At 70.9% G+C, this 55,949-nt stretch carries 50 protein-coding genes, 7 tRNA genes and 2 pseudogenes (2 of these 59 running past the window's edge); 19 read left to right on the top strand and 40 right to left on the bottom strand.

The window, feature by feature from the left end; all coding sequences use genetic code 11:
* On the top strand, nt 1–929 hold the 3' portion of the coding sequence (locus tag AC067M_RS14465; RefSeq protein WP_478697323.1) for a DUF349 domain-containing protein. It extends 301 nt beyond the left edge of the window; 929 of the gene's 1,230 nt are visible here — the last part of the coding sequence; its start codon lies off the left edge, out of view; its stop codon occupies nt 927–929.
* A gap of 82 nt (nt 930–1,011) precedes the next feature.
* Here AC067M_RS14465 and relA read toward each other — a convergent pair whose 3' ends face one another.
* From relA to pgsA, 15 genes are all read right to left on the bottom strand, one after another.
* Nucleotides 1,012–3,555, bottom strand: coding sequence for a GTP pyrophosphokinase (relA, locus tag AC067M_RS14460; protein ID WP_478697322.1), 2,544 nt, complete (start codon nt 3,553–3,555; stop codon nt 1,012–1,014).
* A 194-nt stretch (nt 3,556–3,749) separates the two neighbouring features.
* Nucleotides 3,750–4,289, bottom strand: coding sequence for an adenine phosphoribosyltransferase (locus AC067M_RS14455; RefSeq protein WP_478697321.1), 540 nt, complete (start codon nt 4,287–4,289; stop codon nt 3,750–3,752).
* Nucleotides 4,286–5,389 carry a protein translocase subunit SecF gene (secF, locus tag AC067M_RS14450; RefSeq protein WP_478697345.1) on the bottom strand — a complete coding sequence of 368 codons (1,104 nt, stop codon included), beginning with the start codon at nt 5,387–5,389 and terminating at the stop codon, nt 4,286–4,288. Before secF ends, AC067M_RS14455 begins: the two co-directional genes overlap by 4 nt.
* 2 nt (nt 5,390–5,391) lie before the next feature.
* Nucleotides 5,392–7,176 carry a protein translocase subunit SecD gene (gene secD, locus AC067M_RS14445; protein WP_478697320.1) on the bottom strand — a complete coding sequence of 595 codons (1,785 nt, stop codon included), beginning with the start codon at nt 7,174–7,176 and terminating at the stop codon, nt 5,392–5,394.
* A gap of 130 nt (nt 7,177–7,306) precedes the next feature.
* Complete coding sequence (yajC, locus tag AC067M_RS14440; protein ID WP_478697319.1) at nt 7,307–7,795, bottom strand: preprotein translocase subunit YajC; 489 nt, start codon at nt 7,793–7,795, stop codon at nt 7,307–7,309.
* Between the two features lie 266 nt (nt 7,796–8,061).
* Nucleotides 8,062–9,132: a Holliday junction branch migration DNA helicase RuvB gene (ruvB, locus tag AC067M_RS14435; RefSeq protein ID WP_478697318.1), complete on the bottom strand. Its 1,071-nt coding sequence runs from the start codon at nt 9,130–9,132 to the stop codon at nt 8,062–8,064.
* A gap of 25 nt (nt 9,133–9,157) precedes the next feature.
* Nucleotides 9,158–9,763: a Holliday junction branch migration protein RuvA gene (gene ruvA, locus AC067M_RS14430; RefSeq protein ID WP_478697317.1), complete on the bottom strand. Its 606-nt coding sequence runs from the start codon at nt 9,761–9,763 to the stop codon at nt 9,158–9,160.
* Nucleotides 9,760–10,308: a crossover junction endodeoxyribonuclease RuvC gene (gene ruvC, locus AC067M_RS14425; RefSeq protein ID WP_478697316.1), complete on the bottom strand. Its 549-nt coding sequence runs from the start codon at nt 10,306–10,308 to the stop codon at nt 9,760–9,762. The genes ruvA and ruvC overlap by 4 nt, the downstream gene beginning before the upstream one ends.
* A gap of 112 nt (nt 10,309–10,420) precedes the next feature.
* Nucleotides 10,421–11,173 carry a YebC/PmpR family DNA-binding transcriptional regulator gene (locus AC067M_RS14420; RefSeq protein ID WP_133929482.1) on the bottom strand — a complete coding sequence of 251 codons (753 nt, stop codon included), beginning with the start codon at nt 11,171–11,173 and terminating at the stop codon, nt 10,421–10,423.
* A gap of 49 nt (nt 11,174–11,222) precedes the next feature.
* Nucleotides 11,223–11,831, bottom strand: a complete 609-nt coding sequence (pdxT, locus tag AC067M_RS14415; protein ID WP_478697315.1) for a pyridoxal 5'-phosphate synthase glutaminase subunit PdxT — start codon at nt 11,829–11,831, stop codon at nt 11,223–11,225.
* A gap of 6 nt (nt 11,832–11,837) precedes the next feature.
* The gene (gene pdxS, locus AC067M_RS14410) at nt 11,838–12,686 is read right to left on the bottom strand and encodes a pyridoxal 5'-phosphate synthase lyase subunit PdxS (RefSeq protein ID WP_234311763.1); all 849 of its coding nucleotides are present in this window, start codon (nt 12,684–12,686) and stop codon (nt 11,838–11,840) included.
* A 212-nt stretch (nt 12,687–12,898) separates the two neighbouring features.
* Nucleotides 12,899–13,441 (bottom strand): LemA family protein, encoded by a 543-nt coding sequence (locus AC067M_RS14405; protein WP_478697314.1) that lies wholly within the window; start codon nt 13,439–13,441, stop codon nt 12,899–12,901.
* Nucleotides 13,442–13,767: 326 nt separating this feature from the next.
* Nucleotides 13,768–14,937, bottom strand: coding sequence for a glycosyltransferase family 4 protein (locus AC067M_RS14400; RefSeq protein WP_478697313.1), 1,170 nt, complete (start codon nt 14,935–14,937; stop codon nt 13,768–13,770).
* Nucleotides 14,934–15,851: a phosphatidylinositol mannoside acyltransferase gene (locus AC067M_RS14395; protein ID WP_478697312.1), complete on the bottom strand. Its 918-nt coding sequence runs from the start codon at nt 15,849–15,851 to the stop codon at nt 14,934–14,936. The genes AC067M_RS14400 and AC067M_RS14395 overlap by 4 nt, the downstream gene beginning before the upstream one ends.
* Nucleotides 15,848–16,600 (bottom strand): phosphatidylinositol phosphate synthase, encoded by a 753-nt coding sequence (pgsA, locus tag AC067M_RS14390; RefSeq protein ID WP_478697344.1) that lies wholly within the window; start codon nt 16,598–16,600, stop codon nt 15,848–15,850. The genes AC067M_RS14395 and pgsA overlap by 4 nt, the downstream gene beginning before the upstream one ends.
* A 257-nt stretch (nt 16,601–16,857) precedes the next feature.
* Here pgsA and AC067M_RS14385 point away from each other — a divergent pair, with 257 nt between their 5' ends.
* Together AC067M_RS14385 and AC067M_RS14380 are read left to right on the top strand one after the other, a co-directional pair.
* Nucleotides 16,858–19,056: an elongation factor G-like protein EF-G2 gene (locus AC067M_RS14385; protein ID WP_478697311.1), complete on the top strand. Its 2,199-nt coding sequence runs from the start codon at nt 16,858–16,860 to the stop codon at nt 19,054–19,056.
* Between the two features lie 251 nt (nt 19,057–19,307).
* On the top strand, nt 19,308–20,969 hold the full coding sequence (locus AC067M_RS14380; RefSeq protein ID WP_478697310.1) for a hypothetical protein: 1,662 nt from the start codon (nt 19,308–19,310) through the stop codon (nt 20,967–20,969).
* Nucleotides 20,970–20,988: 19 nt separating this feature from the next.
* On the opposite strand, the gene AC067M_RS14375 is transcribed toward AC067M_RS14380, so the two are convergent.
* Entirely contained in the window at nt 20,989–21,534 is a 546-nt protein-coding gene (locus tag AC067M_RS14375) for an HIT family protein (protein WP_478697309.1), read from the bottom strand.
* Nucleotides 21,535–21,612: 78 nt separating this feature from the next.
* Here AC067M_RS14375 and AC067M_RS14370 point away from each other — a divergent pair.
* A pseudogene (locus AC067M_RS14370) lies at nt 21,613–22,106 on the top strand (potassium channel family protein).
* 30 nt (nt 22,107–22,136) lie between these two features.
* Here the strand turns inward: AC067M_RS14370 and thrS are convergent.
* From thrS to AC067M_RS14355, 3 genes are all read right to left on the bottom strand, one after another.
* Entirely contained in the window at nt 22,137–24,113 is a 1,977-nt protein-coding gene (thrS, locus tag AC067M_RS14365) for a threonine--tRNA ligase (RefSeq protein WP_478697308.1), read from the bottom strand.
* Between the two features lie 91 nt (nt 24,114–24,204).
* Nucleotides 24,205–25,431 carry a serine/threonine-protein kinase gene (locus AC067M_RS14360; protein ID WP_478697307.1) on the bottom strand — a complete coding sequence of 409 codons (1,227 nt, stop codon included), beginning with the start codon at nt 25,429–25,431 and terminating at the stop codon, nt 24,205–24,207.
* The gene (locus AC067M_RS14355; RefSeq protein WP_478697306.1) at nt 25,428–26,051 is read right to left on the bottom strand and encodes a DUF4365 domain-containing protein; all 624 of its coding nucleotides are present in this window, start codon (nt 26,049–26,051) and stop codon (nt 25,428–25,430) included. The genes AC067M_RS14360 and AC067M_RS14355 overlap by 4 nt, the downstream gene beginning before the upstream one ends.
* Before the next feature lie 169 nt (nt 26,052–26,220).
* Here AC067M_RS14355 and AC067M_RS14350 point away from each other — a divergent pair, with 169 nt between their 5' ends.
* Entirely contained in the window at nt 26,221–26,946 is a 726-nt protein-coding gene (locus tag AC067M_RS14350) for an exonuclease domain-containing protein (protein WP_478697305.1), read from the top strand.
* Between the two features lie 75 nt (nt 26,947–27,021).
* On the opposite strand, the gene AC067M_RS14345 is transcribed toward AC067M_RS14350, so the two are convergent.
* The 3 genes from AC067M_RS14345 to AC067M_RS14335 all read right to left on the bottom strand — a co-directional run bounded on the left by AC067M_RS14345 (nt 27,022) and on the right by AC067M_RS14335 (nt 29,541).
* A complete protein-coding gene (locus AC067M_RS14345; RefSeq protein ID WP_478697304.1) occupies nt 27,022–28,860 on the bottom strand; it encodes a DUF2207 domain-containing protein in 1,839 nt (612 codons plus the stop codon).
* Nucleotides 28,861–28,983: 123 nt separating this feature from the next.
* Nucleotides 28,984–29,055, bottom strand: a tRNA-Val gene (locus AC067M_RS14340).
* 39 nt (nt 29,056–29,094) lie between these two features.
* Nucleotides 29,095–29,541, bottom strand: coding sequence for an SRPBCC family protein (locus AC067M_RS14335; protein WP_478697303.1), 447 nt, complete (start codon nt 29,539–29,541; stop codon nt 29,095–29,097).
* 94 nt (nt 29,542–29,635) lie between these two features.
* Here AC067M_RS14335 and AC067M_RS14330 point away from each other — a divergent pair, with 94 nt between their 5' ends.
* The 4 genes from AC067M_RS14330 to AC067M_RS14315 all read left to right on the top strand — a co-directional run bounded on the left by AC067M_RS14330 (nt 29,636) and on the right by AC067M_RS14315 (nt 35,632).
* On the top strand, nt 29,636–32,038 hold the full coding sequence (locus AC067M_RS14330) for an SCO7613 C-terminal domain-containing membrane protein (RefSeq protein WP_478697302.1): 2,403 nt from the start codon (nt 29,636–29,638) through the stop codon (nt 32,036–32,038).
* An 89-nt stretch (nt 32,039–32,127) separates the two neighbouring features.
* A complete protein-coding gene (locus tag AC067M_RS14325) occupies nt 32,128–33,846 on the top strand; it encodes a helix-turn-helix domain-containing protein (protein WP_478697301.1) in 1,719 nt (572 codons plus the stop codon).
* Between the two features lie 224 nt (nt 33,847–34,070).
* Entirely contained in the window at nt 34,071–35,414 is a 1,344-nt protein-coding gene (locus tag AC067M_RS14320) for a type III PLP-dependent enzyme domain-containing protein (protein WP_478697300.1), read from the top strand.
* 11 nt (nt 35,415–35,425) lie between these two features.
* Complete coding sequence (locus AC067M_RS14315) at nt 35,426–35,632, top strand: hypothetical protein (RefSeq protein WP_478697299.1); 207 nt, start codon at nt 35,426–35,428, stop codon at nt 35,630–35,632.
* Between the two features lie 118 nt (nt 35,633–35,750).
* On the opposite strand, the gene AC067M_RS14310 is transcribed toward AC067M_RS14315, so the two are convergent.
* The 7 genes from AC067M_RS14310 to AC067M_RS14280 form a co-directional block, all read right to left on the bottom strand.
* A complete protein-coding gene (locus tag AC067M_RS14310; protein ID WP_478697298.1) occupies nt 35,751–38,486 on the bottom strand; it encodes an exo-rhamnogalacturonan lyase family protein in 2,736 nt (911 codons plus the stop codon).
* 113 nt (nt 38,487–38,599) lie between these two features.
* Nucleotides 38,600–39,190 carry a hypothetical protein gene (locus AC067M_RS14305; protein WP_478697297.1) on the bottom strand — a complete coding sequence of 197 codons (591 nt, stop codon included), beginning with the start codon at nt 39,188–39,190 and terminating at the stop codon, nt 38,600–38,602.
* A gap of 10 nt (nt 39,191–39,200) precedes the next feature.
* Complete coding sequence (locus tag AC067M_RS14300; protein ID WP_478697296.1) at nt 39,201–40,094, bottom strand: carbohydrate ABC transporter permease; 894 nt, start codon at nt 40,092–40,094, stop codon at nt 39,201–39,203.
* Nucleotides 40,094–41,092: a carbohydrate ABC transporter permease gene (locus AC067M_RS14295; protein WP_478697295.1), complete on the bottom strand. Its 999-nt coding sequence runs from the start codon at nt 41,090–41,092 to the stop codon at nt 40,094–40,096. Before AC067M_RS14295 ends, AC067M_RS14300 begins: the two co-directional genes overlap by 1 nt.
* The gene (locus AC067M_RS14290) at nt 41,092–42,381 is read right to left on the bottom strand and encodes an ABC transporter substrate-binding protein (protein ID WP_478697294.1); all 1,290 of its coding nucleotides are present in this window, start codon (nt 42,379–42,381) and stop codon (nt 41,092–41,094) included. The genes AC067M_RS14295 and AC067M_RS14290 overlap by 1 nt, the downstream gene beginning before the upstream one ends.
* Nucleotides 42,382–42,909: 528 nt before the next feature.
* Nucleotides 42,910–42,981, bottom strand: a tRNA-Val gene (locus tag AC067M_RS14285).
* An 88-nt stretch (nt 42,982–43,069) separates the two neighbouring features.
* Nucleotides 43,070–43,528, bottom strand: coding sequence for a TIGR02611 family protein (locus AC067M_RS14280; protein WP_478697293.1), 459 nt, complete (start codon nt 43,526–43,528; stop codon nt 43,070–43,072).
* Between the two features lie 191 nt (nt 43,529–43,719).
* Here AC067M_RS14280 and AC067M_RS14275 point away from each other — a divergent pair, with 191 nt between their 5' ends.
* Together AC067M_RS14275 and AC067M_RS14270 are read left to right on the top strand one after the other, a co-directional pair.
* The gene (locus AC067M_RS14275) at nt 43,720–44,133 is read left to right on the top strand and encodes an SsgA family sporulation/cell division regulator (protein WP_004002642.1); all 414 of its coding nucleotides are present in this window, start codon (nt 43,720–43,722) and stop codon (nt 44,131–44,133) included.
* Between the two features lie 251 nt (nt 44,134–44,384).
* Entirely contained in the window at nt 44,385–44,945 is a 561-nt protein-coding gene (locus tag AC067M_RS14270; RefSeq protein ID WP_478697292.1) for a CGNR zinc finger domain-containing protein, read from the top strand.
* A 72-nt stretch (nt 44,946–45,017) separates the two neighbouring features.
* Here the strand turns inward: AC067M_RS14270 and AC067M_RS14265 are convergent, their stop codons facing one another.
* Nucleotides 45,018–45,170 carry a hypothetical protein gene (locus tag AC067M_RS14265; protein ID WP_166662397.1) on the bottom strand — a complete coding sequence of 51 codons (153 nt, stop codon included), beginning with the start codon at nt 45,168–45,170 and terminating at the stop codon, nt 45,018–45,020.
* 152 nt (nt 45,171–45,322) lie between these two features.
* Nucleotides 45,323–45,769: a hypothetical protein gene (locus AC067M_RS14260; protein WP_478697291.1), complete on the bottom strand. Its 447-nt coding sequence runs from the start codon at nt 45,767–45,769 to the stop codon at nt 45,323–45,325.
* Between the two features lie 240 nt (nt 45,770–46,009).
* On the opposite strand from AC067M_RS14260, the gene AC067M_RS14255 reads away from it, so the two are divergent.
* Nucleotides 46,010–46,537: a DsbA family protein gene (locus AC067M_RS14255; protein ID WP_478697290.1), complete on the top strand. Its 528-nt coding sequence runs from the start codon at nt 46,010–46,012 to the stop codon at nt 46,535–46,537.
* Nucleotides 46,538–46,556: 19 nt separating this feature from the next.
* Nucleotides 46,557–46,664, top strand: a pseudogene (locus tag AC067M_RS14250) (winged helix-turn-helix transcriptional regulator); the annotation flags it as partial.
* A 32-nt stretch (nt 46,665–46,696) separates the two neighbouring features.
* Here the strand turns inward: AC067M_RS14250 and AC067M_RS14245 are convergent.
* The 3 genes from AC067M_RS14245 to AC067M_RS14235 all read right to left on the bottom strand — a co-directional run bounded on the left by AC067M_RS14245 (nt 46,697) and on the right by AC067M_RS14235 (nt 49,572).
* Nucleotides 46,697–47,521, bottom strand: a complete 825-nt coding sequence (locus AC067M_RS14245; RefSeq protein ID WP_478697289.1) for a GNAT family N-acetyltransferase — start codon at nt 47,519–47,521, stop codon at nt 46,697–46,699.
* 99 nt (nt 47,522–47,620) lie between these two features.
* The gene (locus AC067M_RS14240; protein WP_478697288.1) at nt 47,621–48,442 is read right to left on the bottom strand and encodes an aminotransferase class IV; all 822 of its coding nucleotides are present in this window, start codon (nt 48,440–48,442) and stop codon (nt 47,621–47,623) included.
* The gene (locus AC067M_RS14235; protein WP_478697287.1) at nt 48,439–49,572 is read right to left on the bottom strand and encodes a chorismate-binding protein; all 1,134 of its coding nucleotides are present in this window, start codon (nt 49,570–49,572) and stop codon (nt 48,439–48,441) included. Before AC067M_RS14235 ends, AC067M_RS14240 begins: the two co-directional genes overlap by 4 nt.
* A gap of 288 nt (nt 49,573–49,860) precedes the next feature.
* Here AC067M_RS14235 and AC067M_RS14230 point away from each other — a divergent pair.
* The 5 genes from AC067M_RS14230 to AC067M_RS14210 all read left to right on the top strand — a co-directional run bounded on the left by AC067M_RS14230 (nt 49,861) and on the right by AC067M_RS14210 (nt 50,298).
* Nucleotides 49,861–49,933, top strand: a tRNA-Gly gene (locus AC067M_RS14230).
* A gap of 40 nt (nt 49,934–49,973) precedes the next feature.
* Nucleotides 49,974–50,047: transfer RNA gene (locus AC067M_RS14225), tRNA-Cys, on the top strand.
* A gap of 1 nt (nt 50,048) precedes the next feature.
* Nucleotides 50,049–50,120: transfer RNA gene (locus tag AC067M_RS14220), tRNA-Val, on the top strand.
* A 23-nt stretch (nt 50,121–50,143) separates the two neighbouring features.
* Nucleotides 50,144–50,215: transfer RNA gene (locus AC067M_RS14215), tRNA-Val, on the top strand.
* Nucleotides 50,216–50,226: 11 nt separating this feature from the next.
* A tRNA-Val gene (locus tag AC067M_RS14210) sits at nt 50,227–50,298 on the top strand.
* A 48-nt stretch (nt 50,299–50,346) separates the two neighbouring features.
* On the opposite strand, the gene AC067M_RS14205 is transcribed toward AC067M_RS14210, so the two are convergent.
* The 4 genes from AC067M_RS14205 to AC067M_RS14190 form a co-directional block, all read right to left on the bottom strand.
* On the bottom strand, nt 50,347–50,643 hold the full coding sequence (locus AC067M_RS14205; protein ID WP_478697286.1) for a TFIIB-type zinc ribbon-containing protein: 297 nt from the start codon (nt 50,641–50,643) through the stop codon (nt 50,347–50,349).
* Between the two features lie 80 nt (nt 50,644–50,723).
* The gene (locus tag AC067M_RS14200; protein ID WP_478697285.1) at nt 50,724–51,830 is read right to left on the bottom strand and encodes a phosphotransferase family protein; all 1,107 of its coding nucleotides are present in this window, start codon (nt 51,828–51,830) and stop codon (nt 50,724–50,726) included.
* Between the two features lie 515 nt (nt 51,831–52,345).
* The gene (locus AC067M_RS14195; RefSeq protein WP_393625457.1) at nt 52,346–52,540 is read right to left on the bottom strand and encodes a hypothetical protein; all 195 of its coding nucleotides are present in this window, start codon (nt 52,538–52,540) and stop codon (nt 52,346–52,348) included.
* A 199-nt stretch (nt 52,541–52,739) separates the two neighbouring features.
* On the bottom strand, nt 52,740–53,015 hold the full coding sequence (locus tag AC067M_RS14190) for a hypothetical protein (protein WP_478697284.1): 276 nt from the start codon (nt 53,013–53,015) through the stop codon (nt 52,740–52,742).
* 196 nt (nt 53,016–53,211) lie between these two features.
* Between AC067M_RS14190 and AC067M_RS14185 the strand changes: the two genes are divergently transcribed.
* Nucleotides 53,212–54,678, top strand: a complete 1,467-nt coding sequence (locus AC067M_RS14185) for a serine/threonine-protein kinase (protein ID WP_478697343.1) — start codon at nt 53,212–53,214, stop codon at nt 54,676–54,678.
* A 180-nt stretch (nt 54,679–54,858) separates the two neighbouring features.
* Here AC067M_RS14185 and AC067M_RS14180 read toward each other — a convergent pair whose 3' ends face one another.
* Nucleotides 54,859–55,677 (bottom strand): TrmH family RNA methyltransferase, encoded by an 819-nt coding sequence (locus AC067M_RS14180; protein ID WP_478697283.1) that lies wholly within the window; start codon nt 55,675–55,677, stop codon nt 54,859–54,861.
* Nucleotides 55,678–55,741: 64 nt separating this feature from the next.
* Nucleotides 55,742–55,949: the 3' end of a uroporphyrinogen-III C-methyltransferase gene (gene cobA, locus AC067M_RS14175; protein WP_478697282.1), read on the bottom strand. 1,025 nt of this gene lie beyond the right edge of the window; only the last 208 of its 1,233 coding nucleotides appear in the window; its start codon lies beyond the right edge, outside the window — the gene reads right to left on this strand; its stop codon occupies nt 55,742–55,744.

Raw genomic sequence — 55,949 nt, 5'->3', positions numbered from 1 at the left:
AGACCGTCGAGGCGCGCCGTGAGGAGCGCAAGGCGCAGCGGGCGAAGCAGTCCGACGAGGCCCGGCAGGCCAAGGAGGACCTGGTCGCCGAGGCGGAGCAGCTGGCCCAGTCCGACCAGTGGCGGGCGGCCGGTGAGCGGCTGCGTTCGCTGGTGGACACGTGGAAGGGGCTGCCGCGGCTCGACCGCAAGTCGGACGACGACCTGTGGCACCGCTTCTCGCACGCGCGGTCGGCGTTCTCCAAGCGTCGCAAGGCGCACTTCGCGCAGCTGGACGCGCAGCGCGAGGAGGCCCGCAAGACCAAGGAGCGGCTGGTCTCCGAGGCCGAGTCGCTGTCGAACTCGACGGACTGGGGCCCCACGGCCGCCCGGTACCGCGAGCTCATGGCGGAGTGGAAGGCGGCGGGCCGCGCCCAGCGCGAGCACGAGGACGACTTGTGGAACCGCTTCCGCGGCGCCCAGGACGTCTTCTTCGCGGCCCGCAGCTCGGTCTTCGCCGAGCGGGACGCCGAGCAGTCCGAGAACCTGAAGCTCAAGGAGGAACTGGCCGAGGAGGCCGAGAAGATCCTCCCGGTCACGGATCTCAAGGCCGCCCGTGCCGCCTTCCGTTCGATCAACGAGCGCTGGGAGGCCATCGGCCATGTCCCGCGGGACGCCCGCCCCAAGGTCGAGGGCCGGATGCACTCCGTCGAGCGAGCCATCCAGGAGGCCGAGGAGACCGAGTGGCGCCGGACGAACCCTGAGGCACGCGCGCGTGCCGAGGGTCTGACCGGTCAGCTCCAGGCCGCCGTGGACAAGCTGAAGGGCCAGATCGAGACCGCTCGGGCGCAGGGCAACACCGCGCGCGCCGACAAGCTGGAGCGCGAGCTCGAGGGCCGTCAGGCGCTGCTCGACCAGGCGCTGAAGGGCCTGCAGGAGTTCGGCGGCTGAATGCGCGGCTGAATTCCCGCCATCGCTGACGAAGAGGCCCCCGTACGTCGTGTACGGGGGCCTCTTCGTGGCGCCGGGACGGTTACGAGGGCCTGCGTGCCGACGTCACGCGGTACACGTCGTAGACGCCCTCCACGCCCCGTACGGCCTTCAGCACATGGCCGAGGTGCTTCGGGTCGCCCATCTCGAAGGTGAAGCGGGAGGTGGCGACGCGGTCGCGGGAGGTCTGGACGGCCGCGGAGAGGATGTTGACGTGCTGGTCGGACAGGACGCGGGTGACGTCCGAGAGGAGCCGGGACCGGTCCAGGGCCTCGACCTGGATGGCGACCAGGAAGACCGAGGACTGGGTGGGTGCCCATTCGACGTCGAGGATGCGCTCGGGCTCGCGGGACAGTGACTCGACGTTGACGCAGTCGCTGCGGTGAACCGATACTCCGCTACCGCGCGTGACGAATCCGATGATCGGGTCGCCGGGCACGGGCGTACAACAGCGGGCCAGCTTGACCCACACGTCGTCGACGCCCTTGACCACGACACCGGGGTCGTTGTTGCTGCGCCGCTTGCGGCCGCGGGTGCGGGACGGCGGGACCGACTCGTCGATCTCCTCGGTGGCCGCCTCCTCGCCGCCGAGGGCCTGCACCAGCTTCTGCACGACGTTCTGCGCGGCCACATGGCCCTCGCCGATCGCCGCGTACAGGGAGGAGATGTCCGGGTAGCGCATCTCGTGCGCGAGCGTGACCAGCGAGTCGCCCGTGAGGATGCGCTGGATCGGCAGGTTCTGCTTGCGCATGGCCCGCGCGATGGCGTCCTTGCCCTGCTCGATCGCCTCGTCGCGGCGCTCCTTGGAGAACCACGCGCGGATCTTGTTGCGGGCGCGCGGCGACTTGACGAAGCCCAGCCAGTCCCGGGAGGGGCCGGCCCCGGGCGCCTTGGAGGTGAAGACCTCCACCAGGTCGCCGTTGTCGAGGGTGGACTCGAGCGGGACGAGCCGGCCGTTGACCCGTGCCCCTATGGTCCGGTGGCCGACCTCCGTGTGGACCGCGTACGCGAAGTCCACCGGTGTGGCCCCGGCCGGGAGCGCTATGACGTCGCCCTTCGGCGTGAAGACGAAGACCTCGTTGCGGGACAGGTCGAAGCGCAGGGACTCCAGGAACTCGCCCGGGTCCTCGGTCTCCTTCTGCCAGTCGAGCAGCTGGCGCAGCCACGCCATGTCGTTGAGGTGGTCGTCCTTGCCCTTGCCGGACGTCTTCGGCGCGTCGGTACGGATCTTGGAGGCGCCGGCGACGGCCTCCTGCTTGTACTTCCAGTGCGCGGCGATGCCGTACTCGGCGCGGCGGTGCATGTCGAACGTACGGATCTGGAGTTCGACAGGCTTGCCGTTGGGGCCGATGACCGTGGTGTGCAGCGACTGGTACATGTTGAACTTGGGCATCGCGATGTAGTCCTTGAACCGGCCGGGGACCGGGTTCCATCGCGCGTGCACCGTGCCGAGGGCCGCGTAGCAGTCGCGGACGGTGTCCACGAGAACGCGTATGCCCACCAGGTCGTAGATCTCCGCGAAGTCACGGCCGCGGACGATCATCTTCTGGTAGACGCTGTAGTAGTGCTTGGGGCGGCCGGTGACGGTCGCCTTGATGCGGGCGGCCCGCAGGTCGGCCTGGACCTCGTCGGTCACTATGGCCAGGTACTCGTCACGCTTCGGTGCCCTTTCGGCCACCAGCCGGACGATCTCGTCGTACATCTTGGGGTAGAGGATCGCGAAGGCGAGGTCCTCCAGTTCCCACTTGATGGTGTTCATGCCCAGGCGGTGGGCGAGCGGCGCGTAGATCTCGAGGGTCTCGCGCGCCTTCTTCTCCTGCTTCTCACGCTTGAGGTAGCGCATGGTGCGCATGTTGTGCAGGCGGTCGGCGAGCTTGATGACCAGGACGCGCGGGTCCTTGGCCATCGCCACGACCATCTTGCGGACCGTCTCGGCCTGCGCGGCCTCGCCGAACTTGACCTTGTCGAGCTTGGTGACGCCGTCGACGAGGAGTGCGACCTGGTCGCCGAAGTCGCGGCGCAGGTCCTCCAGGCCGTACTCGGTGTCCTCGACCGTGTCGTGGAGCAGGCCCGCCATGAGGGTGGCAGGATCCATGCCCAGTTCGGACAGAATCGTGGTCACCGCGAGGGGGTGGGTGATGTATGGATCGCCGCTCTTGCGCTTCTGGCCACGGTGCCAGCGTTCGGCGACCTGGTAGGCGCGCTCGATCTGGCGCAGCGTGGCCGTCTCGATCTTGGGGTCGTTGCTGCGCACTATCCGCAGCAACGGTTCCAGGACCGGGTTGTAGGGGTTCGCGCGCTGGACGCCGAGCCGGGCCAGACGGGCGCGGACGCGGTTGGAGGAGCCGGAGCGGGCCGGCTGGCCGGTGTTCGGACGCGCGGCGGACGGCGCGGGCGTGGAGCGCTCGGACGGGGCCGGCTTGGGACGCGTCTGCTCGGCCGGCTTGTCGACGGGCGCCGACTGGGCGTGCTCGACCGGCCCGCGGCTGTCGTTCTTCGCGTGGGGCGCGTTCGGCGCGGGCTTGGCCGCGGGTCCCGGGGCGGGCTCGGGCTTGGCGGCGGTCAGGTGTTGGGCCTCGTCTGGCAAGAGGACTCCTCGTGCGCGATCCGGGTCCCCCGGTCAGGCTCCGGAGAACCCATCGTAGCGATCCTGGGCTCCAGGATCGCCTTCAGGCCGATGTGAGGGCCGTCTACTCGAGAAACACAGGAGGCGGACGCCGGATTTCTCCGGGTCCGCCTCCACGGTGTACGCCGCCCTGCGCGGGGATTTCGTACCGGTGGTCAGATCGTGAGCAGCGACTCCAGCGGCGCCCCGTCGAGGGCCGCCTCCAGACGGGCGCGGCCGTCGAGGAAGCTGAGCTCCATCAGGACGGCGACACCCGCGACCTGGGCACCCGCGCGGTGGATGAGCTGGATCGAGGCCTCGGCGGTACCGCCGGTGGCCAGCACGTCGTCGACCACCAGCACACGGTCGTCCCCACAGAGGTCCTCCGCGTGGACCTCGATCTCGGCGGAGCCGTACTCCAGGTCGTACGCCTGGCCGAGGGTGGCTCCGGGGAGCTTGCCCGCCTTGCGCACGGGGATGAAGCCGAGGCCCGCGCGGACGGCGACCGGGGCTCCGAGGATGAAGCCCCGGGCCTCCAGGCCGACGACCTTGGTGGCGCCGGTGCGCTCGGCGATCTCCGCGAACGCGTCGGTGAGCGCGGTGAACGCCCCCGGGTCCGCCAGGAGCGGGGTGATGTCCTTGAACATCACGCCCGGCTCCGGGTAGTCCGCGACGTCACGGATGCGGCTGAGCAGCAGTTCCTTGATGTCGGTCATCGGCGCTTCCCGGAGGGTCGGCCGCGGCCGCGGTTGCGGGCGGCGGGCTGGTTACGGGGCCCGACGACCGCGGGAGTGGTGTCCTCGGCGTCGTCGGCGTACGAGCGGGACTCCGCGATCTCCTCGTCGGCGACGGCCTGGGCACGCTTGGCCAGGACGCGCTTCCTGAGGGCCTTCATCTGCGGCTCGCGCTCCTTGAGGTCGGCGACGAGCGGCGTGGCGATGAAGATCGAGGAGTAGGCACCGGCCGCGAGGCCGACGAACAGCGACAGCGAGATGTCGTTGAGCGTGCCCGCGCCGAGGACACCGCCACCGATGAACAGCAGGCCCGCCACCGGCAGCAGCGCGACCACCGTGGTGTTGACGGAGCGGACCAGGGTGCTGTTGATCGAGCGGTTGGCGACCTCGCTGTAGGTCCAGCGGGTCTGCTTGGTGAGGTCCTTCGCCTGCTCCTTGAGGCTGTCGAAGACGACGACCGTGTCGTAGAGCGAGTAACCGAGGATCGTCAGCAGACCGATGACCGTGCCGGGCGTGACCTCGAAGCCGACGAGGGCGTAGATGCCGACGGTGATGGTGATGTCGTGGATCAGGGCGACGAGCGCGGCGATGGCCATGCGCCACTCGAACGCGATCGCCAGGTAGATCACGACGAGGACCATGAAGATCGCCAGGCCCTGCCATGCCTTGTTGGCGATCTGGTCGCCCCAGCTGGGACCGACGAGGTCGGCGGCGATCTTCTCGGAGTCGACCTTGAAGTCCTTGGCGAGCTTGTTCTTGATCTCGTCGGACTGCTGGGTGTCCATGCCGGCGATCTGGATGCGCAGCGTGTCGTTGCCGAGCTTCTGCACGACGGCGTCATGGCCGGACGCTTCCCGCGCGTAGTCCTCCGCCTGGGAGACGGAGACGCTGGTCTTCGGGGTGGTGAAGACGGCGCCGCCCTGGAAGTCGATGCCCATGTTCAAGCCGCGCACCGTCAGGCCGAGGATGGCCGTGATGGTGATCAGGATCGAGATGCCGTACCAGAGCTTGCGGTGGCCGATGAAGTCGTAGCTGACCTCGCCACGGTGCAGTCGGGCGCCGAGGTTGCCGAGTTTCGACACGCTCACGCCTCCTTCGTCTCGACGGGGCCGGCGGCAGGACCGGCGGGACGGCGGGTGCGGCGCAGCGGCGGCTTGGCACCCAGGCTCTTCGGGTCGAGGCCGGACCACTTGTGGCCGTCCGCGAAGAACTTGCGGCGGGCGAGGAGCGTCATCAGCGGCTTGGTGAAGAAGAAGACCACGACGACGTCGAGGACGGTGGTCAGACCCAGCGTGAACGCGAAGCCCTGGACCTTGCCGACGGTGACGATGAACAGCACCGCGGCGGCGAGGAACGACACGAAGTCGGAGACCAGGATGGTGCGCCGGGCGCGCGGCCACGCACGCTCGACGGCGGGACGCAGCGTGCGGCCTTCCCGGATCTCGTCCCGGATGCGTTCGAAGTACACGATGAACGAGTCCGCGGTGATACCGATGGCGACGATCGCACCGCACACCGCCGGCAGGTTCAGCGCGAAGTTGATGGCCGGGCCGAGCAGCGACATGATCACGTAGGTGAGGGCCGCGGAGACCAGCAGCGAGGCGATCGCGATGAGCGACAGGCCGCGGTAGTAGGCCACCAGGTAGATGACGACCAGGGCGAGGCCGATCGCGCCGGCGAGGAGACCGGCGTGCAGCTGCTCACCGCCGAGGGCGGCGGTCACGGTGGTCACGCTCTGCTCCTTGAAGGAGAGCGGGAGCGCGCCGTACGACAGCATGTTGGCGAGGTTCTGGGCCTCCTCCTGCGTGAAGCTGCCGGAGATCTGGGCCTGGCCGCCGGTGATGGCCGACCTGACGGTCGGGCTGGAGACGACCTCGCCGTCGAGGACGATGCCGAACTCGTTCTGCGGCGGGCTCGGGTTCTTCGCGAGCTCGCCGGTGACGTCGCCGAACTTCTTCGCACCCTTGCCGGTGAAGGTCATGTTGACCTGCCAGCCGGCGGCGGTCTGGGTGTCGTAGACCGCCGCGGCCTTCTTGACCTCGGTGCCGTCGACGGCGGCCGGGCCGAGCACGTACTTGTACCAGACCTTGTCGATCTCACCGCAGGCCACGGTCGGCTCACCCGGCTTGGCCTTCTTGCCGGCGGTGGCGCGGACCGACTCCTTGGAGCAGTCCAGCGCGGCGTACTCGGCCTGGAGCTTGGCGGTGTCACCGGTGGCGGCGCCGCCGCTCGCCGGGGCGGAGGGGCTGGGAGAGGCCTTGCCACTGGCCGACGCGGACGCCGACGGGGTGGAGTCGGCCTTCAGCGCGTCCGTGACGGAGCGGCCCTGCGAGGTGGCGGATGCCGACGGGGAGGCGGACTCGGACGAGGACGCCTTCTCCTTCGACGAGGAGCTTGCGGAAGGGCTCGGGGATCCGCTGGGCGAGCCGCTCGCGGAGGGGCTCGGCGAGGGGTTCGCGGCCGAACCGGTCGGCTCGGAGGCGAGGACCGGACGGAAGTACAGCTTCGCGGTGGTGCCGACCTGGTCCCGGGCTTCCTTGGAGTTGGTGCCCTTGGGGATGTTCACGATGATGTTGCGGTCGCCCTGGGTCTGCACCTCCGCCTCGGAGACGCCCAGGCCGTTGACACGGCGGTTCATGATCTCGACCGCGGTGTTCATGTTGGCCTTGTTGATCGCGGACCCCTGGTCGGCCTTCGCCTCCAGCGTGATGCTGGTACCGCCGGCGAGGTCGATGCCGAGGCGCGGAGTCGTGTGCCCGGCGGCGAACATGCCTCCGGTGAGCGCCGCGATGGCGATCAGGATCAGGGCGAGTGAGCGCCCTGGTTTGCTCTGGGCGCTCGCGCTCCGGCCCTTCTTGGGTGCTGCCACCTTCTCGTACTCCCTCTCGGGCCGCCCGGCGCCGGGTCAGCGCGGTGGCGGCCATGACATGGTGTCGGGATCCCCTGCGGGAGGCACGTCACGGGGCGCGCGAGACCGGCCCGCGCGCCCCGGGACATGACTACTTCGCGTCGGAGTCGCCGTCGGTCTTCTTCGGCTCTTCGTCGGCCTTGGCCTCGGCGGGCGTCTCCTCGGCCTTGTCCTTCTTGCCGAGGTCGACGGACTTGTCGTCGGAGGCGGCGGCAGCTTCGTCGGCGGAGCCGTCGGTCTCGGTGAGGGAGGAGGCGTCGTCCGGGACGAGGTCGGTGTCGGACTTCAGGTCGTGCTCGATGCCGTGGACGATGCGGTTGTACTCGTCGTCGGTCAGCACGGCGCCGATGGCGTTCTTCGCGAAAAGCAGTTCCACACCCGGGCCGGCGTCGACGAGGACCGTGTCCTCGTTGACTTCCTTCACCGTCGCGTACACGCCCCCGATGGTGCGGATTCCGCTGCCGGGCTGCATCTGGTTGCGCATGTCGGCGGCCTGCTGCTGCTTCTTCTTCGCCGACCGGGTCATCAGGAACATGGCCCCGATGAGCACGATGAACGGGAGGAGGGTCACGAGACTCACGGGTCGGTACTTCCTTCACGTGACCGCGATGATGAGCGGCCTGATGGTTGGGGGTGTGGGTGCCGCCGACAAAGGCGGCATCGGCGGAGTCTAAGCGAGTCCGCGCGCAAGGAACAACGCTCAGCATGGCACCCGGGTTCCTGACCCGGCCAATGTCCCGCCAATGTCCTACCCATGCGCTGCCCATGTCCGGGCCGCCGTTCGGCCGAGGTCCGGCCCACGTCCGGCCGCGGCCTCGGCCTGCGGCCGGGCAGCCGCGCGGGCTGTCATGTCCCGAACAGGTCCTGTTGTCCGTTTCCGCCGGTGGCGGAGCGGGGCGGGGTGAGGCCGAGATGCGCCCATGCGGCCGGGGTCGCCACCCTTCCGCGCGGCGTACGGGCCAGCAGGCCCTCCCGGACGAGGAAGGGCTCGGCGACCTCCTCGACGGTCTCGCGCTCCTCCCCCACCGCGACGGCCAGCGTGGACAGGCCGACCGGGCCGCCGCCGAACAGTTTCAGCAGGGCCTCCAGAACGGCGCGGTCCAGACGGTCGAGCCCCCGGGCGTCGACCTCGTAGACGGCGAGGGCGGCTCCCGCGATCTTGCGCGTGATGACGCCGTCGGCCTTGACCTGGGCGTAGTCGCGCACCCGGCGCAGCAGGCGGTTGGCGATGCGGGGCGTGCCGCGGGAGCGGCCGGCGATCTCGGCGGCGCCGTCGGTGTCGATCTCGACGTCGAGGAGGTTGGCCGAGCGGTGGATGACGCGCTGGAGTTCGGCAGGCTCGTAGAACTCCATGTGGGCGGTGAAGCCGAAGCGGTCGCGCAGCGGGGGCGGCAGCAGGCCCGCGCGGGTGGTGGCGCCGACCAGGGTGAAAGGCGGCAGTTCGAGGGGAATGGCGGTGGCACCGGGGCCCTTGCCGACGATGACGTCGACGCGGAAGTCCTCCATCGCCATGTAGAGCATCTCCTCGGCGGGCCGTGACATGCGGTGGATCTCGTCGAGGAAGAGGACCTCGCCCTCCTGGAGCGAGGACAGGATCGCCGCGAGGTCGCCGGCGTGCTGGATGGCGGGGCCGGAGGTGATGCGGATGGGGGCGCCCATCTCCGCGGCGATGATCATCGAGAGCGTGGTCTTGCCGAGGCCCGGCGCGCCGGAGAGCAGCACGTGGTCGGCGGTGGCGCCCCGCGCGCGTGCGGCGCGCAGGACGAGGTCGAGCTGCTCGCGTACCTTCTCCTGGCCGATGAACTCGTCCAGGTCCTTGGGGCGCAGGGCGGCCTCGACGGCCTGGTCCTCGCCGTCGGCAGACGCACCGACCAGCCGCTCGGGGGCGGAGGTGTCGGTCGTGTCGTCCCAGTTCATTGCGTATGCCTCGGGGGTCGTGGGGTCAGCGGGCGCGGTTCAGGGTCTGCAGGGCCGCCTTCAGCAGCTGCCCCACCTGGGGCGTGCCCTCACCGGCCTCGGCCTGCGGGGCCACGGCGGTCACGGCCTCGTCGGCCTCGCGGGTCGCGTACCCCAGGCCGATCAGGGCGGCGTGCAGCTGGTCGCGCCAGCCCTGTGTGACCGGGGCGCCGACCGCGGGCGCGCCGATGGGCTCGCCCAGGCGGTCCTTCAGCTCCAGGAGCAGCTTCTGGGCGCCCTTCTTGCCGATGCCGGGGACGGCGGTCAGCGCCTTTTCGTCGCCGGTGGCCACGGCCCGGCGCAACGCGTCCGGCGCGTGCACCGCCAGCATCGCCTGGGCCAGGCGGGGGCCGACGCCGCTCGCGGTCTGGAGCAGCTCGAAGGTCTGCCGCTCGTCGTCGTCGGCGAAGCCGTACAGCGTCAGCGAGTCCTCGCGGACGACCAGGGAGGTGGCGAGCTTGGTCTGCTGTCCCATGCGCAGCCCGGAGAGGGTGTTGGGCGTGCACTGGACCGCGATGCCGATCCCGCCCACCTCGACCACCGCGGAGTCGGGGGCGAGGGCGGCGACCGGGCCGCTGACGAAGGCGATCATGCCGTACGGCCTTTCGATGGGAGCGTTGCTTTGCCGGCGTGCAGGGCGACGGCCTGCTGGAGTCGGTTCTGGGCGGGGGCGCGCCAGATGTGGCAGATGGCGAGCGCGAGGGCGTCGGCGGCGTCGGCGGGCTTCGGGGGCGCGTCGAGTCGCAGCAGGCGGGTGACCATGGCACCGACCTGGGCCTTGTCGGCACGACCGCTGCCGGTGACGGCGGCCTTGACCTCGCTGGGTGTGTGCAGGGCGACGGGGATGCCGCGGCGGGCGGCGCAGAGCATGGCGACGGCGCTGGCCTGGGCGGTGCCCATGACCGTACGGACGTTGTGCTGGCTGAACACCCGCTCCACGGCGACGCATTCGGGCCGGTGCTCGTCCAGCCACTGTTCTATGCCCTGCTCCACGGCGACGAGGCGCTGCCCCAACTCGGCATCCGCCGGCGTGCGGACGACACCGACGCCGAGCATGGTGAGCGGCCGCCCCGCGACCCCCTCGACGACGCCGACACCACACCGGGTCAGCCCGGGGTCCACCCCGAGTACGCGCACGCGCGTCCCCTCCCATTTCGATCGCCAGTTTGTGCAGGCTATCGGGTGCCACTGACAAAGCGACGGGCCGACGGGTGTGTCCCGTCGGCCCGTTCGAAGTGCGAGCGTCGGCTCAGGCGTCCACCTTGGCCATGACCTCGTCGCTGACGTCGAAGTTGGCGAAGACGTTCTGGACGTCGTCGCTGTCCTCGAGCGCGTCGATCAGCTTGAAGATCTTCTTGGCGCCCTCCTCGTCCAGCTCGACCTGCATGGTCGGGACGAAGTTGGCCTCGGCGGAGTCGTAGTCGATCCCGGCGTCCTGCAGGGCGGTGCGGACCGCGACGAGGTCGGTGGCCTCGCTGAGCACCTCGAAGGACTCTCCGAGGTCGTTGACCTCCTCGGCACCCGCGTCCAGGACGGCGCCGAGGACGTCGTCCTCGGTCAGCTCGCCCTTGGGGACGATGACGACGCCCTTGCGGTTGAAGAGGTACGACACGGAGCCCGGGTCGGCCATGGAGCCGCCGTTGCGGGTCATGGCGACGCGGACCTCGGAGGCGGCGCGGTTGCGGTTGTCGGTGAGGCACTCGATGAGCACCGCGACACCGTTCGGCCCGTAGCCCTCGTACATGATCGTCTCGTAGTCGGCGCCGCCGGCCTCGAGTCCGCCACCGCGCTTGACCGCGGAGTCGATGTTCTTGTTCGGGACCGACTGCTTCTTCGCCTTCTGGATGGCGTCGTAGAGAGTCGGGTTGCCCTCGATGTCGACGCCGCCCATGCGGGCCGCGACCTCGATGTTCTTGATCAGCTTCGCGAAGAGCTTGCCGCGCTTGGCATCGATGACGGCCTTCTTGTGCTTCGTCGTGGCCCATTTAGAGTGGCCGGACATCTGCCTGTCTCCTTCGCGTAACCCATCTCAGTACCGAACCCCAGAGATCCTACAAGGACTCCGGCCCACGGTTGGCGCGCACCATGTCGACGAACAGGGAGTGCACGCGGTGGTCGCCGGTCAGTTCCGGGTGGAACGAGGTGGCCAGCGCGTTGCCCTGGCGCACGGCGACGATGTGGCCCTCGTGCTCGGCGAGCACCTCGGCCCCGGCACCGACGGACTCGACCCAGGGGGCGCGGATGAAGACGCCCTCCACGGGGGCGCCGTCGACTCCCCTGACCTCGACCGCCGCCTCGAAGGACTCGTTCTGCCGCCCGAAGGCGTTGCGGCGCACGATCATGTCGATGCCGCCGACGGTCTCCTGCCCCGAGCGCGGGTCGAGGATCTTGTCGGCCAGCATGATCATGCCCGCGCAGGTGCCGTAGACCGGCATGCCGGCCCGTACGCGCGTGCGGAGGGGTTCCATCACTCCGAAGAGGATGGCCAGCTTGGAGATCGTGGTGGACTCGCCGCCGGGGAGGACGAGTCCGTCGACCTCGGCGAGCTCTTCGGGGCGCCGCACCGGCCTGGCCACGGCATCGGCCGCGGCCAGGGCGACGAGGTGCTCCCGTACGTCGCCCTGGAGTGCCAGGACGCCGATCACGGGGGTGTTGCTCATGGGTGCTTACCAGCCCCGGTTCGCGTAGCGCTCGGTCTCGGGCAGGGTGTCGCAGTTGATGCCGACCATGGCCTCGCCCAGGTTCCGGGAGGCGTCCGCGATGATCTTCGGGTCGTCGTAGAAGGTGGTCGCCTTCACGATGGCGGCGGCGCGCTTGGCCGGGTCGCCGGACTTGAAGATGCCGGAGCCGACGAAGACTCCCTCGGCGCCGAGCTGACGCATCAGGGCGGCGTCGGCCGGGGTGGCCACACCACCGGCGGAGAACAGCACCACGGGGAGCTTGCCCAGCTCGGCGACCTCCCTGACCAGCTCGTACGGGGCGCGCAGTTCCTTGGCGGCGGCGTACAGCTCGTTGTTGTCGAAGCCGCGCAGCTTGGCGATCTCGTTCTTGATCTGGCGCAGGTGGCGGACGGCTTCGACGACGTTGCCGGTGCCGGCCTCGCCCTTGGAGCGGATCATCGCGGCGCCCTCGGCGATGCGGCGCAGGGCCTCGCCCAGGTTGGTGGCGCCACAGACGAAGGGGGTCGTGAACGCCCACTTGTCGGAGTGGTTGACCTCGTCGGCCGGGGTGAGGACCTCGGACTCGTCGATGTAGTCGACGCCGAGGGACTGCAGGACCTGGGCCTCGACGAAGTGCCCGATACGGGACTTGGCCATGACCGGGATCGAGACGGCCTCGATGATGCCCTCGATCATGTCGGGGTCGGACATACGGGCCACGCCGCCGTCCTTGCGGATGTCGGCCGGGACCCGCTCCAGGGCCATGACGGCGACGGCGCCCGCGTCCTCGGCGATCTTCGCCTGCTCCGGCGTGACGACGTCCATGATCACGCCGCCCTTGAGCTGCTCGGCCATGCCGCGCTTCACGCGCGCGGTGCCGGTCTCGGGAGTCTGGTTGTCGGAGAGCGTGCTGGACACGGATTGACCTCGCTCGGTGGAAGAGGGTTTGGCAAGCACCGAGGAAACGTGAGGGGAGCAGGCCACAGCAAGGGCCAATGGTGACCCGGTGGATCGTTTTTCCGGCCGGGGCCGACGGTACGGCTGCGGCGATCCACCCTGGGCAGCCCTCAGGCGGCCCGGTCCGCCAGTGCCGTCGGCGGCTCGTCGTCCATCTCGAAGGCCAGCGGGAACGGGGCGTGACCGGCCAGCCGGAACCACCGCACCTTGCGGTGCTCGCGCAGTCTGCGGGCCGCCCCCACCGCGTCGTTGTGGAAGCGCCGGGCCATCGGCACCCGCCGTACGGCCTCCGCTAGCTCGAGGGCCGCCGCCTCTCCGCCGGGTGCCTCGCGGACCGCATCCACCTGCACGGGATCCGCGAACACCGCCCGCAGCGCCTGGCTCAGCTCGCTCTCGGCGACCTCTCGCTGCTCCTCCTCGGCCTGCCGGGCGGCGTGCGCCGCCTCGTACAGCACGATCGAGGCGGCCGGGTCGAGCACCCCCGAGGTGGCCAGTTCCTGCACCACGGAGGCCCGGCGCAGCAGTTGCGCGTCCAGGGCGGCACGCGCGGCGTCGATCCGGGCGTGCAGCCGGTCCAGTCGCCCCGCCGTCCAGCTGAGGTACAGGCCGATCGCGGCGAGGACGACGAGGATCCAGATGAGGGTTGCGGTCACGGGCCGCAAGGCTACCCGGGCGCTCCGCTGGTTTGGCCGGGTGTTGTGCGGGGTGCTGGTGTGGGCGTAGCTGGGGGCTGCCGCCCCCAGACCCCCGCTTCGGCCTGGACGGCCTCGTCCTCAAGCACCCGACCGGCTGTTTCAGCACCCGGCAGCTGGAAAGACGCCGCCCTCAAGACCCCGCTTCAGCCTCAACGGCCTCGTCCTCAACGGCCGGACGGCTGATTTCACCACCCGTCACCTGGACAGGCGCCACCATCAGGACGGGCCGGTTGTGCCCACCGTCGACTGAAGGCGCCGCGGCCTCGGTTGACGAAGACCTCCGCTCAGTCCCTCGCCAAGCCGAACCGGCCCCGCAAGCCCGGTGTGCGGTCGTCGTCCGCCGCTGCCACTGCTGCCGCGCCGGCCGTCACCGTCTCGTAGACCGAGAGGATGTCCGCGCCGACCGTCGACCAGTCGAAGCGCCGTACGTGGGCGCTCCCGCGTTCCCGGAGCTCGGCCCGGCGGGGCGGGTCCGCCAGCAGTCGGATCGCCGCCTCGGCGAGGGCGTCCGCGTCCTCGTTGATGAAGAGTTCGCCGGCGGCGCCCTGGTCGAGGACCTGGGCGAAGGCGTCGAGGTCGGAGGCGAGGACGGGGGCGCCCGCAGACATGGCCTCGACGAGGATGATGCCGAAGCTCTCGCCGCCGGTGTTGGGCGCCACGTAGAGGTCGACGCTGCGCAGGAAGCGGGCCTTGTCCTCGTCGCTGATCATGCCGAGGAACTCCACACGGGGGCGGAGTTCGGCGGGGAGGGCCTCGACGGCCTCCTCCTCGTCTCCGCGTCCGGCGACCAGGAGGCGGGTCTGCGGGCGCTCGGCGAGGATGCGGGGCAGGGCCCGCATCAGCACGGGCAGACCCTTGCGGGGCTCGTCGATGCGGCCGATGAAGCCGATGGTGTCGCCCTGCCACTCGGGCTTGGGCTCGGCCTTGGCGAAGAAGTCGACATCCACGCCGTTCGGGATGACGACCGCGTCGCCGCCGAGATGCTCGACCAGGGTGCGGCGCGCGTACTCGCTCACCGCGATCCGGGCATTGATCTTCTCCAGGGCCGCCTGCAGGATGGCGTACGCGGCGATCATGGCGCGCGAGCGCGGGTTTGACGTGTGGAAGGTGGCCACGATCGGCCCCTGGGCCGCCCAACAGGTCAGCAGGCCGAGGGACGGCGACGTCGGCTCGTGGATGTGGATCACGTCGAACTTGCCGTCGTGCAGCCAGCGCCGCACCCGCGCGGCGCTCAGGAAACCGAAGTTCAGGCGGGCCACCGAGCCGTTGTAGGGCACCGGCACGGCGCGGCCGGCGGAGACAACGTAGGGCGGGAGTGGGGTGTCGTCGTCGGCGGGGGCGAGGACGGACACCTCGTGGCCGAGGCGGATGAAGTACTCGGCGAGGTCGCGGATGTGGAACTGGACGCCTCCCGGCACGTCCCAGGAGTACGGGCAGACGATGCCGATTCTCACGCGGCCCCTCCTGGAGGAGAGGCGGGGTCGAGATCAGCGAGCCACAAGCGCTGCAGCATGTGCCAGTCCTCCGGATGGTCGGCGATCCCCGTGGCGAAGGCGTCTGCCAGCGCCTGTGTCATGACAGACGTCTTCTCGGCCCGGTCACCTGCCTCGGGTACCTCGATCGGGGGGTGCACACGACCCCGCATGACGGGCGAGTCGTCGTACCAGAGGGTGACGGGGAGCAGGAGCGCCCCCGTCTGCTGGGCGAGGAGGGCGGGGCCCGCGGGCATCCGGGCCGTCTCGCCGAAGAACTTCACCTCGACGCCCGAGGCGGACAGGTCACGGTCGGCGACCAGGCAGACCAGGCCACCGGCGCGCAGCCGCTGGGCCAGCGTGCCGAAGGCGGTGCCGCCGCTGTGCGGGAGGACCTCCATGCCCAGGCCCTCGCGGTAGGCGACGAAGCGGTCGTACAGGGTCTCCGGCTTCAGGCGTTCGGCGACCGTCGTGAAGGGCGTCCCCAGCTTGGTGGTGACCCAGGCGCCGGCGAGGTCCCAGTTGGCCAGGTGCGGCAGCGCGAGGATCACGCCCCGGTCGGAGGCGAGGCCGTCCGTCAGGTGGTGCAGGTCCGTCGCCTCGAAGCCGCCCTTGACGCGCTCGGCGCTCCAGGCCGGGAGCCGGAAGGACTCCATCCAGTAGCGCAGGTAGGAGCGCATGCCCGCGCGGGACAGCTCCGCGAGACGCTCAGGGCCGGCGTCGGGCACCACGCGCGCGTAGTTGCTCTCCAGCCGACGTACGCCCTTGCCGCGCCGCTTCCAGGCCAGGTCGGCGATGGACTGGCCGAGCCGTACGGCGACCGGCTCGGGCAGCCTCTTGACCACGCCCCAGCCGGCGCCGTACAGAGCGTCGGTGAGCCGATCCTTCGCGCTCACTTCGCTGCCTCGCTCCCCTGGGACTCGCTCCCCCGGGACGGGTTCTCCTGGGCGGCCGCCGCGGCCTCCGCCTCGGCCGACTCGCGACGGACTGTGACGACCCGCTGGATCAGCGTGACCAGGCTGCCGACGGCGACGATCCACAGGGCGACCGGCAGCAGGTACTGGATGCCGGGTACCCCGAACTTGTGCAGGCCCGCGAAACCGGCCGCGACCAGCGAGATCACCAGGCGCTCGGCGCGCTCGACAAGGCCGTTGACGGCGACCGGCAGGCCGATCGACTCACCCCGGGCCTTGGTGTACGACACCACCTGGCCGCTGGCCAGGCAGAAGATCGAGACGGCGCACAGGACGAGGTCGTCGCCTCCGCCGGCGTACCAGAGGATGAAGCCGCCGAAGATGGCACCGTCGGCGACCCGGTCCAGGGTGGAGTCCAGGAAGGCGCCCCAGCGGCTGGAGCGGCCGAGCTGGCGGGCCATGTTGCCGTCGACCAGGTCGGAGAAGACGAAGAGGGTGATCACGACCGTGCCCCAGAAGAACTCGCCCTGGGGGTAGAAGACCAGTGCCCCCGCGATCACGCCGGCGGTGCCGATCAGCGTGACCGCGTCGGGGCTGACGCCCCGCCGGATGAGAAACGCGGCGAACGGTGTGAGGACACGCGTGAAAAATGCACGCGCGTACTTGTTCAGCATGGCCTTCCCGACGGTCGGTGTCGCCGGTCGGCCCCTGCTGGCCCCCGGCTGGCCCATCGTAGCCACGCGCCCGCGTGTGCGGCCGTCGGGCACCCGGCGCCCCGGGTCACGGCCTGACGGCATCCGGGTCACGGCGCGATCGCGTTCACGGCCCGACGGCATCCGGGTCACGGCGCGATCGCGCCCTTCGTATGGACGCACCGTGACGACAGTGGAAAGCTCGAAGGACCGCGGGCGTCATCGGAGCCGCCAACCGCACGCGGATCCGCATGTCCGCGCCCACAGTGACCTCACCGTGCACGGGAGGCAGGATCATGGGCGACAAGGCGAACGCACATCCCGGAGCCGCCGGCAGGGCTACGGCGGCCGACCACCCCGCGTCCGTACGGAATGTGGTGCTGGTCGGCCACAGCGGATCGGGCAAGACGACTCTGGTGGAGGCTCTCGCGCTCACGGCGGGAGCGGTGAACCGGGCGGGCCGCGTGGAGGACGGCGGCACCGTCTCCGACTACGACGACATCGAGCACCGCCAGCAGCGGTCGGTGCAGCTGTCCCTCGTGCCCGTCGCATGGGACGGCATCAAGATCAATCTTCTCGACACCCCCGGATACGCCGACTTCGTCGGCGAGCTCAGGGCAGGTCTGCGCGCCGCGGACGCCGCCCTCTTCGTCGTCTCGGCGTCGGACGGCGTGGACGGCTCGACCCGCATGGTGTGGGAGGAGTGCGCGGCCGTCGGCATGCCCCGCGCGATCGTCGTCACGCACCTCGAATCCGCCCGCGCGGACTTCGAGGACATGACACGGCACTGCGCCGAGGCCTTCGGCGGCGACGACCCCGACGCCGTGCTGCCCCTGTACCTGCCGCTGCGCGGCCCGCAGGGACCCGACGGGCACGCGCCCGTGACCGGCCTGACCGGGCTGCTGTCGCAGAAGCTGTTCGACTACTCGTCCGGTGAGCGCAAGGAGTCCGAACCCGGCGAGGACCAGCTGCCCGGAATCGAGGAGGCCCGCAACCGGCTCATCGAGGGGATCATCGCCGAGAGCGAGGACGAGACGCTCATGGACCGCTACCTCGGCGGCGAGCAGATCGACTTCAGGACGCTCGTGGAGGACCTGGAGCGGGCCGTCGCGCGTGGCACGTTCTTCCCGGTCCTGGCCGCCGCCCCCGCGGCCGACGGCGCCCGCCAGGGCCTCGGCACGGTCGAGGTGCTCGAACTGGTCACCAGGGGCTTCCCGACCCCCCTGGAGCGCGAGGCACCCCAGGTCACCACGGTCGACGGCAAGCCGCGCGAGCTGAAGCTCTGCGACCCGCAGGGACCGCTCGTCGCGGAGGTCGTGAAGACGTCCTCCGACCCGTACGTCGGCCGCGTCTCGCTCGTCCGCGTCTTCTCCGGCACCCTGCACTCCGACGAGACGGTCCACGTCTCCGGGCACGGTCTCGCCGACCGAGGCCACGAGGACCACGACGTCGACGAACGCATCGGCGCCCTGTCCGCGCCCTTCGGCAAACAGCAGCGACCGCTGACGCACTGCATCGCGGGCGACCTGGCGTGCGTGGCGAAGCTGAGCCGGGCGGAGACCGGCGACACCCTCTCCGGCAAGGACGACCCGCTCCTGATGGAGCCCTGGCAGATGCCCGACCCGCTGCTCCCGCTCGCCATCCGGGCACACAGCAAACCGGACGAGGACAGGCTCTCCCAGGGCCTCGCCCGGCTGGTCGCCGAGGACCCGACGATGCGGCTCGAACAGAACCAGCACACCCACCAGGTGGTCCTGTGGTGCCTCGGCGAGGCACACGCGGACGTCGCCCTGGAACGGCTGCGCAGTCGCTACGGCGTCCAGGTCGACGTCGTCCCGTACAGGGTCTCCCTCCGGGAGACGTTCGCGGGCCCGTCCACCGGGCGCGGCCGGCACGTCAAGCAGTCCGGCGGACATGGCCAGTACGCCATCTGCGAGATCGAGGTGGAGCCGCTGCCGGGCGGATCGGGCATCGAGTTCGTGGACAAGGTCGTCGGCGGCGCGGTGCCGCGGCAGTTCATCCCGTCGGTCGAGAAGGGCGTAAGGGCCCAGGCGGCCCGGGGAGTTGCCGCGGGCTACCCGCTGGTCGACGTGCGGATCACACTGCTGGACGGCAAGGCGCACTCCGTGGACTCCTCCGACGCCGCGTTCCAGACGGCCGGCGCGCTCGCGCTGCGGGAGGCGGCGGCCGACGCGAGGATCCATCTGCTGGAGCCGGTCGCCGAGGTGAGCGTCCTTGTCGGCGACGACTACGTGGGCGCCGTGATGAGCGACCTGTCCGGGCGGCGCGGCCGGGTGCTCGGCACCGAGCAGACCAGCGGCGGACGCACCCTGATCCGTGCCGAGGTGCCGGAGATCGAGATCGGCCGGTACACCGTCGACCTGCGCTCCCTCTCGCACGGCACCGCCCGTTTCGACCGCGCGTACGCACGGCACGAGCCGATGCCCCCGCAGGTCGCCGAACGGCTCCGGGGCGAGGAACGCGCGGCCTCGTAGGGAGTTCGCGGGGAGGAGTACGGTGGCGCGCGCCGCTTCGATGTGAAGGGGCGCGCGCCGTCTCGCGGTTGGCGCCCGGCGCGCACAAGTCGCCCGCGGGGAACGCTCCCTTCCGTCTCTGCCAACGGCTTGGACCGCCCGCAGACGGATACCGGTGCCTGCGGATACGCTGATGACCTGATCAACAGGTGTGCGGAGCACGGAAGTCGGGAAGGCCGCAGGAGCGAGCATGGCGGCGATCGGGGGCGGTAATGACCGTTGACGGCGGTTACGCGGACATCTTCGGACCTCAGGTGCCGCGTACGGGCGACGAGGGGCAGACGGCGACGTTCGCGCTGGCCTCGGCGGCCTACCGGGACAGCCCCGTCGAGGAGATCAAGAAGGCCGACAACGAGTGGCACCAGTCGGCCGTGAGCTCGGGCCGCAAATGGGCCACGATCTTCCGGCCCAACCTCGGCGAGGCCTTCTCGGGCGCGGTCGTGGGCCGGATGCTGGGCGGTGGCCGCAAGCCGCTCATCCAGTCCTTCGGCACCGAGCCCCAGGTGGTCGTCGAGCACTGCCTCGCGGCCAACAACATCCGCCGGGACCGTGACAACAAGCTCATCGTCGTCATGGTGTTGTGCGGGCTGCTGTTCCTGCCCGGATTCCTCGTCTGGCTGCTCGTCTTCACCGCGCGGACCCAGATCGACCGGCGTGACGACAAGCGGGCCTCCGCGCTCGGCACCACCCTGCTCGTCGCCATGGGCGCACTCGCCGTGGTCGCCCTGCTCAAGATGCCGTTCACCGGCTTCTGGGCCTGGTACGCGCGCGCGTCGGTGGTCATGCCGGTGCTCGGCTGGTTCTGGGCCCGCCAGATCTGCGAGCGCACCGCCAGGGACCTGCGCGAACGCTGGGACAGCCTCCTGTCGGGCAGCAGCGTCGGCGCCAAGGTCCCCGAGGCGGTGCCCACCGGTCCGCGTGAGACCGCCGCCGAGCAACTGCGCCAGTCGCTGGCCAAGCTCAGCGCCGAGCAGCAGTCCAACTCCGTCTTCTACGCCGGCCCCAAGGGCATACTCGGCATGGGCACCCGCTGGGGCGCCTGGCAGCTCGCCGAGGACCTGGTACCCGCCGACCCCACCCGGGAGATCCACCCCTTCCGCAGCTGGGACGTCGTGCGCTCCATCCACGACCAGCTGCGCATGCTGGAACGCGGCCCGCTCAACACCGGCGGTTTCCCCAAGCCCTCGATACGGCACTGGATCGTCACGCCGATCGGTGAGGGCGCGAAGGCGGTCTCCCGCCCGGAGGGCACCGACGTCGAGGCCTACCAGGTCAAGTCGCACGCCATACAGGACATCTGCAACAAGCAGCAGTTCGGCGCCGGTGACCGCCACTACCTGGGCGTGCAGTGGACGCTGTGGGACGGCCAGCTCGTCATCACCATGATGATCACGGTGACCGTGCTGCACGCGACCCTGCGCATCGAGGTCACCGGCCACGCGCTCGGCCCGGTGAACTCCCTGTTCACCACCAAGCCGGAGGCGCCGGTCAAGGAGGTGGCCAAGCAGTTCAAGCCGTGGGAGAACCGCACGATCAAGCTCCCGCTGGTCAGCACCAACGAGGTGGTCCGCCTGGCCGTCCGCGCCCCGCTCACCTGGTACCCGCCGCTGCTGAACTGGCTCGGCGGCTCCATCGGCCTGCCCGAGCCGTTCGGCCTGCGGCACGCCTGGGCCGACCAGCCCTGGCGGCACCGCTTCATGGCCGACGACGCCCTGCGCGCCGCGACGCCCGTGCTGCGGGTCGTGCACGCGGCGGCGATCAAGGTGCTGGAGGAGAACGGCGTGAACACCGAGAAGTTCGGCACCCGCTCGGCCTTCCTCAGCACGGCGGTGCAGGACGTGTCGCCCAGGAAGGCCGACCTGTACGACGCGTGACGGCCCCGGTCGGGGGGTGTTACACGGGCCAGGCCTCCGCCAGCATCTTCCGGGTGTCCGCCAGCAGCTGCGGCAGCACCCGGGTATGGCCGACGACCGGCATGAAGTTCGTGTCGCCGCCCCACCTCGGGACGATGTGCTGGTGGAGGTGGGCGGCGATGCCCGCACCGGCCACCGAGCCCTGGTTCATGCCGATGTTGAAACCGTGCGCGCCGGAGGCCGTGCGCAGCGCCGTCATCGCCTGCTTGGTCAGCTCCGCGAGCTCCGCGGTCTCCGCCTTCGTCAGGTCGGTGTAGTCGGCTACGTGGCGGTACGGCACGGTCATCAGATGACCGCCGTTGTACGGGTACAGGTTCAGGACCGCGTACACCTGCTCACCGCGCCTGACGATCAGCCCGTCCTCGTCGGACTTGGCCGGGATGGAGCAGAAGGGGCAGCCGTCGTCGGCACCCGGGCCGGTCGGCTTGTTCTCGCCCTGGATGTAGGCCATCCGATGGGGCGTCCACAGACGCTGGAACGCGTCCTGGGTCCCCACTCCCCACTGCTGCTCCGGCTCACTCGTCATGCGTGCAGCATATGGCGTCGCCCGTTCGCGACGTGTCGCCGGGGCGACCGCCGAACCGCCCCGGGCCAAGCTGGGCCGATGGACGACGACAGCCGGCGGCTGCGCTGGGAACGCCAGGTCGAGATCCCACTCGGGGTGGGCTCGCTGCTCTTTCTCGGCTCGTACGCGGTCTGGGTTCTCTGGCCGGCCTGCCCGCCCCCTGGCGCGACCTGTGTCTGACGATGACCTTCGCGACATGGGCGATGTTCGCCGTCGACTACGCGGTGCGCCGGCGGCTCAGCGGCGAGGGGCCGGGCTTCGTGCACCAGCACTGGCTGGACACGGTGGTGGCGGCACTGCCCCTGCTGCGGCCCGTAAGGATCGTCAAGGTGTACGAGACCGTCCAGCACCGCCGGGGAGAGCCCCGCCTCTCCCCGCACCTGCGGGTGATGCTGTACGCGAGCCTGTCGACCTCACTGCTCGGTTTCGCGGGCTGCGGCCTGGCCCTGCTGGGCGCCGTGACGGGGTCGTTCTCGTCGTGGCTGCTGCAGGTGTTCGCACGGGGTGACGAGGGGAGGCCCTCGGGGAGCTGAACTCCCCGAGGGCCCCACCAAGGCTGCTGATCAGACCTGCGTCCGCTCCTCGACGACCTTCGCGATCTTCTCGATGGCCTCGTCGAAGGGGATGCCGTTCTCCTGCGAGCCGTCGCGGTAGCGGAAGGACACCGAGCCGTTCGACATGTCCTCGTCGCCCGCGATGACCATGAAGGGCACCTTCTGCTTCTGGGCGTTGCGGATCTTCTTCTGCATGCGGTCGGAGGAGGAGTCCACCTCGACGCGCAGGCCCTTCCGCTTCGCCGCGGAGGCGAACTTCTCCAGGTACTCGACGTGTCCGTCGCCGATCGGGATGCCGATCGCCTGCACCGGCGCCAGCCACGCCGGGAACGCGCCCGCGTAGTGCTCCAGGAGCACCGCGAAGAACCGCTCGATCGAGCCGAACAGGGCACGGTGGATCATCACCGGGCGCTGCTTGGCGCCGTCCGGACCCGTGTACTCCAGGTCGAAGCGCTCCGGCAGGTTGAAGTCGAGCTGGATCGTCGACATCTGCCAGGTCCGGCCGATGGCGTCCTTGGTCTGGACGGAGATCTTCGGCCCGTAGAAGGCGGCGCCGCCCGGGTCCGGGACCAGGGGCAGGCCCTGCTTCTCGGCCACCTGGCGAAGGGTCTCCGTGGCCTCCTCCCAGACCTCGTCGGAGCCGACGAACTTCTCCGGGTCCTTGGTGGACAGCTCCAGGTAGAAGTCGGTCAGGCCGTAGTCACGCAGCAGGCCGAGGACGAAGGTGAGCGTCTTGTCGAGCTCCTCCGACATCTGCTCGCGGGTGCAGTAGATGTGTGCGTCGTCCTGCGTGAAGCCGCGGGCCCGGGTCAGGCCGTGCACGACACCCGACTTCTCGTACCGGTACACGGTCCCGAACTCGAAGAGCCGCAGCGGCAGTTCACGGTACGAGCGGCCGCGCGCGTCGAAGATCAGGTTGTGCATCGGGCAGTTCATGGGCTTGAGGTAGTAGTCCACGCCCTCGTCGAGCTGCATGGGCGGGTACATGCCGTCGGCGTACCAGTCCAGGTGGCCCGAGGTCTCGAAGAGCTTCCCCTTCGTCGCGTGCGGGGTGTAGACGAACTCGTAGCCCTCCTCCTCGTGGCGGCGCCGCGAGTAGTCCTCCATGACCCGGCGGACGATGCCGCCCTTGGGGTGGAAGACGGCGAGGCCGGAGCCGATCTGCTCCGGGATGGAGAACAGGTCGAGCTCGCTGCCCAGCTTGCGGTGGTCGCGCTTCTCGGCCTCGGCGAGGAAGTCGAGGTACGCCTTCAGCTCGTCCTTGGTCGGCCAGGCGGTGCCATAGATGCGCTGGAGCATCGGGTTCTTCTCGCTGCCGCGCCAGTAGGCGGCCGCGTTGCGCATCAGCTTGAACGCCGGGATGTTCCGGGTGGAGGGCAGGTGGGGACCGCGGCAGAGGTCCTTCCAGCACAGCTCGCCGGTCTTGGCGTCCAGGTTGTCGTAGATCGTCAGCTCACCGGCGCCGACCTCGACGTCCGCGCCGTCGTCGGAGGAGGCCGAGCCCTTGAGGCCGATCAGTTCCAGCTTGTACGGCTCGGCCGACAGCTCCTCGCGGGCGGCGTCGTCGGTGACGACCCGGCGGGCGAACCTCTGGCCCCGCTTCTGGATCTCCTGCATCTTCTTCTCGATGGCCTTGAGATCCTCGGGCGTGAACGGCTTCGCCACGTCGAAGTCGTAGTAGAAGCCGTCCTTGACGGGCGGGCCGATGCCCAGCTTCGCCTCGGGGAAGAGCTCCTGCACGGCCTGCGCCATGACGTGCGCGGTGGAGTGGCGCAGGATGTTCAGGCCGTCCTCGGAGGAGATCTCGACGCCCTCGACCTCGTCGCCTTCCAGGACCACGTACGACAGGTCCTTCAGCTCTCCGGCCACCCGCGCGGCGATGATCGAGCGCTCGCCGGCGAAGAGGTCCGCGGCCGTAGTGCCCGTCGTCACCGTGCGCTCTTCCCGCTCGGAATCGCGTTGGATGATCACACGGACGTCTGACACCGGTCTCTCCTGACTGAAGGTGGAAGCGCACCCTGAACGTATTGCGTACGCAATAGGGGATCGTACCGACCCCGCACCACCCGAGGCGAAATCACTCCCCTTGGCAGGCCTCCTCGAAGAAGGCCGCGATCTCGGAGTTCTCCTGGACCGACTTCATGAGCCGGTCCCGCTCCGCCTCGTCCACCTGCACCGGTACGACGCCGGTGGCGCCGGTGAGCCTGCGGAAGCCGCCCCTGCGCTCCAGCCGCCCCTGCACCTTCACCGGCAGCCCGACGAGGTGCGCGTGCCCGGCGATCCGGTACGCCTCCTCGTCGAGCGTCAGGCGTATGTACGGCACCTCTGCCCCGGCGAGCACCCGCAGCCTGACGGAGCCTTCGCCGCGCGGCCCCGACCTGCGCATCCGTACCACCGCGCCGGTGATCCGCACCGGCACGGACGGCTCCTCGCGCAGATAGCGGGCCCCGGCCTCGCGCAGCACGGGGAGGTCGCCGGGTGAGAACTCGACGGGGTCGGCGGTGGCCGCGCAGTCCTCGGGGACACCGGCGGCGGGCGCCCACTCGACGGCGATCCGGGCGCCCTCGGTGCCCCGTACGAGGGCGATGAGCGCGTCGGTGAGCTCGCGGCTGACGCCGGCCTCGACGGCGCCGTCGAAGGCGTCCATGCCGCCGGTGGCCCGCTGGTAGTCGACGGCCTCGCGGGCGGCGTAGAGGGCCTGTTGGAGGCGGACGGCGAGCGGGCGGCCGGTGGCGACCGGCACGAGGGCCGTGAGGCGGCGGCCGCCGGCCGCGGAGCCGACGAGGACGTCGTCCAGCATCTCGGCGGCGGTCCGCCGGTGGCGGGCGCCGTGATAGCCGGCACGCGCTCGGGTGGCGAGTGCCCCGGCGAGCAACATCTGGCGGGCGGCGGCGCGCAGTTGTTCCTCGACGGACCAGGGCGTGGCCCCGGCGGGCCCGTCCGGGGCGTCCCGCCACCAGTGGATCTCGTCGCTCGGCACGGCCAGCGCGACGAGCACCTCGCGCGCGGAGGGTGTGCCGCTGCGGGACAGGGCGAGGAGTGCCTCGCCGAGCAGGTCGTCGCTGTCGGGGAAGGCGCGGCTCTCGGGCACGAGGAGGCTGGTGCCGCTGCCGCCGGGTCCGGGCGGGGTCCAGCGGCCGTAGCGTCCGGCGGCTCCGCCGCGTCGCTGCCAGCCGTGGCGGCGGAGCAGGGTGCTCAGGACGGCGGGGTCGACGTCTGCGGGCTCGGGGGGACGGTGCCACTGGTCCTCTTCGGGGTGCCCGCGGACCGGCCGGAGTGGTTCGTCGAGGGGGCGGTGGGTCATGGTCTGCCTCCCGTCCCGACCCGCGTCATGATCTCGCACAGGGCCCGGTCGTCGAAGATGCGTGAGGTCGGTATCCGCACGGTGGTCCGGTGCCGGCCGGTGATCGGGTGTCCGGCCAGGTTGACCCAGTAGCAGCAGTGGCGCAGGTCGAGCCGGTCGTGGCCGGCGCGCAGCCACTGGTCCCGGGAGCGGGGGACGATCATCACGACGAGGATCTTGTGCACCGAGACCGGGGTGCGGGCGAGCTTCCTCAGGTGGTCGTTGTCGAGCGTGAAGGAGAAGGACCGGCGAGTAGAGGGGTGCGGGGCCGAAGGCCCCTCGGTTGAGGGTGGTGGTGGGAGACGGGCGGGCGGGTTCGGCGGGAGCTGGTACGTGGCCTTCAGCTGCACCTTGATGGTCACCTCGTCGTCGACGGTGTGCCCGGGGGCGCTGTGGCTGACGTGCCAGTCGATGCCGTTGTCCGGGAACGGCTGGGACAGCGAGCAGCCGGCGGCCGCCGCGACGGCGTGCAGGTAGCCCACCTGAAGTGTCTCCATGCAGGCGGTGGTGGCGAGTGTGCCGCGATGTGGGCCCATGCTCTCGGGCAGCAGCCCGCCCCGCTCGGGCTGCGCTACCGCCATGACGGAACAGCCTTTCCAGCCAGGTGAATCCCCGTGTCGGGCCGCTGAACTGCAAAGACCCGTACTCCTGTTGTGTCCTTCCGGCGTACGGCGCAAACAGCCCGGGTATCACCAAACAGGCAGAAGACGGTGCGTCAGCTGCCGTGGGTGAACGAGGGGTTGTGTTGGTATGACGTGCTGGTACGAGGGCCCTTTGGCCGCGTTCGACACGGAGACGACAGGCGTGGACGTCGAGACCGACCGGATCGTGTCGGCCGCCCTGGTCGTCCAGGACGCAGCGGGCGCCCGGCCTCGGGTGAGCCGCTGGCTGGTGAATCCGGGTGTGCCGGTGCCCGCCGAGGCGACGGCGGTGCACGGGCTGACGGAGGAACATCTGCACCGCAACGGCCGTTGGCCCGCGCCGGTGATGTACGAGATAGCCGAGCTGCTGGCCGAACAGGCCACCGCGGGCCGCCCGCTGGTGGTGATGAACGCGCCGTTCGACCTGACGCTCCTGGACCGCGAGCTGCGGCGGCACCGCGCCTCGTCGCTGAACCGCTGGTTCGAGGCGTCGCCGCTGCTGGTGCTGGACCCGCGGGTGCTGGACAAACACCTGGACCGGTACCGCAAGGGCCGCCGCACACTCACCGACCTGTGTGCGCACTACGGCGTCGCGCTCGACGAGGCGCACGACGCGGCCGCGGACGCGAAGGCCTCGATGGACGTCGTCCGAGCCGTGGGCCGACGCTTCGCGCCCCGCCTCGAACGCCTCTCCCCCGCCGAACTGCACACCCTCCAGGCGGTGTGGCACGCGGCCCAGGCACGCGGCCTGCAGGCGTGGTTCGCTCGCAGCGGCACGGAGGAGACGGTGGACCCGTCGTGGCCGCTGCGCGGGGAGTTGCCGGCGGCGGCGTAGGAAGGAGCAACGCGCGGCAGGCGTGCCTCGGATCACCAGGAGCCGCCACCGAAGCGGCCGTACCTCAGCCGCGGGTCACCAGGAGCCGCCTCCTCCGCCCCCGGAGCCTCCGCCGACGTCTCCCCCGCCACCACCGCCTCCCCCGCCACCGCCGCCACCGCCGCTGGAGGCCGGGGCGGCGCTGGAGGTCAGGGTGGAGGCGACCAGGCCGACGGCCAGGGCGGGCCCGATCCGGGAGGCGAGGGTGGAGCGGGGGCGGGGGGCGGTCGTGGAGTCGGTGACCGTCCGTTCCCAGGAGTGTGTCGCGTCGAGGGCCACGGCCCAAGCCGTGTACAGCTCCATGCGTTCCTCGTCGAGGGGTTCGTCAGCCGGGTGCGCGGACTGGTCGAGGAGGTAACGGCGGAGGGCCTCCACCTGGAGCCAGAGGGCGGCGCCACGGGGGGTGCGGGACTGCAGTTCCCAGCCGCGCAGCCGCAGCGCCAGGCCGGCGCCGACGGCGACCACGCCCACCGCGAGGAGCGGCCATCCGGCCGTGGCCCGGCCTCCGCCGAGCAGCGCTCCGACGATCGTCGCGGCGAATCCGAGCAAGACGGCGAAGGTGCCCTGGATCCGCCCGAGTTCGGCGCGCCTCACGGTGGCCGCTTCCCACAGGCCGCTGTCCTTCTGCCACTGGGTCAGCCTGCGGGCGAGGGTCTCCCAGGCCGACGCGAACTGCGGGTCGTACGCGCCCAGGACGAACCTGTCCCGTCCGGCGAAAATGCTGCCGAGGACGACCCGAGCGTCCGGGTCCACCGGTGCGTCGCCGGCGTCACGGCGTTTCAGCGTCGGACACCGGTCCTCTCCCTCGATCGTGATGTGGCCGTCGATGGCCGCGCCGAGCAGCCAGGCCGCCCGATGACGGTTCTCGACGTTCTCGTCGAGCAGGATCCCGCCCTGTGCCGGGGTCAGACCCTCCGGAGGAAGCGGAGACGGGGCGAGCGAGGCGGCGAGCCGGTCGACGTTGACACGCCGGGTGCGGCCGGGCGTTCCGTCGGGCCCTTCCTCGACGAGCCGGTCGCGCCCCGCGAGACGCAGCAGCCGGATCGTGCCGGCGGCGCAGGCCAGCGCGAGCACGAGCGCGGCCAGGGCTACCCACATGGGGTGTGCCACGGTCGTGCCGACGGCCTTCCCCGAGGGCGGCGCGGGCAGTTCGGGCCCGGCACCGGCCAAGGCCTGTCCACGGGAGGCGTAGAGGGTGACGCCCTCCTTCCCTTTGAGCTTGTCGAGCGTGACCCCGAGGTGGCCGGGCGCTTCCCTGTCGGCCGTGCAGGCGTGCTCGGAGCCGTCGGTGCCCCGCACACAGCGGGTGCCGGTGAGGTCGTAGGGGGCCGCGATGTGGATCTCCACGTCGGAGCGGTCGACCCGCCATCCGGTACCGACCGCGTCCCAGGCGAGTTTGCCGTCCTTGACGACGTCCGTGAGCGTGTACTGGATGCGGTAGCGGTGCACTCCGGTGATGGCGCGGTCCGGGTCGCCCACCTGGATGCGGGTGGCGATCTTCCGCTGGCCGTCCGGTGCCTCGTAGCGGTCGCCGACCGTGAGTTCCCATGGAACCCGGCCGCCGTCCAGGGTGGCGACGACCTTGGCGGTGTCCTCGTCGTAGGCCAGGTCCGGCAGGTCGCGGAAGATGCCGTGCCGACTGTCGGCGGGGTGTCCGAAGTCGTAGTCGATGACCTCGGTGACGCGGACGCTGCCGTCCTCGGCGACCTCGGCACCGACCCACATCGTGTTGACCCGCTCCTCGTTCCCGGTCGCCCAGAAGAGGGCGACCACTCCGCCGAGCAGCAGGGTGGTGAAGAGGATTTTGAACGGACCGCGGTTCCTGCGCCGTCGGGTCGGCGCCCCAAAGGGAGTGCTCTTGCTGCTCTTTGCCACGCTCAACGCAGTGCCCCCCGTCCCACCACGGGAACCCCACCTGCCCGTGAAGATCGGAAGGGTAACCGGCCGCGGGCATACACAAAGAGCCGGTCCGCGGAATGCGGACCGGCTCTTTCCCGGTGGGCGATACTGGGTTCGAACCAGTGACCTCTTCGGTGTGAACGAAGCGCTCTCCCACTGAGCTAATCGCCCGGGAACGGACTGAACAATACAGGTCCCCGCGCGTTTCCTTCAAACCGCTTGCAGATACGCGGCCAGGCCCCGCCGCCCGGCGCGCATCATCAGCCGGTGGTTGACGCGGAAGACCGGCCGCCCGGGGACGGCGAACCTCCTGAGCAGCGGCTTGTTGACGTCGACGACCTGCTCGTAGCGGGCGAGGGTGCCGGTTCCGGCCGGGGTGACCGTCCAGCGTGCCCAGCCGTCGAGGTCGCCGGACATGGCGATCTGCAGAACACCCGCCGCGGGCTCGCGGCGCACTTCGCGCGCGGTGAAGGTCATGTCGTACGGCAGGAGTGAGCGGATGCGGATGACGCCGGTGGTGTCGTCGAGCCGGGTCACTTCGCGGACCTGGCGCCACCAGCGGGGGTAGTCCTCGGCGCGCTCCAGCGCGTCGTACACGTCGGCGGGGCGTGCGGGCAGGGTCCACAGGCTGCGGAAGCGGTAGTGCGTCCAGTCCATGGGCAGAGTCTGCCCGTACCCGGGCGGGTATCTGAGTACGTTCTGAGTACGCACACTCATGCCTGGTGACGTGACCGAGGACACACTCCGAGGCATGACGCACATTCCGCCTCCGGCCGAGGAGCTGCGGCTCCTCGACGCCGAGCTGTGGCAACTGGACGCCCGCCGAGTCCAGTTGCTGGCTCGCCGTGCCTGGCTGGTCGCCCACCTCCAGCCGCCGCGGCCGGCTCCTTTCTCCCCCTCGGCCGCCACCGGACCCACCCCCGAGACCTCCGCCCCGCGTGTGCAGAACGTGCTGCTCCTGCTCGGCGGCGTGCTGCTCACCATCGCCGCCATGGCCTTCACGCTGGTCAGCTGGGGGCACATGGATATCGCCGGGCGCGCCCTGGTGCTCGGCACGGTCACGGCGGTCGCGCTCGCCGCGCCGGTGCCGCTGCTGCTGCGCGGGCTGCGCTCGACCGCCGAGTCGGTGGCGGGCCTCGGACTCGCGCTGACGGTGCTGGACGCCTACGCCCTGCACGAGGCCGCGCTCACGGACGCCGACGGCATGGCGTACACGGCGTGCGCGGCGGCGGTGTTGGCGCTGCTGTGGACCGGGTACGGGCTCGGGCTCGGCGCGGTGACTGCCGTACAGCCCGCGGCGGAGGCCACCGCGCTTCCCCGCCCGGCGGGGCTTCGGCTTCCTCTGCCCTTCGCGCTGGTGGCGGCCCAACTGCCGCTCCCGCTCTGGGCGATCGCGGCCTCCTGGGGGACGTACGGCGTGGCGGCCGCCCTTCTGGTGACGGCCGGGTTCGACACCGCTGTGGCGCTCCTGCGTACGACGACCGCCAAGTCCGTGCGCTTCACCGCCGCCGTCGGGGCGTACGGCCTGGGCGGTGGGGGCGTGTTGGCGGCCGGCTGGCTGTCCTGGACAGCGGCCGGTCCGGGCGCCGCCGCCCGTGCGGCGGCGCTCCTGGTCCTCGCGGCGGCGACCGCCCTGGTCGCCGCGTGCCGGCCGGCGAAGCCGGTCGTGGCGACCGGTCACGCGCTGGCGGGCGGTGTGCTGCTGGTCGCGGCGTTCGGTGCCGTCCTCAGCGTGGTCCTGCCCGACGGCTGGGCGGTGCCCGCCCATCTGGCTTGCGGTGTCGCGCTGTTGGCGGCGATACGCAATCCGCTGCCCGAGCCCGTGCGGCGCGGCCTCGCCTGGGCCTCCGGCTCGGTGCAGGCGTTGGCGCTGCTCTGGGCGGTGCCGTTGGCCACCGTCACGCTGCTGGGTCCGGTCGGCTGGGTCGAGCGGCCCTGGTCGGGTGCGCCGTCGGACGCCCGTGCCGCGGTGACCGTGCACACGCCGTGGCCGCCTCACCCGGTGCAGGCTGTGCTCGTCCTGGTGGCCGTCGCCGCTGTGCTCGCCCTGGTGGTCCGGAACGCGGCCTGGCGTCCGAGGGCGCTGACCGGCGTGCTGGTCCTGGCCTGGGCCGCGTGCGTGGCCCTCCCGGCGGTCTTCGAACTCCCCTACGTGGCAGCTCTGTTGACACTGGGCGTCATCACTGCGGCAACCGCCTTCCTGCCCTCGCCCTGGACCGCCACCGCCCTCACCCTGGCTACCTCGCTCAACCTCGCCTTCCTCTCGTTGGCCGCGCAGAGCGCGACCCTGACCGTGTTGTCGGCCCTGACCGCCCTCTTCGTGACGGTGTCGGGGCGGCCTCGGCTCACGCCGGTCATGGCCCCGGCCGCGCTCGCCCACGCCGCCGCGCTCGCCTGCGCGACGGGCGCGGCGGCGGACTGGCAGCCGCAGTACACCGCCCTGCTGGTCCTCGTGGTCCCCGGTGCGGCGGCCCTGCTCGCCGCGCGCCTCGGTGGCTCCGCCGCCACCGTGTCGGTGGAGGCGACGGGCGCCGCCGCCGGACTGCTCGCCGTGGCCCTCGCGGTCACCGACCTGCCGATGCTGGCCCTGGTGCTGGCCCTGTGCGGAGTGATCACGGCGGGCACGGCGGTCCGTGCCGAGCGCCGGCCGGTCGGATACGCGGCCGCCGCCCTGTTCCTGCTGGCCACCTGGGTCAGGCTCGCCGCCTGGGACGTCACCGTCCCGGAGGCGTACACGCTCCCGGTGACCGTCCCGGCCCTGCTCGTCGGCGCGCTGCGCCGCCGCCGCGACCCGCGGGCCTCGTCCTGGACGGCGTACGCCCCGGGGCTCGCCGCCACGCTCGCGCCGAGCCTCGTCGCGGCCTGGGGCGACCAGCACTGGACGCGGCCGCTCCTGCTGGGCGCGGCCGCCCTGCTGGTGACGCTGGTGGGCGCCCGGAACCGGCTGCGCGCTCCCCTGGTGCTGGGCGGTTCGGCGCTGGTCCTGGACGCGGTGCACGAACTGGCCCCGTACCTGGTCCAGGTCGCCGACGCCCTCCCCCGCTGGGTGCCGCCGGCGCTCGCCGGGCTCCTGCTGCTCGCCCTCGGTGCGACGTACGAGCAGCGCCTCCGGGACGTCCGGCGGGTGCGGGATGTGCTGGGAAGGATGAACTAGCGCGGGGGCGACCGGTTTTGGCCCGCATCGACTGCGGGCCTCGACCGTGATGTCGTACGTTTTCCGGATCGGCCACCGAGCGTGGTGGCGTGTGTACGCTCCTGGCTCCGGTGCCGGACCGGGCGGGGCGCGAGACGGGGGGCGACGTGACGGACCTGGGGGTTGCGGTCGGTGGGGACGCGGGCGGCGAGACACGGGTGACGTTGGAGCGGCTGCTCTCCGTCGTGGGGGTGGGCGCAGTGGAATTGCACTCGGCGCCCGAGGGGCTGGGCACCACGGTCACCGGCGTGAACGTGCTGGACCTCCTGGAGCCGGTGGTCAGACCGCGGGAGCTGCTGCTCGCGGTGGGCGTCGATCCGCGCTCGGCCCAGGCGGTCGACGTCGTGCGCCGGGCGGGCGAGTCGGGTGCGGCGGGCGTGGTGTTCGGACCGGGCCGGCCCGAGCCCGCCGCGGGAGCCCTTCAGACGGCCGCCGAGGAGGGCGGTACGGCGTTGCTGTTCCGTACCGCCTGGTGCACCTGGGCCCATCTGGTGGGTGTGCTGCGGGCGGGGCTGGCCTCGGCGGGCGTGCCGCCGATGGCCGGGCTCGGCGGGCCGCGCCTCGGGGATCTCAACTCGCTGGCCGACGCCGTGGCGGCCCTGGTGGGCGGCGCGGTGACCATCGAGGACACCGAGTCCCGGGTGCTGGCCTACTCCTCCACCGAGGAGAACGTGGACGAGCAGCGCCGGCTGACCATCCTCGGTCGCCGTGTCCCGCCATGGCGGGTGGCCGCGATGCGTGAGGCCGGGTTCTTCCAGGCGCTGTGGGCGGGGGACGACGTACTGCACCGGCCGGCGCACGGGCAGAACCCGGAGCGTCTGGTGGGCGCCGTGCGGGCGGGCGGGGAGGCGCTCGGGTCGATCTGGGTGGCCGCGGTGGCCGGTCGGCCGCTGGCACCCAACGCCTCCGAGACCCTGCGCGCGGCGGCCAGGACCGCCGCCGCCCATCTGCTGCACCACCGCACCCACAGTTCGGACGACCGTCTCGTCGAGGACGCGGCTCGCGCGCTGCTGGAGGACCGCGGATCCGTCGAGGTGCTCGCGGAACGGGCCTCGCTGCCGGCGCGGGAGCCGTGTGCGGTCCTGGCCGTCGGCACCGGGACCGCGGATCACGGGGACGACGATCCGTCGGGACTGCACGGGCTGCTGACCCTGCACTGCGCCGCTTACGGACACCGCGCGGTGGTCGTCCCGGCGGGCGGCAGGATCCTGGTGCTGCTGAGTGCCCTGGACCGCGATCCCGGCCAGGCCGAGAGCCAGGTGACCCGGCTGGGGGAATCGCTGGCGCACCAGTTGTCGGCCACCCTCGGCAGGCCGCTGAAGGTCGGGCTCGGCGATGTGGCCCTCGGGCTGGCGCGGGCGCCCGAGTCGCGCCGGTCGGCCGAGCTCGCCCTCAGGGCGCTCACCGAGGCCGCGGGGTCGCGCACGGTCGCCCGGACCGGGGACGTCGCGGACACGGTCGGCATCCTGCACGTCGTCGGCGCCCTGCGCGGGGTGGACCTGCCGCCGCAGACCTCGGTCGCCCGGCTGAGGGTTTTCGACGCGGAGCACAGCGGCAGTTGTCTGGTGGAGACCCTGCGCGCCTATCTCGACCACTTCGGCGACGTGTCCGCCGCCTCCCGCGCGCTGAACGTGCACTCCAACAGCCTGCGCTACCGGCTGCGGCGCATCACCCAGGTGTCGGGGCTGGACCTGGAGGACCCCGACGCCCGTCTGCTGGCCCAGTTGCAGTTGCGCCTGAGCGACGAGGGCGACGACACGCGCGTCTGAGCGGCCGGACCGGCCGCTCGTCGGCCTCCACCATCAAAAGGCCACTTCTTCGTCGAAGCGCACAACGGCCAGACCTGGCAGGGCAGTTGTTTGCTCCGGACCGCCGTGAGGCAGGCCCGCGGCTTTCACGACTCGACGAAGACGCCCTCCCGGTGCGCACAGCAGCCTGGTACTGCGCCCCGGAAGGTCCCGGGCGCTGCGCAGACCACCCAGGAAGGCTCACCATGACCGGACTGACCCCTGCCGCCGAGCGGCGCGAGCGGATCCTTCAGGAAGCAGTACGGCAGGGACTGCTGGACCCCGAACGAGCCCTGCTGGCCGCCTTCGTCGACCTGGACGGTGTCACCGCGACGGTCGAGTCCCTGCACCGCGCCTTTCCCTCCACTGCGTCCTCGCCGCCCGTCCTGCACGCCTTCGCCGCCAAGGCCAACAGCCTGGTGCCGGTGCTGGCGGAGCTGCGACGGCTCGGCATGGGCTGCGAGGTGGCCACCGCGGGTGAACTGGCCCGCGCCCTGGCCGCCGGCTTCGCGCCGGAGCGGATCGTCTTCGACTCGCCGGCCAAGACGGAGGCCGAACTCCGGCGCGCCCTGGACCTGGGTGTGACGATCAACGCGGACAACTACCAGGAACTCGCCAGGATCGACCGGGCACTCGGCGGCCGCGTCCCGGTGTCGAGGATCGGTGTGCGCGTCAACTCCCAGCTCGGCGGCGGCAGCATCGCCGCGATGAGCACGGCCACCAGCACCTCCAAGTTCGGCGTCCCGCTGGCGGACCCGGGCAGCAGGCGGGAGCTGCTGCGCGCCTACCACGACCGCCCGTGGCTCACCTGGGTGCACACGCACGCCGGTTCGCAGGGCTGCCCGCTCGACCTCATGGCACGGGGGGTCGCGCAGGCCGTGGCGTTCGCCGAGGAGGTCAACGCCTCACTGGGGCGGCGCCAGGTCGTCGGCATCGACATCGGCGGCGGGCTGCCCGTCAACTTCGCCGACGACGAGACCACACCGTCCTTCGACATGTACGTGGATCAACTGCGTGCCCACGCGCCCGCGTTGTTCTCCGAGCCCGTCGGGTTCTCCGGTGGGTACGAGATCGTCACCGAGTTCGGGCGTTCCGTCCTCGCCAAGAACGGTTTCATCGCCGCGTACGTCGAGTACACCAAGAGCGTGGGCGGCCGGCCGATCGCGGTCACCCACGCCGGTGTGCAGGTGGCCACCCGGACCGTGTTCAATCCCGACGCCTGGCCGCTGCGGATCGAGGCGCACGACGCAAGCGGCAGGACCAAGCGGGGCGGACCGGTCCGCCAGGACATCGCGGGGCCCGCCTGCTTCGCCGGCGACCTGCTGGCGCGCGACCGCGCGTTGCCGCTGCTGGAGCCCGGCGACATCGTCGCCGTCCCGGACACGGGCGCCTACTACTTCTCGACGCCGTTCCACTACAACAGCCTGCCCGAACCGGCTGTGCACGGGGTTCGCACGAGCGGTGACGGCGGTGTCGTCTTCGAGCTCCTGCGTCCCGAGCAGGACCCGTGGGACGTACCCGTGCACGAGCCCGCTCTCGGAGTCAGGTAAGGAGCATCGAGGTGGCACAGGCCAACCGTCGGCGGTCCGGCCGGGACGGGCCGCTCCTCACTCAGCGCGCCGCCATCGTCTTCCTGCTGGCAGCCCTGGTCGGCATCGGTGCCACTGTTCTCTCGGCGCTGGCCGGCAACGCGTGGCCCGTCGCGGTGAGCGTCGGAGGAGGGGTGGTTGCCCCGGCCGTGCTGTTCTTCCACCAGATCATCGACTAGGGGGCTTCTCGTTTGGATCAGGCCGGGCTCGCGGGGTCCGGCAGGATCCAAACGAAAGACCCTAGGGCTGCACGAGCGGAGTCCGTGCACGTCACGGACTCCGCTCGCCCGAACCCGGCTACGGCATCCTGTCGCCGAGCAGCGCCAGGTTCTCGATGGCGGCGAGCCCGTAGAGCGCGGTGTCGTTGGTGGACACCCAGGTGGCCTCACTGCCCGCGACCAGGGTGGCGGGACCGCTCAGGCGCTCCGTCTTCCAGGGCGCGGACTCCTTGTAGCCGTCGGAGTTGTAGAACTTGTCCCAGGCGCGCTTGGCGAGCTTCTCGTCCCCGGTCTGCACGGCCGCGTACGCGTCGAGGCGCGAGTGGCCCTGGAAGAGCAACAGGCTGCCGAAGTCGGAGCCGTAGCGGGCCTTCTGCTCCGCCTTGGTGGCGTTGAAGTAGCGGCAGTAGTCGAAGTAGGCCTCGTTGAACTTGGGCATGTCGACGAGGTGGATGAGTTCGGCGCACAGCTCGTTGAGGCCGAAGACGGCGGAGAGGTGGGAGACGCTGACGACCGGCTTGTCGGCGACGGCGAACCTGCCCGTGTCGAGGTCGTAGAGACCGGTGCCCTGGACGAAGCCGTTGGGCTGGGCGGCGATCGTCTCCATGGTCGACAGCACGCGCGCCTTGGCCTTCTCCCACTTGGGGCCCTTGCGCTCCCACTCCGTGAGCCACGCCGAGACCAGACCGCTCCAGTCCGTGCCGAAGCCGATCGACAGGGCGTGCCGGTCGGGCGTGTACGGCTCGGTGCGGATCTTGCGGATGGGGTCGAGGACGAGGAAGGTCTCGTCGGAGTCGACGTTGGCGTGCATGAGGTCGCCGACGCGTTCGTCGGCGGTGAGGAAGTAGTAGTAGCGGCGGTACGTGGTGTTGGCGATGCGCTGCTGCTTGGCGCTGTCGGCGTAGTGCTGGACGCCGTGGCGGGTGCCGAGGCCCGCCCACTTGCCGAGGTGGTAGACGTCGACCTCGCCGGTGTGCCGGGTCATCGCCTCGGCGAAGCGGAAGATGTCCGCGCGGCCGCTGCGGAGGTAGGCGAACCAGAGCCAGAGGTCCGGCGACAGCTCGGAGTTGTCCCAGGCGTAGCCGCCGATGTCGTACCGCCACTGGTGTCTGACGGTGTCGTAGGTGTGCATGATGTCGCCGTAGTCCCAGAAGCCGTACCAGCGGCGCTGCTCCACCTGGTCCTTGTAGTAGGTGAAGAGGAAGTCGAGGTGGTCCTCGATCTTGGCCTTGGCGGGTGTGGAGCGGTCGGGCTCGGAGTAGAGGCCGGGGCCGAAGACCTTGGCCTTGATGAGCTGCCCCGGCGGGGCGGCGAGCTGGGGCAGCACACGCACGGCCTCGACCTGTTCGGCGAGCTTGTCCGGGCTCGGGGTGGACTCGTTGGCCCAGAAGAGGAGTTCGGAGGTGCGCGCGATGCCGTACGGGGTGCCGAAGCCGGGCTCGTAGTCCTCGTAGGTGATGTTGAGGCCCTCGAGCTGTTCGGGGAAGGTGTCCTGGTCCATGCCGTCGTGGTAGAAGCGCAGGTCCATGGGCTGCGCCTCGGGCGACCAGAGCCAGAGGGTGACCTCGGCCTCGTCGGTGTGGGCGCCGCGGATGTCGAGCTGGGCGGGGTGCTTCTCCCAGAAGTCCCGCAGGCCGAAGGAGAATCCGCCGCTGACGCCGCCGACGTAACCGAACCCGGAGGCCCTCCTGCCGCCGCCGGCGCCGATCCAGCCGTGCCCCTTCTTGGTGCGCTTGCGCAGGGTGAAGCCGTCGGCGGAGAGCTGGGAGAGCGTGTAGTCGCCCCACTCGGGGATGTACTGGAGCCGGGTCGTGACCCGCTGGTCCCAGGTGGAGGGGTCGGGCAGCTTCTCGCCCGCGTACTGGGCGGCCTGGACGGCCGCGCCCGGGTCGCGGCGCAGTCCGGTGATGCCCTTGACGGCCTCGCGCAGCAGTCCGGTGCCCTCGCCGCCGATGCGGATGTGGCGGTCGTAGGACTCGTCGCGCATCGGCACGCTGAAGCGGACGCCGAGGCCGCGGATGAAGTCGCCGCTCGCCTTGCCGGGCTCCTGCTTCCCGTCGTACGTGATGGTGTGCACCATGCGGAAGGAGTCGGCGCCGGCGTAGAAGTAGAGGCGGAGGGCGAACGGGAGCCAGCTACGGCTGCCCTTGCGGTGCTTGCCGTCGATCCGGACGACGGCGCGGACCGGCCCCTCCTGTTCGACGGTGACGTTGCCGATGGCGCCGTCGAAGCGTTCGGTCCTGACCGTGCCCTGGTCCTCGTCCTCGATCTCGGGCTGACGGATCAGGACCAGCCGGCCGTTCTTCGCGATCTCGGTGGAGCCACGCTTGACGGACTTGATCAGGGTGGCGCCGTCCTTGCCGATCCTGACCGTGATCACGCCGGTGGAGACATCGATCGTGCCGCCGCTCTTGGCGACGGTGACCTTCTTGGCCGGGGCGGCGGGGGTGCCGGCGGTGAGGGTGAGCTTCCCGGCGCCGGAACTGACCGCGTGCGCGGTCCACTTGAGGGAGCCGTCCGGCCAGTACGCGATCGGCCAGGACTGTACGGGGACGTCCTTGCCGTCGGCGTCCGTCAGCGCGAACTTCTGGTCCCCCTGGTAGGCGCCCATCGGCCAGGGCACACCGAGGGTGGAGCCGGGTGCGGCGCCGAGGCCGCCGTCCTCCAGCCAGTCCAGGGTCACCGGGTCCGCGTCGGCGGCCTCGGCTCTCGGCGCGGCCTGGGCCTCATTGGTCCCCAGCGCCCAGCTGAACTGGGCGGCGGCTCCGGCGACGGCGGCTGCCTTGAGGAGGGACCTGCGGGGGATGGGAGACATGAGATCCAGCCTTTCCTTTCCGTGCGGGAAGCATTTCCGTGCAACTGGTCAGGGGCATGACAGAGAGAGGCACGGCGCTCGGGGCGCCGACCTTGCTGTGAGGGCACCGTCCGTCAGCGGTGCCGGTACCGCTCCTCCACGGCGATGGCCGCCGCCGCGACGGCCCCCAGGACGGGGACCGCCAGCGGCGCGATGAACCAGGCGGACAGCGCCACGACGGCCAGCCCGGTGATGATCAGGAAGGACCCGGCGGGGTCCAGGACGGTGCGACGCCCGGCCTGGGCGAGCAGCGTCCGCCACCTCGCCCCCGGTGTCCACGTCGCCGACGCGCGCAGCCCGGCGACGGTGAGCCCGATGAGGGCGAACAGTCCTACGGCCCCGACCAGCGGCCCACCGGGCAGCCCGGAGCGCGAGGCCTGGACGTCCACCCAGACCGCGGCCGCCGCGGCCCACCCGGCGACCCCGGCGAGCCACCCCCCGCGCAGGGCGGCCCGGAAGTCGGCGACGAACTCCCGCCAGCCGCCGCCCTCGTGAGCCGTACGACGGCGCAGGTGCCGCGCGCCGGCGGCGAAGGCGGCCGGGTAGGTGACCACGCCCAGCGAGGCGACCGCGATCCACACCCCGGTGAGCAGACACTCGGCGAACACGGCGAACCGCTCGGCGACGACCGACTCCTTGCGCGCCTTCACGCGTGCCTGGGCCATCGTGACCGCCTCAGCCCTTCAGTCCGGAGGTCGCCATGCCGTCGATGAGATAGCGCTGGAAGGCGAGGAAGAAGGCCAGCACCGGCAGCAGCGCCACCAGCGACATGGCGATCATGCCGCCGTAGTTGGCCACGGCGTCCTGGTCCACGAACATCTTCAGACCGAGGGAGACCGTGTACTTGTCGGGCTCGTTGAGGTAGATCAGCGGGCCCATGAAGTCGTTCCAGGAGTTGATGAAGGTGAAGATCGCGCTGGTGATCAAAGCCGGACGGCACAGCGGCAGCACGATCGACCAGTAGATGCGGAAGTGTCCGCAGCCGTCGAGGCGGGCGGCCTCGTCGAGCTCCTTGGGCAGATTGCGCATGAACTGCACCATCAGGAAGACGAAGAACGCCTCCGTGGCCAGGTACTTTCCGAGCAGCAGCGGGGTGTAGGTGTTGATCATCTCCATGTTGCGGAACAGCACGTACTGCGGGATCAACAGCACGTGGTACGGCAACAGGAGCGTGCCGATCATCAGCGTGAAGAGCAGATTGCGGCCCGCGAACTTGATTTTCGCGAAGGCGTACGCGGTCAGCGAGCAGGACAGCAGGATCCCGATCACCGAACCCATCGCGAGCGTGAGTGAGTTGACGAAGAACGTGGAGATGGAGATGTCCGCGATGCCGTCGGTGAGCCCCGTGTAGTTCGAGGTGATCGGGTCGCCCGGGAAGAGATCCAGGCTGCCGATGATGTCCTCGCTCTTCTTGAAGGAGCCGCCGATGACCCAGAGCACCGGATAGAGGATCACCGCGAGGATCACGAGGGCGCCGACGTGCCAGGCGAGGGAGCCGGGCAGCTTCCGACGGAAGTTGCCCGACTTCGTGGAGCGGGCGGGGGTGATGTCGGTGGCCTGCGCGCTCATCAGGCGCCCTCCTCGTAGTGCACCCAGCGCTTCTGGGACCAGAACAGCACCGCCGTCACCAGGGCGACCGCGACGAGCAGCATCCACGCCATGGCGGAGGCCAGGCCCATCCGGCTGTTCTCGAAGCCCTGGACATAGAGGTAGCAGGTGTAGACCATCGAACCGTCCGCCGGACCACAGGCGCTGCCTCCGGCGCCACCACCGACGATGTACGCCGAGCTGAAGATCTGGAACGAGTGGATCGTCTCCAGCAGGACGTTGAAGAAGAGGACCGGGGAGATCATCGGCAGGGTGATGTTCCAGAACCGGCGCAGCTTGCCGGCCCCGTCGACCTCGGCCGCCTCGTACAGCTCACGCGGGACCTGCTTGAGGCCGGCGAGAAAGATGACCATGGGGGCGCCGAACTGCCAGACGGTGAGCGCCACCAGGCTGTAGATGATCAGGTCCGGGTCGCCGGTCCAGCCGCCGACGTCTATCCCGAAGAGCTTCTGCGTACGGTCGACGATCGCGTCGTCCGAGAAGATCGCCTTCCAGACGATGGCCACGGAGACGCTCGCACCGATCAGCGACGGCGCGTAGAAGGCGGCCCGGTAGAAGGCCTGCCCCCGCCGCTTCTGTGCCAGGAGCAGCGCCACGCCGAGGGCCGCGAGCAGCTTGAGCGGCGTACCGACGACGACGTACCACAGCGTCACCTGCACCGAGTGGCGCCAGCGCGGATCGCCGAACATCTCGGAGAAGTTGTCGAGGCCGATCCACTTGGGCGCGTCGAAGAGGTTGTAGTCGGTGAAGGCGAAGTAGAGCGAGGCGGCCATCGGCCCTGCCGTCAGCAGCAGGAAACCGGCGATCCAGGGGGACATGAAGAGATAGCCGGCCAGGTTCTCCCGGCGCCGCCGCCGCTTGAGGGCGGCGGGGCGCACGGGCTTCACCGGACCGTGCCGCGGCTCGGAGTCCTTGGACAGGTCCTCCATCGCAGGGGCGTGCGTCACGGTGGTTCCCATCAGCTGCTGAGAGCCGTCTTCGACTCGGTGAAGAACTGCTTGACGGCGTCGTCCACCGACCGCTTGCCCAGGCCGAGTTCCTCACCGATGCGCAGGAACGCGGACTCACAGATGTCCGCGCCGTTCGGGTGCGGTGTGATGGGCTCCAGGACGCCCGCCTCGACGAGGGAGGTCTCGTAGGCGGCGATCGCCTTGTTGACCTCGTCGGTCGGCTTGAACGCGTCGAACTGGGCCTGCGTCGCGGGCACACCTCGGTCGTAGCCCATGATCTTGGCGACCTCGGGGTCGTGCACCATGAAGGAGATGAACTGGGCGACTTCCTTGGGGTGCTTGGTGCGCTTGGAGGCACTGAGCATCAGGGAGCCGAGGTACTGGCCGGTCTTCTTGCCGTCCGTGGTGGGGATGGGCGCCAGGCCGTACTCGCTCTTGCCTTCGGCGGTGTAGCGGACGGTGAAGTTGTCCCAGGTGAACTCGCCACCGGAGAGCTCCGCGGCGAGCGCCGACTTGGGCTTGATCTGGGCGACCTTCTTCTGGTTGGCGTAGATGCCCTCGTCGACCCCCTTCTTGGCCTTCGTCCACCAGTCCGTGAGGTCCGCCTCGGCGAAGCCGAGTCCGTCCTCGGTGAAGAACGCCTTGCCGTTCTGGCGCAGGTAGAGGTCGTAGAGATACATGATGTTGTACGGGCCGGTGTCACCGGCGCGGCCCGTCTTGTCGTGGATCTTCACCATCGCCGCGTGGTAGTCGTCCCAGGTCCAGCCCTGCTCCGGCTTCACGCCCGCCCTGGTGTAGACGTGCTTGTCGATCACCAGGGCCATCGAGTTCGAGCCGACCGGGACGCCGAGGAGCTTGCCGTCGATCTCGCCGAACTTGTCCAGGCCGGCCCGGAAGCCGCTCATGTCGAGGTTGCCCGCCTTGACCTGCTCGCTCAGATCGAGCAGGACGTTCTTCGCGTCGTATTTCCGCAGGAATCCAATCGCATTCTGGAAGACGTCCGGCGGATTGCCGCCGGAGGCCTGCGTGTTGAACTTCTTCCAGAAGTCGAGATAGGGCTGAAAGTCCGTCTTGACCTTGATCTTCGGATACTTCTTCTCGAAGAGCGCGATGGTCTTGTTGATGCGCTCCGCGCGGTCCTCGGCTCCCCACCACGCGTAACGGATCGTCACCGTTCCGTCCGACGAGGTGCCACTGTCACCGCCGCAACCGGTCGTCGCGGCCAGCCCGAGCGTGGCCGCCGTGGCACCGGCCGCCTTCAGGATCGTACGCCTCTCAACATTCCTGCTGGTTCCCACAGTCGGGCCCTCCCCGCAGCGTCACCGCTTGCATGAATCGTTTCAAGTAAGCGCTTGCTGGCACAAGTTACGGAGGGCTTGAGGGTGCGTCAATGATTCGGACAGGAATTTCTTGGGGGGCGCAGAGGCGGCCGGACAGGGCCACGGGGAGGGATACCTCGGCGGGCGCGGCAATGGCGCAGGTGAGGGGGGTGCGGCCAGTGGGTCGAACGAGTGAGCGGCCGATGAAGGAGCTTGCCTTCCGGCTGAAAGTCGCCTGCGGGATGGGGACTTGGGGATGGGAGGGGATGGGAGGGGACGGTGGGGCTGGAGGGGGTGGGGGCGCGTTTGGGGTGTGGCATGGCTGCCACGGCGGCGCGCCTGGGAAGGGGGGCGCTCCCGGGACCCCGAGGGGTGTACGGGTCGCGCCACGACGGGCGGGGCAGCTCGAGCGCGCCGGCGCTCTCGCGACGAGGCCGACAGACGCTTTCCGTACCCGTGTACGACAGCGGCCCACCTGCTGTCTCGCAGATGGGCCGGTGTTCCGGGTGGGCGATACTGGGTTCGAACCAGTGACCTCTTCGGTGTGAACGAAGCGCTCTCCCACTGAGCTAATCGCCCGGACGCAGGAAGAACATTACCCCATGTCACGCAGTGGCCGTGACCACGGCCGACCGTCGACGAGCGGCCCCCGCGCCCGCGTTGCGGATCACTGGTCCTTGATCTTCCACGGCATCACGAGGCCGAACTTCCAGAGGTAGAACCCGCCGACGGCGGCGATGATCACCAGCCCGATCACGGTCAGCGTGATGTTGCGGCGCCGCACCTTCGGGTCGAGGGCCCGCTGGGCCGCCTCGGTGACCTTGCGCTTGGTCCAGCGCAGCACCAGCTGGGCCCAGACGAACTCGGTCGCCCAGATCGCCATGCCACCGAAGATCACGACCCAGCCCGGTCCGGGCAGGGGCAGCATGATGATGCCGGCCACGACGACCGCGAGTCCGATGACGAAGACGCCCACCTGCCAGCTGAGGTGCAGCATGCGGCGCGCCTTGATGAATTCCGGCGCCCTGGAGCCGAGCCCCTGCTCGTGCTCCCCCGCCGACCCGTCGGTATTCGTCTCGTCCGCCGCCACGGCCACCTCACCCGGCCCGTTACTCCCCGTGTTCATGCATCCGAACCCTACCGGAGAGAAACCGGTCACCGAAATGGCCGTACCGCGCGAAGGCACACTCGGCCGGAAGAGTTACGTAAACACACGCAAAACACTCAGAGGGGTTTACAACGGCACCGTAGGTGGCATGTCGATTTCGCCGACGTGCGAATCCCCGAGCGCACACTGAGCGAAAGGCCCTGGCGCTTATGAACACCACGGTCAGCTGCGAGCTGCACCTGCGCCTCGTTGTGTCGAGCGAGTCCTCCCTGCCTGTCCCCGCAGGCCTGCGGTACGACACGGCCGACCCCTACGCCGTGCACGCCACCTTCCACACCGGAGCCGAGGAGACCGTCGAGTGGGTGTTCGCCCGCGACCTCCTCGCCGAGGGTCTCCACCGGCCCACCGGCACCGGCGACGTCCGTGTCTGGCCGTCGCGCAGTCATGGTCAGGGCGTCGTCTGCATCGCCCTGAGTTCGCCTGAGGGCGAGGCCCTGCTCGAGGCCCCGGCGCGGGCCCTGGAGTCGTTCCTGAAGCGGACGGACGCCGCCGTCCCCCCCGGCACGGAGCACCGCCACTTCGATCTCGATCAGGAGCTCTCGCACATCCTGGCGGAAAGCTAGGGCGAAGCCCTCTGTGAGCCGCCCGGCGCCGTCCACTCGGGGAGACGGCTCGGGCTCGGACAACCGCATACGGCATGCGCAGGCGCCGTCACCGTGGGACACCGCAGTGACGGCGCCTGTCGTCCCTGCGGCTTCCGACCGGTGGTGAGGCGGGTCGCTGCCCCGTCTGGAGGGTGCTCCGGCGCGCCGAGCCATTACCATCGGCCACCATCGGCGGGCACCCGCCCGACCCACAGGCCAGGGAGCCAAACGTGCTGATCACCCACGACACCCGGTGTGCGCTCGACTCCGTGGTGGATCTGGTGAACACCGCTCCGGAGGACGACACGACCCCGGACGGGCTGCCGGATGTCGCGGCCCTCTCGGAATTCGTACGAAGCCACGACATCAGCGATGTCGGGGTGCTCTCGGAGTTCGATCTCTCGGCGGTGCGCAAGATCCGGGGGCGGTTCGCCACGGTCTTCGCGGCGCAGGACGCCCGGAGCGCCGCCACGGTGATCAACGAGCTGGTCGCCGCCGCGGGCACCACGCCCCGGCTCACGGACCATGACGGCTACGACTGGCATGTGCACTACTTCGCCCCCGGTGCCTCCATCGCCGACCACCTGGCGGCCGACTGCGGGATGGCGCTGGCCTTCTTCGTGGTGGCCGGGGAGCAGGAACGCCTGCGGCGCTGCGAGGCGCCCGACTGCCGACGCGCCTTCGTCGACCTCTCCCGCAACCGCTCACGCCGGTACTGCGACAGCCGCACCTGCGGCAACCGGCTGCACGTGGCCGCGTACCGGGCGCGCCGCAAGGAGGCGGCGGGGTGAGGACCGGGCCAGGTGTCCCGGGGTGATGTGGACGCGGCCCCGGCGGGTGGCGCCGGGGACCGCGGGTAGGGCTCACAGCAACAGCAGGTCGTGCAACGAAGCGATGAGCAGCAGACACCCGATCACCGCAAGGAAGATCATCAGCGGTGGCTGGGAAAGGGCGAAAAGGCATCCGCGAGGCTCGTCCTGAGGCGGCGCGGCATCGCTCTGTGTCGTGTCCAGCATCTCGCGGCGATGATGGCGCAGATGACGCGGTCGACGCGATCCGGGCCCCCGAATGAACGGGAGTGCGCCGGATTCCGCGCGTCGGCTTTCAGGAAGAGATCGTTTCCGCTCGGGCCGGGGCGTTCTGTGTCGTTTCAGCGGTCATGCGCGAGTCATATGCCGTGCTTCTTCAGGATCGCTTCGATGTCGCTGAAGTCGTCCGCCGAGCCGCCGCGGGGCGCGGCGGCGGGCTTGGCCGCCGGCCGGGAGCCCTGTCCCAGGGAGGGCGCGGAAGCCGTCGGGGCCACAGCCTCGCCCCGCGCCTCGGCCCGGGCGGCGGCCCTGCGCTCCCGGCGGGTCCCGCCGCGGCGCCGTTCCACGGCCCGGGTGGTCGTGAACAACAGCCAGGCCCCGCCGAGCACGACGAAGCCGGCCCACGCCGTGGGGCTGAAGGCGGTTTCGGCGACCCACTCCACGGCACCGGTCATCACCAGGCCGAGCGGCACGAGGGCGTAGGCCGCGATACGGGCGGCCGCGAGGTAACGCTTGCGCCAGGCTGTGACCACCGCGATGCCCAGACCGGCGGCGGAGACGGCGGCACAGACGGTCTCGGCAATCATCCGGTCCTCCAGGCAGTCGGGCGGGCGAGCGGTCGGGCAGACGTCGGCATGCGTCGCTTTCGTCCCCTCCATCCTGCACCTCCGGCACCCCGAGGGGCCACGCCCCGGCCGCACATCAGGGACATCTCCGGGTCGGCTCCTCCGCAGGTGCCGGTAGGCCGTACACCCCCTACGGGCCCCGGAGCGGACACCGTGGCCGTCCCGGTTGGGTGGAGGAGGCGGGGCTGGGAGACTGTGACCATGAGCGACTCCCCCGCATCCGCACCCGTACGTCCGACCGCCGTTCTCGACGTGTGGTGCGAACTCCAGTGCCCCGACTGCCGCAGCGCCCTGGCCGACCTCCACGCCCTGCGCGAGCGCTACGGCGACCGGCTGGAGCTGCGGCTGCGGCACTTCCCGCTGGAGAAGCACAAGCACGCCTTCGCCGCAGCGCAGGCCGCCGAGGAGGCCGTGGAGCAGGGCAAGGGGTGGCCGTACGTCGAGGCGGTGCTCGGCCGGGTCGAGGAGCTGGACCGTGAGGGAGAACCCGTCCTGGTCGAAGTGGCCCGTGAACTCGGCCTGAACGCGGAGGAGTTCGACACCGCGCTGATCGACGGCCGGCACATCCTGATCGTGGACGCCGACCAGGCCGAGGGCAAGGCGATCGGCGTGACCGGCACCCCCACGTACGTCATCGACGGCGAACGCCTCGACGGCGGCAAGAGCCAGGAGGGGCTGCGCGAGCGCATCGAGCAGATCGCGGACCGGCTGCTCGCCGAACAGGGGTGAGACGGGTCCGGCGGACCCCCTTACCGAGCCGGGTCGAGCCCTGCGGGCCACGGTCGACACCATGTGTGACGGGCCCCAACGCCACCTCGCTCACATCGAGGCCTCCCGTCTCCGCTTCGACGCATGACGGCGGGCGGTGCCGGGGGGGAGGCGACGGCCTCACAGCAGGTTCTTGTAGAGCGAGTACTGCACCGGCGCGTACCCGAGTGAGGCGTAGAGGCGCTCGGCGGGTGTGTTGCCCGCGAAGACGTTGAGGGCGATCACGTGCTTGCCGGCGGCCACGGCCTGGGCCTCGGCGAGCAGCATCAGGGAGCGGCCGTGGCCGCGGCCGCGGAAGGGTTCGTCCGTCTCGACGCCGAAGATGAAGGCCTTGTCCTCCTTGAAGGACACCCAGAGGGTGCCGACCTGTGAGCCCTCGTGCTCCAGGACGCTGAGCATCAGGCCCTCCGTCTCCAGCCCCTGCGGCAGCAGCTGCTCGTGGTCCCGTCGCGACCGGGCCCACGCCTCGTCATCGGACACGCCGCGCTCGGCCAGGTCCTGGGCGTAGCCCGCGACGGCCTTCTCGGACCACTGCCCGAACTCGGCCTCCGTCATGAGCCGGCCCCGGCTGCCCACGGGCAGGTCGGGCGCGGTGGTGCCGAGGGGCTTCTCCATGCCGCAGTTGCGGTGGACGTAGCCGAGGGCCGTCGCCAGCCGCAGGGCGGTCCCGGCGTCGGCGGGCACCCTGATCTCGATGCGCTTGCAGCCCCAGCCCCGTGCCACTTCCTCGGCGGCGAGCGCCGCCACGGTGCCCCGGCCGCGTCGGCGGTCCGGCTCCTCGATGCGCAGGTCGTCGATCCGGGCGACGGAAGGGCCGAAGGCAGGGGACGTAGAGAGGTGTATCGCTCCTACGGGACGGCTGTTCACGCACACCTGGTAGTGGCGGGACAGCGCCCCGTCGGCGGCACGCTGAAGCGGCTCGGTCGGCCGCAGGGTCGTGGTCATCAGGGGAGTTCTACCCGCCACGCGGACGCACGTCAGCCTCTTTTTCGTGGCTCTTACAGGTCTTGCTTTCCGCCCCTTACGGATCTTGCCTTCCGTCCCTTACGGGTCCTGGTCGTCGCCGGAACGCTCGTCGAAGACGCGGAGTGCCTTGGCGGTCACCGGGCCCGGCGCGCCCGGCAGTTCGCGGTCGTCGACGCGGTGCACGGCCTGGATGTCGCGCAGGGTGGAGGTGAGGAAGACCTCGTCGGCCCGCTCGAGCACGTCCAGCGGCAGGTCGGTCTCCCTGGCTCCGGTCCACTCGACGGCCAGGGCGCGGGTGATGCCCGCGAGGCAGCCCGAGGCGAGCGGCGGGGTGTGGATCTCGCCGTCGAGGACGACGAAGACGTTCGAGCCGGTGCCCTCGCAGAGCTGTCCGACAGTGTTGGCGAACAGCGCCTCGGATGCGCCGTGTTGGCGCGCGCGGGCCAGGGCTACGACGTTCTCGGCGTACGAGGTGGTCTTCAGGCCGGTGAGCGCGCCGCGCTCGTTGCGGGTCCAGGGGACGGTGATCACGGCCGTGGAGTCGGGGCGGCGGGTGGTCTCGCCGAGGGCCACCACGAGCGTGGGGCCGTGCTCACCGCGGTCGGAGCCGAGCGGGCCGTAGCCGCCGGTGTAGGTGATGCGCAGTCGGCCGAGCCGCATCGGGTTGGCCTCCAGGACGGCGGCGCAGGCGCGGCGGACCTCGTCGAGGTCCGGGTCGGGCAGGCCGAGGCCGCGTGCGGATCGGGTGAGCCGGTCGAGGTGGCGGGTGAGCGCGAAGGGCTTCCCGTCGGTCGTCTTCACCGTCTCGAAGATGCCGTCGCCCACGGTCAGCCCGTGGTCGAACACGGAGACGCGGGCGGACTCGGTGTCCCGCAGTCCGCCATCGAGCCAAAGCTTCACTGCTCTCCACCTCGCAAGGTTGTACCGGGGACCTGCGGTCCGCCGGAGGTCCGGGAGGTGCCCCCCGGATCGGCAGAGCACGTCGGTCCCTCTCCACTCACCTCATACGTTCCCGACGCTATCGCGAGCAGCCGGGACGCCTTCAGTTCGGTCTCCCGCCACTCCCCCTCGGGGTCCGAGCCCCAGGTGATGCCGGCGCCGGTGCCGAAGCGCAGGACCGCCGTGCCCCCCGAGTTCCGGTCGATCCAGAAGGTGCGGATGCCCACAGCCAGCTCTCCGGTGCCCCGGTCGGCGTCGACCCAGCCGATACCGCCGCAGTACGGGCCACGGGGCGCCGTCTCCAGCGCGTCGAGGATGCGCAGGGCGCTCGACTTGGGCGCGCCGGTGACCGAGCCGGGCGGGAAGGCGGCGTCGATGAGTTCCGGCCAGCCCGCGCCGTCGCGCAGCTCGCCGCGGACCGTCGACACGAGGTGGACGAGGCCGGGGTGCTTCTCGACGACGCAGAGGTCCGGGACGCTCACGCTGCCGGTGGCGCAGACCCGCCCGATGTCGTTGCGGACGAGATCCACGATCATCACGTTCTCGGCGTAGTCCTTCTCCAGGAGGTCCGCCTCGGTGCGCCCGGTGCCCTTGATCGGTCCCGACTCGACGACCCGGCCGTCGCGGCGCAGGAAGAGTTCCGGGGACGCGGTGGCCGTCTCGACGCCGTGGCCGGGCAGCCGAATCGTTCCTGCGTACGGTGCCGGGTTGCCGCGGGCCAGCAGGGCCGTGAGGGCGTCCACGTCGGCGTCGGGCCGGACCGGTGCGGACAGGACGCGGCAGAGGTTCGCCTGGTAGACATCGCCGGCCGCGATGTGCTCGCGGATGCGCCGTACCCCCGCCGTGTACGCGGCGCGGTCGAGCGACGACGTCCAGTCGCCCACCGCCGGTCCGTGCCACCTTCCCGGCATCGGCGGCGGTACGCGCTCCTCCCTCACATCCCGGAAGCGGGCGCAGGTCAGGCGGCCTTCGTAGTCGGCGCAGACGGCCCAGAAGCCGGTGGAGTCGAGGGCCGCGGGGTCGCCGGTGACATCGAGGAGACCGGTGGCGACCCGGCCGCCGAAGCGGGCGAGGGGAGGCAGGTGGGGCACGATGTCGAGTCTAGGGCGGGTGTCCTGGGGGTGGCCCCGGCGTGGCTCCCGGCTCCAGGTGGCGAGGTCGCGCGGGGTGGTGGGGGACGCCCGTAGGGTGTTCTTCGGTTGCCCGTCGGGTCTTCTCCTGTTGCCCGTCGGATGTGCTTCGGACGCCCGTCGGGTGCGCTGACCTCGTCATCGAGGGGACGTAGCGCAGCACGCTGCACAAACGCGTTTTTGTGCTGGCCCAGGAATCCGCTAGAGTTCAACACGTCGCCGGGCCGCGGGAGCGGACCGAAACGACAGGCGGACGTAGCTCAGTTGGTAGAGCGCAACCTTGCCAAGGTTGAGGTCGCGAGTTCGAACCTCGTCGTCCGCTCGAAGGAAACCAGGGGATCTTCCCGAACCCCTGCACTCCTGGTGGAGTGGCCGAGAGGCGAGGCAACGGCCTGCAAAGCCGTCTACACGGGTTCAAATCCCGTCTCCACCTCCAAGGACGATTAGCTCAGCGGGAGAGCGCTTCCCTGACACGGAAGAGGTCACTGGTTCAATCCCAGTATCGTCCACTGGAGCCTCATGGCTTCGGCCCGCGCGATTAGCTCAGCGGGAGAGCGCTTCCCTGACACGGAAGAGGTCACTGGTTCAATCCCAGTATCGCGCACGCAGTCCCGAGGACGATTAGCTCAGCGGGAGAGCGCTTCCCTGACACGGAAGAGGTCACTGGTTCAATCCCAGTATCGTCCACACACCGAAGCCCCCAGCCTCATGGCTGGGGGCTTCTTCGTGCGTTGGTCAGCTGGAGAACAGCATGTGCCCAAAGCTCTTGTGGCGCTGGTGGCCGTAGTGACCGCCATGTCCACCGTGTCCGCCGTGCGGGGCGCCCCAGGCGGGGGCCTGCGGGGCGGCCGGGTACGCCTGCGGGGCGGACGGGGGCGGCGGGGCGGGCTGGGACCACTGGGACTCGAGGCGGGTGAGTGCCTCCAGCTCGCCGTAGTCGAGGAAGATTCCTCGGCAGTTGCTGCACTGCTCGATCTGGACGCCGTTGCGGTTGTACGTGTGCATCGGCGCGTGGCACTTCGGACACTGCATGGTCGGCTCAACTCCTCGCCGGTCGGTCCTGCTTCGTATGTCGCCAGGACAGACTCTGTCCGGCTGCGGTCGGTTGCACCCTACTTCGCGGGATTCTGGACCAACTGGGGAGGGACGGGACGCATTCGGGCGCAGGCGTCGACAAGTGACTGCTCGACCTCGTCCAGCGGCCGGTCCTGAGCGATCGCCTTCGTGAGGGCGCGGGCCGCGGTCTGCACGGTCAGGGCGCGGGCCGGGACGTCGAGGACGGGCCAGGGGTCGCCCTCGGCGGGCAGGGCGGGGCCGTGTGCCTCGCGGTATGCGGTGAGGAACCGGGTCCACTCGTCGGGCGGGAGCAGTCCGCAGGCGTACCAGGCGGCGGGCCGTGCGAGGTCCCAGGCCGGTACGCCCACACCCAGGTCGTCCACGTCGATGAGGAGCCAGGGTCCGTCGGGGGCCGGATGGCGGACGAGCTGGCCGAGGTGGAGGTCGCCGTGGCACAGGGTCGTGGTGTCGGGCATGGGAGCCTCCCCACGGGCCCACGGGGGCAGCAGGCCCCAGGCGTGCAGGACGGGAGCGGCCGCCGGGTGGGGGCCGGCTGCGTGCAGGCGGGCGACCGCGCGGGCGGCTTTGAGGGGGCCGCGCATCGGGGGAAGCGGGGTGGTCGGGGCGGACGCCCGCATCGGAGGAGGAGGCGGTGTCGGGACGGGGCCGGGCGCAGGAGGAACCAAGGTCGGGGCACGGCCCGGTGCAGGAGGAAGCGTGGTCGGCACGGGGCCCGGCGCCGGAATAGACAGGCCCGGGCCAAGCCCCGGCGCCGGAGTGGGCAGGGCCGGGGTAGGGGTGCGGTGGAGGTGGGCGAGGAGGGTGCCCGCCGCTTCCCAGGGGGCGGCGTCCGGGTCCTGGGGGTCGACCGGGGTGCCGTAAGGCCAGAAGGTGATGAGACGACCGTGGAGGACGATCGGGCTCGGGGTGAGCGGGGCGAGGAGGATGTCAGGGAGGTGGGCGGCCACGGCCAGGCGGAGGGCGAGGTCGGCGGGGCTCGTATCCGGGGCGTGGGCCTTGGCGACGGTGTCGGCGTGGCGGACCACGGTGGCGTCGGGGCGGTCGGCGAGGGTGTCGGTCCCGCAGGCGCAGTGGTCGAGGGAGGGATGCGCGGTGCTGCGCACCCGGGCGGTGAGGGCCGGGAGCAGGGGGGTGACTGGCATGGTGCTCCCTCGGCTGTGTGTGCGGTGGGCTCCTTGGTGAGGGTACGGGCTGCGGCGGGTCGCCGGGCGAAGAGGCCGTGGTGGATGCTCCCCTCCCCCGGCGCCCGCCGGTCGTGCCCTCGATGAGCGGTACGTCGGTGCCTCCGGGAGCGTGCGACGGCCCCCGGAGCACGCGACTGCGACAGGTCGCCCAGCCAGTCGGCGGCACGGCGCTGCCGCACGACGTGGTCGACGCGGCCGTCGGCAGTCTTCAGGCGCCGGCCCACGGCTGCGACGCGCACGGCGGCCGTCGGGTGGAGGCCGCGTTGTGTCTGGGACACGCCGGGCATCCGAGCGGCCGGGACATCCTCGCCGAGTTGGCCGGCGGGTCCACTCTGCGCGGAGAAGGAAAAGCAATGCCGGCGCAGCTCCCCAGCTGCGCCGGCATTTTTGCCGTCCGCCGCACCCCCGTCCCCACGGGGTTTCATGGATGGATGTCCCCGCCCGGACCGCTCTTCCGGGCCTGGGGTCGCCGCTCAGCGCCCCAGCATCGCACCCACGGACGACGCCTGTGTGGCCACTGACTCCCAGCCGTCGAAGACGAAGAGGAGAAGGGCCGCCAGGGGAAGAGCCATGAGTGTCGCCACCACGGGGTGGCGGCGGCCCGTGCGGCGGGGGCGCGTGGTGCGTCCCTGGGGGCGGATCATCGTCCGCGGTGCCGTGTGGGCCATGGTCCCTCTCCTGACCGTTCTTGCGTTGTCGTTGGCAGCGGCGGGCGTCTGACCTCGGGGGACGAGTGCTGCACCCGCCGCTTGACATCAAATCTAGGCGCGGGGGACTCCGGGGTCGTCATGCCCTCGTACCTATTGCCGGGCCTCCCGGAGGATGAGCCGTGACCTGCCGAGTACTCCTCTGGGTGGAGACGCGGGCCTAGGTCTCGGGGTCTTCCCGGAGGGGGTGTCCGCTCCGGCCCGCTTTTTCCGAGCTGTCCTCGCGCGGAACCGGCTGCTCCACCAGTGCCAGGACCCGGTTCGCCATGAAGCGGGCGGTCCGCACGACCGATCCGTTTCGGGTGACTTCGCTCACTTCCACCACACCCCGGCGTACCGCCGTCTCCACTCGGCGGCCCGCCCTGCTCGCCACCACCTCATAAGTGCGTGTGGTGTCCCCTGCGTCCACGACTATCTCCACGCGATCACCCTTCACGCGTCCAATCCCCCTTCGTCGACGGGTGGTTGAGGTCATGGACAGGGCGAAGTCGCCCGGTTCGCCCGTTCCCTGACCACTCTTCAAGTCTCCCACCCGGCACTGACAATCGACCGGGCCGAGAGGGCGCGGCCTCTGCGCGCGAGCGGCCGTGGAAACGTAAGCTGTGCCACGTCACACGGACCGGGCAGCGGGGATGAACATGGCGATGATGCGCCTGAGGCGCGAGGACCCGCGCGTCGTCGGCTCGTTCAAGCTTCACCGACGGCTCGGCGCGGGCGGGATGGGCGTTGTCTATCTGGGCTCCGACAAGAAGGGACAGCGGGTCGCCCTGAAGGTGATCCGGCCCGATCTGGCGGAGGATCAGGAGTTCCGGTCGCGGTTCGCGCGTGAGGTCTCGGCCGCGCGACGGATCAGGGGTGGGTGCACCGCCCGGCTGGTCGCGGCGGATCTGGACGCCGACCGGCCGTGGTTCGCCACGCAGTACGTGCCCGGGCCCTCCCTGCACGACAAGGTCGCCGACGAGGGGCCGTTGGGGGCCGCGCAGGTCGCCGCCATCGGGGCGGCCCTGTCCGAAGGACTGGTCGCCGTGCACGAGGCCGGGGTCGTCCACCGGGATCTGAAGCCGTCCAACATCCTGCTCTCCCCCAAGGGACCGCGGATCATCGACTTCGGCATCGCCTGGGCCACCGGCGCCTCCACGCTCACCCACGTCGGCACGGCGGTCGGCTCCCCCGGCTTCCTCGCGCCGGAGCAGGTGCGCGGAGCCGCGGTCACCCCGGCCACCGACGTGTTCTCGCTGGGTGCCACGCTCGCCTACGCCTCGATGGCCGACTCCCCCTTCGGGCACGGCAGTTCCGAGGTGATGCTGTACCGCGTCGTGCACGAGGAGGCACAGCTGCACGGCGTGCCGGACGCCCTGGCACCGCTCGTCCGGGCGTGTCTCGCCAAGGACCCCGAGGAGCGGCCCAGCACCCTCGACCTCTCCCTGCGGCTGAAGGAGATCGCCGCCCGCGAGGCCCAGGGCCCGTCGGACGGGCGGCCGCCCGCGCCGCGCGCCGGTGAGACGGACCGGCCCACCGGGCGGCTTCACGACACGACGTACCCGGACCGCGCCCAGCGGCGTCCGCAGGGGCAACCGGGTGTCGCGCCGGGGACTCCGGCCCCCCGCGGGGCTGCCACCCCCTCGCGCGGATCGGCGCCGGGGCGCGGCGGCGGGGCTCCCTCGCGCGGCGGCGGCCCCTCGCAGGGCGGCACACCGTCACGAAGTGGCAGCGCCTCGCGGGGCGGCAGCGCTTCCCGGGGCGGGAGCGCTGCGTCGTCCCGGTCGGGGGCGCGGCCCACGCCCGCCTCACGGAACACACCGGTCCCCCGCTCCCGTCCCGGCAGCGGGAGCCGTCCCGCGCCGCGCAGCGGTACCGGTCGTCCGGGCCCCAGGACCACGGGGACCGGGCGCCGGCCGGCCAATCCGCGGCTGCTGCGGCAGCGGCTGTTCGTGTTCGTCGTGGTGACGCTGCTCGTGGCGCTCGGCATCGGCGTGGTGCAGGGCTGCCAGGGACCGGCCCGGGGGCTCGGAGGCAGCGGTGGCGGTGACGTCGTACGCCAGGGACACTCCGAGCAGACGCAGCAGGAGCAGGTGCCACAGGACGCCGTACCACGGTGAGCGGTCGGAGCCTGCGGGGCTAGGGCCTCTCGTTTGGATCATGCCGGGCTCGCGGGGTCCGGCCTGATCCAAACGAAAGACCCTAGGTGTGCAGTTCGGACAGGTTGGCGACGCGGCTGGCTGGGGTGGCGAAAGTCCCGTCGTCCCGCCCGCAGGGCAGGCGGGACGTAGCAACCCGCCCTAACCCGTGGGGCGGCCCGTCGCCACCGCGTAGAAGGCGACCGCCGCCGCGGCGCCCACATTGAGGGAGTCGACGCCGTGGGACATGGGGATGCGGACCCATTCGTCGGCGGCGACCAGGGCCTGCGTGGACAGGCCGTCGCCCTCGGCGCCGAGCATCAGGGCGACCCGGTCCATCTTGTGGGGGGCCGCCTCGTCGAGGGACCTGGCCTTCTCGTCGGGGGTGAGGGCGAGCAGGGTGAAGCCTGCCTCGCGGACCGAGTCGAGGCCCTTGGGCCAGGTGTCGAGGCGGGCGTACGGGACCGAGAAGACCGCGCCCATCGAGACCTTCACGCTACGGCGGTAGAGCGGGTCCGCGCAGTCCGGTGAGAGCAGGACCGCGTCCATGCCGAGTGCGGCGGCCGAGCGGAAGATCGCGCCGATGTTGGTGTGGTCGTTGACCGACTCCATGACGACGACGCGGCGGGTGGTCCGCAGCAGTTCGGCCGCCGTCGGCAGGGGCTTGCGCTGCATGGACGCCAGCGCGCCGCGGTGCACGTGATAGCCGGTGACCTGCTCGGCCAGCTCCGGGCTGACCGCGTAGACGGGGGCCGGGAGCTCGTCGATCACGTCACGCATGACGTCGACCCACTTGGCCGAGAGCAGCATCGAGCGCATCTCGTAGCCCGCTTCCTTGGCCCTTCTGATGACCTTCTCGCCCTCGGCGATGAACAGGCCCTCCGCGGGCTCGCGCTTGCGGCGCAGCTCGACGTCGGTCAGGCCCGTGTAGTCGCGCAGACGCGGGTCGTCGGGATCCTCAACGGTGATGAGATCGGCCACAGGGTGATACTGCCTTGTCCTGGATGCGGTGCCAACGGCTTGGTACAGACTGGGTTACCCGGGGTTACCCGGTCGCCCGCGGTCCCACCGTGACGACCTCGCCGATGACGATGACCGCCGGGGGCTTCACATCCTCGGTGCGGACCGTCTCCGCGACCGTGGCGAGGGTCGCGTCGACCCGGCGCTGGGCGGCCGTGGTGCCCTCCTGGACCAGGGCGACCGGGGTGTCGGCCGACTTCCCGTGCGCGACGAGCGTCTCGGCGATCCTGCCG

It is taken from the genome of Streptomyces sp. NPDC043427 (assembly GCF_056436655.1).
This window is presented reverse-complemented; position numbering and strand designations above follow the sequence as displayed.

Excerpts from the sequence above, each read along its gene's own strand:
- AC067M_RS14455 (WP_478697321.1), bottom strand. The coding sequence starts at position 4,289 with ATGACCGACATCAAGGAACTGCTGCTCAGCCGCATCCGTGACGTCGCG.
- ruvB (WP_478697318.1), bottom strand. The coding sequence starts at position 9,132 with ATGAACTGGGACGACACGACCGACACCTCCGCCCCCGAGCGGCTGGTC.
- ruvA (WP_478697317.1), bottom strand. The coding sequence starts at position 9,763 with ATGATCGCCTTCGTCAGCGGCCCGGTCGCCGCCCTCGCCCCCGACTCC.
- AC067M_RS14420 (WP_133929482.1), bottom strand. The coding sequence starts at position 11,173 with ATGTCCGGCCACTCTAAATGGGCCACGACGAAGCACAAGAAGGCCGTC.
- pdxT (WP_478697315.1), bottom strand. The coding sequence starts at position 11,831 with ATGAGCAACACCCCCGTGATCGGCGTCCTGGCACTCCAGGGCGACGTA.
- pdxS (WP_234311763.1), bottom strand. The coding sequence starts at position 12,686 with ATGGCCGAGCAGCTCAAGGGCGGCGTGATCATGGACGTCGTCACGCCG.
- pgsA (WP_478697344.1), bottom strand. The coding sequence starts at position 16,600 with ATGGGCCAGCCGGGGGCCAGCAGGGGCCGACCGGCGACACCGACCGTC.
- AC067M_RS14385 (WP_478697311.1), top strand. The coding sequence starts at position 16,858 with ATGGGCGACAAGGCGAACGCACATCCCGGAGCCGCCGGCAGGGCTACG.
- AC067M_RS14380 (WP_478697310.1), top strand. The coding sequence starts at position 19,308 with ATGACCGTTGACGGCGGTTACGCGGACATCTTCGGACCTCAGGTGCCG.
- AC067M_RS14375 (WP_478697309.1), bottom strand. The coding sequence starts at position 21,534 with ATGACGAGTGAGCCGGAGCAGCAGTGGGGAGTGGGGACCCAGGACGCG.
- AC067M_RS14360 (WP_478697307.1), bottom strand. The coding sequence starts at position 25,431 with ATGACCCACCGCCCCCTCGACGAACCACTCCGGCCGGTCCGCGGGCAC.
- AC067M_RS14355 (WP_478697306.1), bottom strand. The coding sequence starts at position 26,051 with ATGGCGGTAGCGCAGCCCGAGCGGGGCGGGCTGCTGCCCGAGAGCATG.
- AC067M_RS14350 (WP_478697305.1), top strand. The coding sequence starts at position 26,221 with ATGACGTGCTGGTACGAGGGCCCTTTGGCCGCGTTCGACACGGAGACG.
- AC067M_RS14335 (WP_478697303.1), bottom strand. The coding sequence starts at position 29,541 with ATGGACTGGACGCACTACCGCTTCCGCAGCCTGTGGACCCTGCCCGCA.
- AC067M_RS14330 (WP_478697302.1), top strand. The coding sequence starts at position 29,636 with ATGACGCACATTCCGCCTCCGGCCGAGGAGCTGCGGCTCCTCGACGCC.
- AC067M_RS14320 (WP_478697300.1), top strand. The coding sequence starts at position 34,071 with ATGACCGGACTGACCCCTGCCGCCGAGCGGCGCGAGCGGATCCTTCAG.
- AC067M_RS14310 (WP_478697298.1), bottom strand. The coding sequence starts at position 38,486 with ATGTCTCCCATCCCCCGCAGGTCCCTCCTCAAGGCAGCCGCCGTCGCC.
- AC067M_RS14305 (WP_478697297.1), bottom strand. The coding sequence starts at position 39,190 with ATGGCCCAGGCACGCGTGAAGGCGCGCAAGGAGTCGGTCGTCGCCGAG.
- AC067M_RS14300 (WP_478697296.1), bottom strand. The coding sequence starts at position 40,094 with ATGAGCGCGCAGGCCACCGACATCACCCCCGCCCGCTCCACGAAGTCG.
- AC067M_RS14295 (WP_478697295.1), bottom strand. The coding sequence starts at position 41,092 with ATGGGAACCACCGTGACGCACGCCCCTGCGATGGAGGACCTGTCCAAG.
- AC067M_RS14280 (WP_478697293.1), bottom strand. The coding sequence starts at position 43,528 with ATGAACACGGGGAGTAACGGGCCGGGTGAGGTGGCCGTGGCGGCGGAC.
- AC067M_RS14275 (WP_004002642.1), top strand. The coding sequence starts at position 43,720 with ATGAACACCACGGTCAGCTGCGAGCTGCACCTGCGCCTCGTTGTGTCG.
- AC067M_RS14265 (WP_166662397.1), bottom strand. The coding sequence starts at position 45,170 with ATGCTGGACACGACACAGAGCGATGCCGCGCCGCCTCAGGACGAGCCT.
- AC067M_RS14260 (WP_478697291.1), bottom strand. The coding sequence starts at position 45,769 with ATGATTGCCGAGACCGTCTGTGCCGCCGTCTCCGCCGCCGGTCTGGGC.
- AC067M_RS14255 (WP_478697290.1), top strand. The coding sequence starts at position 46,010 with ATGAGCGACTCCCCCGCATCCGCACCCGTACGTCCGACCGCCGTTCTC.
- AC067M_RS14245 (WP_478697289.1), bottom strand. The coding sequence starts at position 47,521 with ATGACCACGACCCTGCGGCCGACCGAGCCGCTTCAGCGTGCCGCCGAC.
- AC067M_RS14205 (WP_478697286.1), bottom strand. The coding sequence starts at position 50,643 with ATGCAGTGTCCGAAGTGCCACGCGCCGATGCACACGTACAACCGCAAC.
- AC067M_RS14200 (WP_478697285.1), bottom strand. The coding sequence starts at position 51,830 with ATGCCAGTCACCCCCCTGCTCCCGGCCCTCACCGCCCGGGTGCGCAGC.
- AC067M_RS14195 (WP_393625457.1), bottom strand. The coding sequence starts at position 52,540 with ATGGCCCACACGGCACCGCGGACGATGATCCGCCCCCAGGGACGCACC.
- AC067M_RS14185 (WP_478697343.1), top strand. The coding sequence starts at position 53,212 with ATGAACATGGCGATGATGCGCCTGAGGCGCGAGGACCCGCGCGTCGTC.